This is a genomic window from Agrobacterium sp. LY4 (assembly GCF_001526585.1).
GTDB lineage: Bacteria > Pseudomonadota > Alphaproteobacteria > Rhizobiales > Rhizobiaceae > Agrobacterium > Agrobacterium leguminum.
The window spans coordinates 1-57,671 of record NZ_ASYA01000052.1 but is presented as its reverse complement, the minus strand read 5'-3'; the positions used below and the strand labels follow the sequence as shown (position 1 = coordinate 57,671).

General features: G+C 60.8%; 45 protein-coding genes and 1 pseudogene (1 of these 46 running past the window's edge). 33 read left to right on the top strand and 13 right to left on the bottom strand.

Annotated elements, in window-relative coordinates; genetic code table 11:
• The 8 genes in view from L904_RS23730 to L904_RS23695 are tightly spaced (at most 57 nt apart) and all read left to right on the top strand, a layout consistent with a single transcriptional unit that may run on beyond the window.
• Window positions 1–446, top strand: the final stretch of a protein-coding gene (locus L904_RS23730; protein WP_020813259.1) for a Gfo/Idh/MocA family protein. Its footprint begins 628 nt before the window's first position; only the last 446 of its 1,074 coding nucleotides appear in the window; the start codon falls outside the window, past its left edge; the stop codon is at window positions 444–446.
• A gap of 21 nt (window positions 447–467) precedes the next feature.
• Window positions 468–1,739: an ABC transporter substrate-binding protein gene (locus tag L904_RS23725; RefSeq protein ID WP_020813260.1), complete on the top strand. Its 1,272-nt coding sequence runs from the start codon at window positions 468–470 to the stop codon at window positions 1,737–1,739.
• A 57-nt stretch (window positions 1,740–1,796) separates the two neighbouring features.
• A complete protein-coding gene (locus L904_RS23720) occupies window positions 1,797–2,765 on the top strand; it encodes a carbohydrate ABC transporter permease (protein WP_020011947.1) in 969 nt (322 codons plus the stop codon).
• Window positions 2,758–3,801, top strand: a complete 1,044-nt coding sequence (locus L904_RS23715) for a carbohydrate ABC transporter permease (protein WP_020813261.1) — start codon at window positions 2,758–2,760, stop codon at window positions 3,799–3,801. The genes L904_RS23720 and L904_RS23715 overlap by 8 nt, the downstream gene beginning before the upstream one ends.
• A 22-nt stretch (window positions 3,802–3,823) precedes the next feature.
• Window positions 3,824–4,903, top strand: coding sequence for an ABC transporter ATP-binding protein (locus L904_RS23710; RefSeq protein WP_020813262.1), 1,080 nt, complete (start codon window positions 3,824–3,826; stop codon window positions 4,901–4,903).
• A gap of 37 nt (window positions 4,904–4,940) precedes the next feature.
• Window positions 4,941–6,665 (top strand): L-arabinonate dehydratase, encoded by a 1,725-nt coding sequence (gene araD, locus L904_RS23705; protein WP_020813263.1) that lies wholly within the window; start codon window positions 4,941–4,943, stop codon window positions 6,663–6,665.
• A 10-nt stretch (window positions 6,666–6,675) separates the two neighbouring features.
• Window positions 6,676–7,473 carry an NAD(P)-dependent oxidoreductase gene (locus tag L904_RS23700; protein WP_020813264.1) on the top strand — a complete coding sequence of 266 codons (798 nt, stop codon included), beginning with the start codon at window positions 6,676–6,678 and terminating at the stop codon, window positions 7,471–7,473.
• Window positions 7,474–7,507: 34 nt separating this feature from the next.
• On the top strand, window positions 7,508–8,218 hold the full coding sequence (locus tag L904_RS23695; RefSeq protein ID WP_020813265.1) for a ribonuclease activity regulator RraA: 711 nt from the start codon (window positions 7,508–7,510) through the stop codon (window positions 8,216–8,218).
• Between the two features lie 3 nt (window positions 8,219–8,221).
• Here the strand turns inward: L904_RS23695 and L904_RS23690 are convergent, their stop codons facing one another.
• Entirely contained in the window at window positions 8,222–10,573 is a 2,352-nt protein-coding gene (locus L904_RS23690) for a helix-turn-helix transcriptional regulator (protein ID WP_031234525.1), read from the bottom strand.
• A 136-nt stretch (window positions 10,574–10,709) separates the two neighbouring features.
• Between L904_RS23690 and L904_RS23685 the strand changes: the two genes are divergently transcribed.
• The 19 genes and pseudogenes from L904_RS23685 to L904_RS23595 all read left to right on the top strand — a co-directional run bounded on the left by L904_RS23685 (window position 10,710) and on the right by L904_RS23595 (window position 35,211).
• A complete protein-coding gene (locus L904_RS23685) occupies window positions 10,710–11,738 on the top strand; it encodes an ABC transporter permease (protein ID WP_020813267.1) in 1,029 nt (342 codons plus the stop codon).
• Entirely contained in the window at window positions 11,738–12,619 is an 882-nt protein-coding gene (locus L904_RS23680) for an ABC transporter permease (RefSeq protein WP_020813268.1), read from the top strand. The genes L904_RS23685 and L904_RS23680 overlap by 1 nt, the downstream gene beginning before the upstream one ends.
• A 4-nt stretch (window positions 12,620–12,623) precedes the next feature.
• Window positions 12,624–14,270 carry an ABC transporter ATP-binding protein gene (locus L904_RS23675; protein WP_020813269.1) on the top strand — a complete coding sequence of 549 codons (1,647 nt, stop codon included), beginning with the start codon at window positions 12,624–12,626 and terminating at the stop codon, window positions 14,268–14,270.
• 17 nt (window positions 14,271–14,287) lie between these two features.
• Complete coding sequence (locus tag L904_RS23670; protein ID WP_035264254.1) at window positions 14,288–15,844, top strand: hydantoinase/oxoprolinase N-terminal domain-containing protein; 1,557 nt, start codon at window positions 14,288–14,290, stop codon at window positions 15,842–15,844.
• Window positions 15,837–16,970, top strand: coding sequence for a DUF917 domain-containing protein (locus tag L904_RS23665; protein ID WP_020813270.1), 1,134 nt, complete (start codon window positions 15,837–15,839; stop codon window positions 16,968–16,970). The genes L904_RS23670 and L904_RS23665 overlap by 8 nt, the downstream gene beginning before the upstream one ends.
• Window positions 16,971–17,013: 43 nt before the next feature.
• Window positions 17,014–18,609 carry an ABC transporter substrate-binding protein gene (locus tag L904_RS23660; protein ID WP_020813271.1) on the top strand — a complete coding sequence of 532 codons (1,596 nt, stop codon included), beginning with the start codon at window positions 17,014–17,016 and terminating at the stop codon, window positions 18,607–18,609.
• 117 nt (window positions 18,610–18,726) lie between these two features.
• Window positions 18,727–19,803, top strand: a complete 1,077-nt coding sequence (locus tag L904_RS23655) for a DUF917 domain-containing protein (protein ID WP_020813272.1) — start codon at window positions 18,727–18,729, stop codon at window positions 19,801–19,803.
• On the top strand, window positions 19,800–21,338 hold the full coding sequence (locus tag L904_RS23650; RefSeq protein WP_020813273.1) for a hydantoinase/oxoprolinase N-terminal domain-containing protein: 1,539 nt from the start codon (window positions 19,800–19,802) through the stop codon (window positions 21,336–21,338). The genes L904_RS23655 and L904_RS23650 overlap by 4 nt, the downstream gene beginning before the upstream one ends.
• Before the next feature lie 45 nt (window positions 21,339–21,383).
• A complete protein-coding gene (locus L904_RS23645) occupies window positions 21,384–22,328 on the top strand; it encodes an isoaspartyl peptidase/L-asparaginase family protein (RefSeq protein WP_020813274.1) in 945 nt (314 codons plus the stop codon).
• 115 nt (window positions 22,329–22,443) lie between these two features.
• Window positions 22,444–23,349, top strand: a complete 906-nt coding sequence (locus L904_RS23640) for a LysR family transcriptional regulator (protein ID WP_020813275.1) — start codon at window positions 22,444–22,446, stop codon at window positions 23,347–23,349.
• A 180-nt stretch (window positions 23,350–23,529) separates the two neighbouring features.
• A complete protein-coding gene (locus L904_RS23635) occupies window positions 23,530–24,474 on the top strand; it encodes an ABC transporter permease (RefSeq protein WP_003524593.1) in 945 nt (314 codons plus the stop codon).
• Window positions 24,471–25,288, top strand: a pseudogene (locus tag L904_RS23630) (ABC transporter permease). The gene L904_RS23635 and the pseudogene L904_RS23630 overlap by 4 nt, the downstream one beginning before the upstream one ends.
• Complete coding sequence (locus L904_RS23625) at window positions 25,285–26,919, top strand: ABC transporter ATP-binding protein (protein WP_059775532.1); 1,635 nt, start codon at window positions 25,285–25,287, stop codon at window positions 26,917–26,919. Before L904_RS23630 ends, L904_RS23625 begins: the two are co-directional and overlap by 4 nt.
• Window positions 26,920–26,932: 13 nt before the next feature.
• Window positions 26,933–27,769, top strand: coding sequence for a serine hydrolase (locus L904_RS23620; protein WP_020813277.1), 837 nt, complete (start codon window positions 26,933–26,935; stop codon window positions 27,767–27,769).
• Window positions 27,770–27,805: 36 nt separating this feature from the next.
• Entirely contained in the window at window positions 27,806–29,350 is a 1,545-nt protein-coding gene (locus L904_RS23615) for an ABC transporter substrate-binding protein (RefSeq protein WP_020813278.1), read from the top strand.
• 126 nt (window positions 29,351–29,476) lie between these two features.
• Window positions 29,477–30,919 (top strand): M20 family metallopeptidase, encoded by a 1,443-nt coding sequence (locus tag L904_RS23610; RefSeq protein WP_031234526.1) that lies wholly within the window; start codon window positions 29,477–29,479, stop codon window positions 30,917–30,919.
• A gap of 517 nt (window positions 30,920–31,436) precedes the next feature.
• The gene (locus tag L904_RS23605; protein ID WP_020813281.1) at window positions 31,437–32,366 is read left to right on the top strand and encodes a sugar ABC transporter substrate-binding protein; all 930 of its coding nucleotides are present in this window, start codon (window positions 31,437–31,439) and stop codon (window positions 32,364–32,366) included.
• 239 nt (window positions 32,367–32,605) lie between these two features.
• Window positions 32,606–34,147, top strand: coding sequence for a sugar ABC transporter ATP-binding protein (locus tag L904_RS23600; protein ID WP_020813282.1), 1,542 nt, complete (start codon window positions 32,606–32,608; stop codon window positions 34,145–34,147).
• 32 nt (window positions 34,148–34,179) lie between these two features.
• Window positions 34,180–35,211: an ABC transporter permease gene (locus L904_RS23595; protein WP_003524582.1), complete on the top strand. Its 1,032-nt coding sequence runs from the start codon at window positions 34,180–34,182 to the stop codon at window positions 35,209–35,211.
• Between the two features lie 81 nt (window positions 35,212–35,292).
• Here the strand turns inward: L904_RS23595 and L904_RS23590 are convergent, their stop codons facing one another.
• The gene (locus tag L904_RS23590; RefSeq protein ID WP_020813283.1) at window positions 35,293–36,048 is read right to left on the bottom strand and encodes a gamma-glutamyl-gamma-aminobutyrate hydrolase family protein; all 756 of its coding nucleotides are present in this window, start codon (window positions 36,046–36,048) and stop codon (window positions 35,293–35,295) included.
• A 304-nt stretch (window positions 36,049–36,352) separates the two neighbouring features.
• Between L904_RS23590 and L904_RS23585 the strand changes: the two genes are divergently transcribed.
• The gene (locus tag L904_RS23585) at window positions 36,353–37,450 is read left to right on the top strand and encodes a TRAP transporter substrate-binding protein (RefSeq protein WP_003524575.1); all 1,098 of its coding nucleotides are present in this window, start codon (window positions 36,353–36,355) and stop codon (window positions 37,448–37,450) included.
• Window positions 37,451–37,834: 384 nt separating this feature from the next.
• Here the strand turns inward: L904_RS23585 and L904_RS23580 are convergent, their stop codons facing one another.
• Both L904_RS23580 and L904_RS23575 read right to left on the bottom strand, forming a co-directional pair.
• The gene (locus L904_RS23580) at window positions 37,835–39,304 is read right to left on the bottom strand and encodes a TRAP transporter large permease subunit (protein WP_020813284.1); all 1,470 of its coding nucleotides are present in this window, start codon (window positions 39,302–39,304) and stop codon (window positions 37,835–37,837) included.
• 32 nt (window positions 39,305–39,336) lie between these two features.
• The gene (locus L904_RS23575; protein ID WP_020813285.1) at window positions 39,337–39,876 is read right to left on the bottom strand and encodes a TRAP transporter small permease subunit; all 540 of its coding nucleotides are present in this window, start codon (window positions 39,874–39,876) and stop codon (window positions 39,337–39,339) included.
• A gap of 415 nt (window positions 39,877–40,291) precedes the next feature.
• Between L904_RS23575 and L904_RS23570 the strand changes: the two genes are divergently transcribed.
• Both L904_RS23570 and L904_RS23565 read left to right on the top strand, forming a co-directional pair.
• Window positions 40,292–40,516: an aa3-type cytochrome c oxidase subunit IV gene (locus L904_RS23570; RefSeq protein ID WP_003524572.1), complete on the top strand. Its 225-nt coding sequence runs from the start codon at window positions 40,292–40,294 to the stop codon at window positions 40,514–40,516.
• A gap of 69 nt (window positions 40,517–40,585) precedes the next feature.
• Window positions 40,586–41,119, top strand: coding sequence for a hypothetical protein (locus L904_RS23565; protein WP_031234527.1), 534 nt, complete (start codon window positions 40,586–40,588; stop codon window positions 41,117–41,119).
• A gap of 16 nt (window positions 41,120–41,135) precedes the next feature.
• On the opposite strand, the gene L904_RS23560 is transcribed toward L904_RS23565, so the two are convergent.
• Window positions 41,136–42,389, bottom strand: coding sequence for an FAD-binding oxidoreductase (locus tag L904_RS23560; RefSeq protein WP_020813288.1), 1,254 nt, complete (start codon window positions 42,387–42,389; stop codon window positions 41,136–41,138).
• Window positions 42,390–42,706: 317 nt separating this feature from the next.
• Between L904_RS23560 and L904_RS23555 the strand changes: the two genes are divergently transcribed.
• Window positions 42,707–44,443 carry a PAS domain-containing methyl-accepting chemotaxis protein gene (locus L904_RS23555; RefSeq protein WP_020813289.1) on the top strand — a complete coding sequence of 579 codons (1,737 nt, stop codon included), beginning with the start codon at window positions 42,707–42,709 and terminating at the stop codon, window positions 44,441–44,443.
• Window positions 44,444–44,526: 83 nt separating this feature from the next.
• On the opposite strand, the gene L904_RS23550 is transcribed toward L904_RS23555, so the two are convergent.
• The 8 genes from L904_RS23550 to L904_RS23515 form a co-directional block, all read right to left on the bottom strand.
• On the bottom strand, window positions 44,527–45,843 hold the full coding sequence (locus tag L904_RS23550; protein ID WP_020813290.1) for an LLM class flavin-dependent oxidoreductase: 1,317 nt from the start codon (window positions 45,841–45,843) through the stop codon (window positions 44,527–44,529).
• 18 nt (window positions 45,844–45,861) lie between these two features.
• A complete protein-coding gene (locus L904_RS23545; protein ID WP_035259648.1) occupies window positions 45,862–47,208 on the bottom strand; it encodes an MmgE/PrpD family protein in 1,347 nt (448 codons plus the stop codon).
• A 4-nt stretch (window positions 47,209–47,212) separates the two neighbouring features.
• Complete coding sequence (locus tag L904_RS23540) at window positions 47,213–48,013, bottom strand: amino acid ABC transporter ATP-binding protein (RefSeq protein WP_020813292.1); 801 nt, start codon at window positions 48,011–48,013, stop codon at window positions 47,213–47,215.
• A gap of 12 nt (window positions 48,014–48,025) precedes the next feature.
• Complete coding sequence (locus tag L904_RS23535; protein ID WP_059762693.1) at window positions 48,026–48,808, bottom strand: amino acid ABC transporter permease; 783 nt, start codon at window positions 48,806–48,808, stop codon at window positions 48,026–48,028.
• Window positions 48,805–49,548, bottom strand: coding sequence for an amino acid ABC transporter permease (locus tag L904_RS23530; RefSeq protein ID WP_003524557.1), 744 nt, complete (start codon window positions 49,546–49,548; stop codon window positions 48,805–48,807). The genes L904_RS23535 and L904_RS23530 overlap by 4 nt, the downstream gene beginning before the upstream one ends.
• 195 nt (window positions 49,549–49,743) lie before the next feature.
• Window positions 49,744–50,580, bottom strand: a complete 837-nt coding sequence (locus tag L904_RS23525) for a transporter substrate-binding domain-containing protein (protein WP_003524556.1) — start codon at window positions 50,578–50,580, stop codon at window positions 49,744–49,746.
• Between the two features lie 409 nt (window positions 50,581–50,989).
• Complete coding sequence (locus tag L904_RS23520) at window positions 50,990–53,278, bottom strand: NADP-dependent malic enzyme (protein ID WP_020813293.1); 2,289 nt, start codon at window positions 53,276–53,278, stop codon at window positions 50,990–50,992.
• Window positions 53,279–53,437: 159 nt separating this feature from the next.
• Window positions 53,438–54,412: a LysR family transcriptional regulator gene (locus tag L904_RS23515; protein ID WP_031234529.1), complete on the bottom strand. Its 975-nt coding sequence runs from the start codon at window positions 54,410–54,412 to the stop codon at window positions 53,438–53,440.
• Window positions 54,413–54,737: 325 nt separating this feature from the next.
• Here L904_RS23515 and L904_RS23510 point away from each other — a divergent pair, with 325 nt between their 5' ends.
• Together L904_RS23510 and L904_RS23505 are read left to right on the top strand one after the other, a co-directional pair.
• Window positions 54,738–57,167 carry a glucose/quinate/shikimate family membrane-bound PQQ-dependent dehydrogenase gene (locus tag L904_RS23510; protein WP_020813294.1) on the top strand — a complete coding sequence of 810 codons (2,430 nt, stop codon included), beginning with the start codon at window positions 54,738–54,740 and terminating at the stop codon, window positions 57,165–57,167.
• A gap of 283 nt (window positions 57,168–57,450) precedes the next feature.
• Window positions 57,451–57,671 (top strand): sugar phosphate nucleotidyltransferase (locus tag L904_RS23505; protein ID WP_245303289.1); only part of this gene is annotated, 221 nt, incomplete at its 3' end.

The window sequence follows — 57,671 nt, the reverse complement described above, 5'->3', positions numbered from 1 at the left end:
CCGAAGACTGCGCGGCGCTCAGCTTCCGCATGAAAAGCGGTGCGCTGGCGACGAGCTCGGTGACGCTCGGTGCCGCCGAAGATACGTCCCGCCTGCGTTTCTGCTTCGAAGGCTTTACCGCGGAGAGCGGCACGCTGCCCTATCGCCCGGCCGAAGACACATGGCGTTTCATCGCCCGTGCGCCGACCACGCAGGACCAGATCGACGCCGTTCTGGCAACGGTGGCCGATGGCGAAAACGGCTTTGCCGGTTTTGTCGAAGCCATTGCCGACGCGATGGAAGGACGCGGCGGCAAGGAAGTGACTGTGAACGATGGCTTGCAGTCCATCGAACTCGTCACCGCCATCTACCGCTCGGTGCGGGAAGGAAAGCCGGTCCGCCTGTCCGACGCCGCAGAAGGCGAGTGGATCAAGGGCTGGGCTCCGCGCGCATCCGCCAACGCATAATCATCTAAGGGAGGAAAAGAGATGATCGGTAAATACAGCATGGCATTGGCGCTCGCCATCGGCGCGGCGTCCTTTGCAGGCGCCGCCCATGCGGCTGAGGAAGTGCGCTTCACCTGCGCTTATGACGGCAACGGCTGCGAAATTCTGAAAGACATTCTCGCGCGTTACGAAAAGCAGCATCCGGACGTGAAGATCGTCACCGACGTCGTGCCCTACAAGGCGCTGCTGGAAGGCCTGCCCGTGCAGCTCGCCGGCGGCAGTGGCCCGGATTTCGCAACCGTGACCGATCTTGGCGGGCTCAACCGCTATTATCTCGATCTCACGCCCTATGTGGACGCGAAATATTGGGAAGACAATTTCTCCAACGTGCTGAAATGGTACCGCAGCGGCCCTGACGACAAGGGCATCTACGGCATGCATACCCAGCTCACCATCACCGGCGCCTTCATCAACCGCACTTTGTTCGATCAGGCCAATGTCGCCGTACCCGGCAAGGATGCGACGCTGGACGACTGGGCAAAGGCTGCAAGTGCTGTCGCCAAGGCAACCGGCACGCCTTACCCGATGGCCATCGACCGTTCCGGCCACCGCATTGCCGGTCCGGCCATTTCCTACGGCGCAAAGATTTTCGATGCTGATGGTAAGCCCATTCTGGTCGATGAAGGTTTCACGACCTTCGTGAAGAAATTCGTGGAGTGGAACAAGGACGGCACCATGGCGCGCGACGTCTGGGCCGGGCAGGGCGGCAATACCTATCGCGATGCCGCGCAGGAATTCATCAACGGCCAGCTCGTCTATTATTACTCGGGCAGCTGGCAGACCGCGCGTTTCGACAGCCAGGTCGGTGATGCTTTCGACTGGGAAGTCGTGCCGCAGCCCTGCGGTGGCGCTGCCTGCACCGGCATGCCGGGCGGTACCGGCGTTGTCGGCTTCAAGCAGACCAAGAACCCGAAGATCGTTGCCGACATCCTGAACTTCCTCGCTCAGGACGAGAATTATCTCGACTTCACCGTGCGCACCCGCAACGTTCCGGCCCACAAGGCCGTGGCTGACAAGGGCGTGACCTATACGGGTGCGACGCCTGCGACGCAGAAGGCCATGAATGCCTGGCTGGACCAGATCCCCGGCCTCAGCCCGATTGCCTATACCTATCAGGGTTACAAGAACAATCGCGCCATGTTCAACATCTCCGTCCAGCGCATCACGCAGGCCATCGTCGGTGAAAGCACCGTCGATGAGGCGATGGCTCGCGCGAAGACGGACCTCGAGGAAGCGTTGAAACAGGCGAAGTGATCCATCGCCTTCCGGTGCGGCGTATGCCGCGCCGCGCCGGATCGAAGGAGGACCCTCATGTATAAATTTCTTGCGCCCGTCATGGGCATCGTCGAACTGCCCTTCGCCTTCCTGCAGAAGGTTTTAGGCCACCGGCGGATCGCCTGGGTGTTTCTTACACCCAACCTGATCCTGTTTGCGGTCTTCGCCTTTCTGCCGATCGTGCTGAACATGGCCTATTCCGTGACCGGCAGCGAACACATATTGCTTTCCGAACGCCCTGCCGTGGGCGGCGAAAACTTTTCGGTCCTTCTTTCCTGTCAGAATTACCTCGACCCCAATTCCTGTCAGCGCGACCTGTTCTGGCGCTCCGTCTGGAACACGGTTTTCTTTGTCGTGCTGCAGGTGGGTTTCATGGTCGGCTTTTCGCTGATCACGGCCATCGTGCTCAACCGCGATATCCGGGCGCGCGGGTTCTTCCGTGCCGTCTTCTTCTTCCCCGTGCTGCTGTCGCCCGTGGTTGTGGCCTTGATATGGAAGTGGATTCTCCAGCGTTTCGGCGTTCTCAACGCGGCGATGGAAGGCTTGGGACTCGGTTCGGTCGACTGGTTGCTCGAAGCCAATCTTGCCTTCGGCTGGTCGGTCTTCCTGTCGGTCTGGGCGCATATGGGTTTCTACACGCTCATTCTTCTGGCCGGGCTCCAGGCGATCCCGCGCGATGTCTATGAGGCGGCGCAGCTCGACAAGGCGAGCCCTTGGCGCATCTTCCGGCGCATCACGCTGCCGCTGCTGGCACCCACCATGCTCGTCGTCCTCGTCCTGTCGCTCATCAAGGGCGTGCAGACCTTCGATGAAGTCTTTGCCTTCACGGGTGGCGGTCCCGGTTCGGCGACCACCTTCATCATTCAGTTCATCTATCAGACCGGCTTTGCCGGGACGCCCCGCAATTTCGGCCTTGCGGCTGCTGCTTCGCTGCTGCTCGCGGTGGTGCTGGTGGTGCTGACCGCCCTGCAATTCCGGGCAAACAGGAGCAAGGTCGATGGCTAGGATTGGCGCATTTCTGACCCGTACCCGCGGCCGCAACGGCAAGCTGCACTGGACCGACTGGCTGTCCTACGCCTATCTCGGCGTGGCCGTGCTGATGATGTTCGGTCCCGTCGTCTGGCTCGTGCTTTCCTCGTTCAAGACGGAAGCCGATCTCCAGCGTTTCCCGCCGCGCCTCCTGCCCTATACGCAGGAAACCGTGGTGGTGGATGGGCAGGCAGCGCCGCTGCCGGCATATGTCGACAAGGATGGCCGCAAGTTCGGCATGGTGCGCCGCATCGGTCTCGTTGCCCAGGTGGTCGACCCGGCCAAGCCAGCCGAAGTCCTGAAGATGCCGTTCAACGAGCTGAAGCCGGCTGAAAAAGTGGCGCTGGCGACGGAAAACTACACCGAGCTTTTCCAGCGCTTCAATTTCCCGCTCTATTTCTGGAACTCGACCTTCATCACGGTGACGTCCACCATCATCATGCTGATCGTCAATTCCATGGCGGCCTTCGCGCTCTCGAAATACCAGTTCAAGGGCAGGGGCGTGGTGCTGGCGCTGGTTGTCGGCACGCTGATGATCCCGCAGACCGTCGTGCTGGTGCCGCTGTTTCTCATCACCAGCCAGCTGGGCATGATCAACAGTCTCTGGGGCGTCATCATTCCGGGAGCCGCGACACCCACAGGTGTCTTCCTGCTGCGGCAATATATGCTGACGATCCCGGATGAAATCCTCGATGCCGCCCGCATGGACAAGGCGAGCGAGTGGAAGATCTACTGGCGCATCATCCTGCCACTTTCGGCCCCGGCGCTTGCCGTTCTTGCGATCCTTGCGATCATGTGGCGCTGGAACGACTTCCTCTGGCCGCTGATCGTGCTGACCCGCAACGACAACTTCACCCTGCAACTGGCGCTCAACTCCTTCCAGGGGGAGATGACGACGGAATGGAGCAATCTTCTGGCTATGACGGTGCTGACGCTCGCCCCGATCGCGCTGGTCTTCATGTTCCTGCAAAAATACATCGCCACCGGCATTGCATCGACGGGCGGCAAATAATCCTCAGGGAGGAAACACGACAATGGCAAGTATAGAGCTTCGTCAGGTCAAAAAGACATATGGTGCCCTCGATGTGATCAAGGGTGTCGATCTCGATATCAAACACGGCGAATTCTGTGTTTTCGTCGGCCCTTCCGGCTGCGGCAAGTCGACCCTGCTGCGCATGATCTCCGGTCTCGAGGAGTTGAGCGGCGGCGATATCGTCATCGGCGGTGATGTGGTCAACACGGTTCCGGCCGCAGATCGCGGCCTTGCCATGGTGTTCCAGTCCTATGCCCTTTATCCGCATATGACGGTGCGCGAAAACCTGTCCTTCGGGCTTGAGAACATCGGCACCTCCAAAAAGGATATCGCCGAAAAGATCTCCCAGGTTTCCAAGATGCTGCAGATCGACCAGCTTCTGGAGCGTCGTCCCAAGGACCTGTCGGGCGGCCAGCGCCAGCGCGTCGCCATCGGCCGCGCCGTGGTGCGCGAGCCGCGTGTGTTCCTCTTCGACGAGCCGCTTTCCAACCTCGATGCGGAACTGCGCGTCGACATGCGCGGTGAGATTTCCAGTCTTCACCGGCGTCTCGGCAATACCATGATCTATGTGACGCACGATCAGGTGGAAGCCATGACCATGGCCGACAAGATCGCCGTTCTGCGCGCCGGCAAGCTGGAGCAATTCGGTGTGCCGCTCGATCTTTATAACCGCCCGGCCAATCTCTTCGTGGCAGGCTTCATCGGTTCGCCGAAGATGAATTTCTTTGCCGGCGAAGTGACCTCGGATGCAGCGCCGTCCCTGAAGATCGCCACCGGCGAATTGATCCCGCTACCGCAGACCGGCTTTTCCTATAAGCCCGGCCAGAAGGTGACGCTCGGCGTCCGCCCGAACCATGTGCAGCCGGGTGAGGGCGGCGCGCTGACCATGTCGGTGCGCACCGCGGAACAGTTGGGCGGGGAATCCTATCTCTATGGTAATCTCGGCGACGGCACTCCGGTGACGCTGCACCTTTCAGGTCAGACCTCGACCTCGGCGGGCGAAGTCATCCGCCTGTCGGCGCCGCTGGAACATATCCATCTTTTCGACACGACGAGCGGGCTGACGCTCCGGCAGGACTGACAGCCTTTGGCGCAACCCGCAACGCAGGACCACTGACATGACCGATAAAAAACTCCGTTCCGACCGCTGGTTTGCTCCCGACGACCTGCGCAGCTTCGGCCACCGCTCACGCATGATGCAGCTCGGTTATGCGGAGGAGGATTTTGTCGGCAAACCCGTCATCGGTATCCTGAACACCTGGTCGGAGCTGAATACCTGTCACTCGCATTTCCCCGAGCGCGTGCAGGATGTGAAACGCGGCGTGCTGCAGGCTGGCGGCTTCCCCGTCGAGATGCCGTCGCTTTCGGTCGATGAGAGCTTCACCAAGCCGACATCGATGCTCTACCGCAACATGCTGGCGATGGAGACGGAGGAAATGATCCGCTCGCATCCGCTCGACGGTGTGGTGCTGATGGGCGGTTGCGACAAGACGACGCCCGGCCTCGTCATGGGCGCGATCTCGGCTGGCGTGCCGATGATCTATCTGCCGGCAGGCCCGATGCTGCGTGGCAACTATGCCGGAAAGGTGCTGGGTTCGGGTTCGGATGCCTGGAAATATTGGGACGAGCGCCGTGCCGGTAACGTCACCGACGAGGAATGGCGCGGCGTGCAGGGCGGCATCGCCCGCTCTGCCGGTGTGTGCATGACCATGGGCACCGCCTCGACCATGACCGCCATCACCGATGCCCTTGGCCTCACCCTGCCGGGAGCTTCCTCCATTCCGGCGGTGGATGCCGAACACCAGCGCATGTCGGCAGGTTGCGGCCGGCGTATCGTGGAAATGGTGACCGAGGAGCTGACGCCGGACCGTATCCTGACCGCGACCGCCTTTCGCAACGCCGCCATCGTCGCCATGGCGACCGGTTGCTCCACCAATGCCGTCGTGCATTTGATCGCCATGGCCCGCCGCGCCGGCGTGCCGATGACGCTCGATGAACTGGACGAGCTTGGCCGGATCACGCCGCTCATCGCCAATGTCCGCCCCTCCGGCAAAGACTATCTGATGGAGGACTTCTATTACGCCGGCGGCCTGCGGGCGCTGATGAAGCAGCTCGAAAGCCGTCTCGACTGTTCGGCGCTCACCGTGACCGGCCGCAGCATGGGCGAGAACCTCGAGGGTGCGAAGGTCTATAATGACGACGTCATCCGCTCGCTCGATAACCCTGTCTATGCGGAAGGCTCGCTTGCGGTGCTGCGCGGCAATCTTTGCCCTGATGGCGCCGTCATCAAGCCCGCCGCCTGCGATCCGAAATACCATGTTCACGAAGGCCCGGCGCTGGTCTTCGACAGCTATCCGGCGATGAAGAAGGCGATTGACGACGAAAACCTCGATGTTACGCCGGATCATGTTCTGGTGCTGCGCAATGCCGGTCCGCTCGGCGGTCCCGGTTTTCCGGAATGGGGCATGCTGCCCATCCCCAAGGCGCTGATCAAGAGGGGCCATCGCGACATGGTGCGTATTTCCGATGCCCGCATGTCCGGCACCTCCTATGGCGCCTGCGTGCTGCATGTCGCGCCGGAAAGCTTTGTCGGCGGTCCGCTGGCGCTCCTGAAAACCGGCGATATCGTCCGCCTCGATCTGCCGCAGCGCCGCCTCGACATGCTGGTCAGCGAAGAGGAAATCGCCAGCCGCCGCGCCGCCTGGCAGGCGCCCGCGCCGCGTTATGAACGCGGTTATGGTTATCTCTTCTCCAAGCATGTCACCCAGGCCGATCAAGGCTGCGATTTCGACTTCCTGCAGACGGATTTCGGCCGCACCGCGGGCGAGCCCGATATTTTCTGAGGACGCCATTATGTTGAAGCGATTGCTCATCACCGGTGCCGGCGGCAAGCTGGGCAGCATGCTGCGCGGACGGCTCGGCCATGTCGCCGAGACCATCCGCCTTTCCGATGTCGTCGATCTCGGGGAGGCAGCCCCCCATGAGGAGCTTTTTCGCTGCCGGCTCGAAGACGAGGCGGCGGTTCATGAACTGGTGAAGGGCTGTGACGGCATCGTCCATCTCGGCGGTATTTCGGTGGAAAAGGCTTTTGATCCCATCGAGGCCGCCAATCTTCGCGGCGTCTACAATCTTTACGAGGCGGCGAGACAAAACGGCCTGCCGCGCATTCTCTTCGCCTCCAGCAACCACACGATCGGTTATTATCCGCAGGGACAGCAGCTCGAGCCGGAAACGCCTTTCCTGCCGGACGGCCTTTACGGCGTCTCGAAGATTTTCGGTGAGGCCATGGCAAGCCTCTACCACTCCAAATTCGGCCAGGAAACGGCCATCGTCCGTATCGGATCCTGCGAAGAAAAGCCCTCCAACTGGCGGATGCTATCGACCTGGCTCAGCTACGGCGACTTCGTTTCGCTGATCGAGGCCACCTTCCGGGTGCGGAAACTCGGTTGCCCGGTCATCTGGGGCGTTTCGGCCAATGACGACAGCTGGTGGGACAATTCCCATGTCGATTTTCTCGGCTGGCAGCGGCGCGACAATGCTGCACATTACCGGGCGGAAATCGAACGCGACGTACCGCGCCCCGACCCGGAGGCCGCGATAGCGAAATATCAGGGCGGCGTCTTCACAGACGAGCCCATTCACAGGACTTGAAACACACCCATCCGCCCATTGCGAGGAGACAGATATGAATAATGAAACGCGCGAAAAACTGCTGACGATTTCCGTCGCTACCCTGGCGACGGCGCTTTACAAGCGGGGTCTGCGCAACCAGGTCATTCAGGGCGTGCGCCCGCTGGGCTACAAGGGCAAGAATATGGTCGGCCCGGCCTTTACCCTGCGCTACATGCCGGCCCGTGAAGACCGCAACCAGCTTGTTGAATTCCGCAATCCCGCCCATCCGCAGCGCGTCGCCATCGAAACATGCCCGCCGGGCCATGTGCTTGTCATGGATAGCCGCAAGGATGCGACCGCCGCCTCGGCCGGCGATATTCTGGTGACCCGCCTGATGGTTCGCGGCGGTGCCGGCATCGTTTCCGATGGCGGTTTCCGTGATGCGGCCACTATCGCCGAGCTGGATATTCCAGCTTACCACACCCGGCCTTCCAGCCCCACCAACCTCACCAAACACGAGGCAATCGAAATCAACGGTCCGATTGGCTGCGGCGATGCGCCCGTGTTTCCGGGCGATATCATCGTCGGTGACGCCGATTGCGTTATCGTTATCCCCGCGGGCATTGCCGACGACGTGGCGACCGAGGCGGTGGAAATGACGGCTTATGAGGATTTCGTGGTGGAGCAGGTCAAGGCCGGCCAGACGATCATCGGGCTTTACCCCTGCACGAAGGAAGAGCACCAGACGGCTTTTGCCGAATGGCGCAAGAAGAACAACCGCTGAACCTTACAGCCAGCCCAGTGCTTTCGCCGCGCGGATCGCCTCCGCGCGGCGTTTGCAATCCAGCTTGCGGAAAAGGTTGCCGAGGTGAAACTTCACCGTCACTTCCGAGATGTTGAGCGTCTGGGCGATCTTCTTGTTGGACATGCCGCTGGCGAGCAGTTGCAGCATCTGCGCTTCCCGCTGCGAAAGCCCGCCATGCAGGGCGCGTGCCTGCGGCGAGTTGATCGAAGCGGCGAAAATCGACAGCGCGGTGCGGACATCGGACGAGGTTTCGATGAAACTGCGGATGCGGCGATTGTTCAGGAGCGGTGAGAGGAAGATGCGCTCCTCCGACAGGACGCCGCTACAGCCAAGACGGGTCGCCGATTCAAGGGCGGTGAGGATATGGGCGCGGGCGGCGGCGTTGTCGCGGCGCTGGTGCGCGGCGTAGCTCTGCCAGATTCTCAGCGCGACCTTTTCGCGGTTGGTGACCTTGGGATTGGCGATCATCGCGTCGATCTGGCGGGATAGATAGGCACGCGGCGTAAAAAGATGCACCGCATCGCGCAGCCAGGCCATGACATAGGCGATTTCATCGCGGCGCGTCAGCCGGGAAAGATCCTCATGCGCGCTCTCCACCCAGTTGCGGCCCATGGGCATGCGGATCGCCGAAAGCGTTGCGGCCGCATCCGCCCAGCGGTTGGCGTTCTGATAGGCGATGGCCGTCCTGATCTCCATCATAGCATGGAATTGCAGCCCTTCCGACAGATGGATCCACAGACCGTCGAGAAAACCGGGGCGAACGGTCATTGGAAAATGATCGATCAGCACCTGCGAGGCATAATGCAGAGCGAACTGCATCAGGCTCGGCCATATCTCGGCCGCAGCGAAATGATCGAATTCATGTTCCACGAAATGCAGGAGATCGCGCGGTTTTCCCGCCTCATAGGCAAGACAGGCTTCCGCCAGCCGCAGCATCCGGAACTCCTGCACGGCATCATGCTGCACCTGTTCCAGCCGCGCACGCGCCTCCTGCGCCGCGTGGCGCGCCAGAAGCGCATCGCCGCTCATCAGCCGCAGCACGATCTGGTGCAGATGGATGAAAAATTCCAGCAGGGGCTGCCCACCCATCTTGCGTAGATAGATCAGAGCGCGTGCGGCGGCGGCCTCCGCCTCGCGGAAATTGCGGCGGCGAATTTCGAATTCCAGCAACGCATTGTAATAGGCCGCCCATTTGCCGTGGTCGTCCATGGGGTAGTCGGCCATGAACTCGGCGAGACGGGTTATCACCGCGTCATTGGGCGTCAGGTCCTCGGCAATCATCAGGTTCAGCCGAAAGGTGCGTGCGGCGAAGGAAAAACGTGAACCTCGGGCAAGCACTTTCAATGGATCGAGGTAGTCCGATCCGAGGCTTTTGCCGAGCAGATGGCGCACGCGCTGCAACTCACCCTGTTTTAGCAGCGCGCGGGTAACGGCGAAGAGCACGGTTTCATTCGTTGCGATCATATCCTGCGAAAACCGCATGATGATCTCGCGAAACCTGTCGACGCTGCTCCTGTAGATGAGTTCACGGCCATGGGCGCGTTCCAGGATTTGCGCGGCATGGGTCTCATAACCACGGTCGAGCAGCATCGCCATGGCCGCAAGCGCCCGTCCTTCCTTTTCGAAAGCCGATGCGACCTCCACCACGGCGCTGCCTGCCTGCAGGGTGGCGAGACGTTCCCGAGCAGCCACGCTCAGAAGCCGTATCAGAGTGGGGTGGTTTTCGGGGTTTCCCGTCAGGAAAGGCGGCAGCAGTTCGGTCCAGTCCGCCTCTGGCTCCGCAGAGGGATTTTCCAGCCAGAACGAAAGTTCAACCGTCTGGGCGGGAGAAAGATGCGGCAGGTAGTTTTCCCGCAGATAGTCGGCACACAGCATTTCATTCGGAAAACGGGCCAGTGACAGAAAAGCCGGCCAACCGGCATAGTCGTGGAGGGCGAGACGTCTCTGCTCAGGTGGCAGGCCTCCCACCTCGTCCTCACCAAGAAGCAGTTCATTCGGCCCGATGGTAAGCGAGCCGCGATGCAGGATTTGCCGGGCCAGTCCGCTGATCCGCTGATCTGGCCGGCAGGCGATGACCACCAAGCGCACCGCCTCCAGAAGCGCGGCGGGCATGCGCGCCGCCCGCGCGAAAACCGGCACGTCCCAAAGGAGACAGCCGTTTTCGATCTCGTCGCTTCGCGGCTGGTGCGTGCGGCACACCTCGGTTCCGAGCTCTTTTGCGAGCATTTCCAGCAGTACGCTTTTTCCCGCACCCGCAGGCGCCCGCAGAAAGACAACGCCGGCGGTTTCGCTGGCGATGCGGCGGCAGAGGCGGGAGCGGGGCAGGAGCGTCATTCGCAAAGGCATAGGGGATTTAAGCCTAAAAACCTATACTCATCTTTCAAAGAACTATACCTTTTCCAGATTGTTCAAATGGACATGTGGTGAAAACTTGTGCTCACGCAACCGATGCACAAGGAACGTCCCACCGATGCAGCAACATCCGCTGGTCGCGATTTTGAACAGGCTCGGCACCTTCGTGCTGGTCATGATCGCCCTGTCCATCATGATTTTCGTGCTGGCCCGCGTGGTGCCGGGCGATCCCGCCCGCATGGCGCTCGGTCCTGCGGCAACGCAGGAGCAGGTGGATGCGCTGCGCGGCGAGATGGGCCTCGATAAGCCGCTCGCCGTCCAATATCTCGACTATATCGGCAATGCCCTGCATGTCGATCTTGGTTTCTCGCTGGTGTCGCAACGCCCGGTCACCACCGATCTGGCGCAGACCGTTCCGGCCACCGTGGAACTGGTGCTGGTCTCGGTCATTTTCATGTTTGCCGTCGCCATCCCGCTCGGCGTCATCACGGCGCATTACCGCGACCGGCCGCTTGACCATATCGGCCGCATCCTGTCGCTTACCGGTGTCACGATCCCGAGCTTTCTTTTCGCTATCACACTGCAATTGCTGGCCGCCCGGTTTCTCTCCGGCTGGCCGATCATCGGCAGGCTTGACCACTCGCTCGGCTGGCAGGGCGGCCCCACGGGTTTCATCCTGATCGACGGCACGCTGGCCGGACGGTTCGATGTGGTGCTGGATGCGCTGAAACACCTTGCACTGCCGGCATTTGCGCTTTCCATGGCCGGCATCGGCCAGATCACCCGCATCACCCGCTCCTCGATGATCGAGAACCAGCGCAAGGACCATGTGCTGACCCTGCAGAGCTTCGGCGTGCCGGAGCGGGTCATCATCTTCCGTTACCTGCTGAAGCTCTCTTCCATTGCACCGCTGACGATCATGGGCCTCGAATTCGCGTCGTTGATCGGCAATGCTTTCGTGATTGAGATGGTCTTCGCCTGGGGCGGTTTCGCTTCCTACGGGCTGAACGCCATCCTGCAGAAAGACCTCAATGCCGTGACCGCCGTGGTGCTGGTGGCCGGCCTGTTCTTCATCGTTGCGAACCTGATCGTGGATGTCCTGATCTCGATCATCGACCCGCGCCTGCGCCGCAAGGAGGCGCGCTGATGGCTGATATGAAAATGCTCGAACCCACCGATCGCGGCCTAAGCGCCGGTTATATGATGTGGTATCGCTTCAGCCGCAATCCGGCGGCGGTCATCGGCTCGCTGATCCTCCTGTCGGTGCTGGTGCTGGCGGTCTTTGCGCCATGGCTCACGCCCTATCCGAAACATATCGGCGCAGTTGTCGATTTCCGCGCCCGCCATATGCCGCCGGATCTGGAACACTGGTTCGGCACCGACAAGGCCGGGCGCGATATCTTTTCCCGTACCATTTTCGGGCTGCGGGTCTCGCTGCTTCTCGTCATCGGCGTGCTCGGCATTTCGGTGCCGGTCGGAACCGTGCTTGGCCTCATCGCCGGTTATTTCGGCGGCTGGACTGAAAAGCTCATCAGCGGCCTGACGAATGTGATGCTGGCCATGCCGCCGCTCGTCATGGCGCTCGCGGTCTCCAACCTCCTGGAACCGACGCTGATGAACGCCATGATCGCGATCACGCTGCTGTGGTGGACCTGGCATGCGCGGTTGATCTATTCGGTGTCGAAGTCCATCGCTTCGGAAGATTATATCGAGGCGGCGCGTCTTGCCGGTGCCGGTCCGCTGCACATCCTCTTTCGCGAAATCCTGCCCAATTGCGTCTCGGTCATATCGGTCAAGACCACGCTGGATGCCGCCTTCGTCATCCTGTTCGGTGCGACGCTGAGCTTCCTTGGTTTCGGCGTCAAGCCGCCGACCCCCGACCTTGGATCGATGGTTGCCGACGGACGCCAGTTCATGCCGGATTTCTGGTGGGAAGTGCTCTGCCCCGGTGCGGCCGTGCTTTACGTGACGCTGGGTTTCAACCTGCTGGGCGACGGCCTGCGCGACATGTTCGACGTGGAAAGCTAAGGCCATGACTGAACCGCTTCTCAAGGTCGAAAACCTCAACGTCACCTTCACCAATTACGGCCGCACGCGGCAGGTTCTGCGCGATGTTGCCTTCACGGTTGCCGCCGGCGAACGCGTGGCGCTGATCGGCGAAACCGGATCGGGCAAATCCGTCACCGCCAAGGCGATCATTGGCACTTTGCCGAAGAATGCCGCGATCACATCAGGTGCGATCGTCATCGATGGCCGGGATGTGCTGTCCATGTCGCGCAGGGAGCGTGAGGCGCTGAAGGGCACCGCGTTTTCGCTGATCATGCAGGACCCGCTTTCCTCCTTTAATCCGGTCTTCAAAGTCGGCACGCATCTCGATGATGTCATGCGTTTTGCCGACAAACGCGACGGCGTCAATTCGTCCAAGGCGGAGCGCCGCAACCGCATCGCAGCCGTTTTACGCCGCGTGCAGCTTGCCGATACCGAGCGGGTGATGAACGCCTATCCGTCCGAACTTTCGGGCGGCATGCGCCAGCGTGTGCTGATCGGGCTTGCGCTGCTGCACCAGCCGAAGCTCCTGATCGCCGATGAGCCCGGCACGGCGCTCGACGTGACGACGCAGGATGAAATCCTCAACCTCATCAACCAGCTGGTTGCCGAAGAAAACATGGCGCTGTTGATGATCACCCACAATCTCGGCGTCGTGCGCAAGGTGGCGGACAGGGTCGTGGTCATGCATCACGGCGATATCGTCGAGACCGGTCCATGCACACAGATCCTGCATAGTCCTGCCAAGGATTATACGCGTTCGCTGCTGGATGCCGTGCCGCCGCTCTATGGCCCGCGCGTCACCGATCTGGCGCAAAGCAAGCGCTCGCCCATCGTGACGATTGAAGGGCTGAACAAGATTTACGGCAGGCGCAACGGTTATCACGCCGTGCGGGATGTGAACCTGACCCTGAAGGAAGGCGAGGTTTTCGGCCTGGCGGGTGAATCCGGCTCCGGCAAGACCTCGGTTGCGCGCATGATCATGGGCCTTTCGCGTCCCACGTCTGGCAATCTTGTCATTGATGCCCCGGCGCCTGCGCGCGGCAAGAGGCTGACGCAGATCGTCTATCAAAATCCGGGCACCTCGCTCAATCCGAAGCGCACGGTGAAACAGACGCTGGCACTGCCGCTGAAATCCATCGGCATGGATGGGCCTGCGGGTGAAAGCCGCATGCAGGAACTGATGGGGCTGGTGCGGCTGCCGCAATCCTATCTCGGCAAATATCCGCATGAGCTTTCCGGCGGCCAGAAGCAGCGTGTGGCGATTGCCCGCGCGCTGGCTGCGGAGCCGAAAATCCTCATCCTCGACGAGCCGACGGCGGCACTTGATGTCTCCGTGCAGAAGACGGTGATCGACCTTCTGTTGCAGCTGCGCGAGGAGCTTGGCCTCACCTATCTGATGATCTCGCACGACCTGTCGCTGATGCGCAATTTCTGCTCGCGCATCGCCATCATGCTGCGCGGCGAGATTGTCGAGGAGGGCGTGACGTCGGCGGTCTTCGCCGAGCCGACCCATCCCTATACCCGCGCCCTGATCGCGGCCATCCCCGTCGTCACCGACGAGGAAGAACGTCTCAAACCCACCGTGACCGAGGAAGAGCGCATGCGCTTCCTCGTAAAAACGACCGATTGATGAAAGAGGAGCCTGACGTGTATCGCGTTGGAATTGACGTCGGCGGCACGAATACCGATGCCGTTGTGTTGCAGGATAAAACCGTTCTGGCGGGGGTGAAGGCCTCCACGACAGAGGATGTGACATCCGGTGTCATCGAAGCCCTTGAAAAGGTCATCGAGGCGTCGGGCATCGACAGGGCGCGCATTGGCGCCGTGATGATCGGCACCACGCATTTCACCAATGCGGTGATCGAGCGTCGGCATATGGACGAGGTGGCCGCCATCCGTCTCGGCCTGCCGTCCGGCGCCGGCCTGCCGCCCATGGTCGACTGGCCGGATGATCTCCGGGAAATCGTCGGTAACCACGGTTATCAGGTGCGCGGCGGTTACGAATTCGACGGCCGCGAAATTTCGCCGCTCGATGAGGACGAGATTGTCCGCATCGCCGCCGATATCCGTGCCAAGGGTTTGAAAGCCGCTGCCGTCACCTGTGTCTTCAGTGGCATCAATGATGCGATGGAGCTACGGGCGAAGGAAATCCTGCAGGAACGCTGCCCCGGCCTGCCGGTGGTGATGTCCAAGGATATTGGCCGCCATGGCCTGCTTGCGCGTGAAAGTGCTGCAATCATGAATGCCAGCCTGCTGTCGCTTGCCGACCGCACCGTCGCGGCTTTCGGCGAGGCGTTGAAGGCTGCGGGCATCACCTGCCCGTTTTATATCACCCAGAACGACGGCACGCTGATGGCGGCGGATGTGGTGCGCGGTTTCCCCGTGCTCACCTTCGCCTCCGGCCCGACGAATTCCATGCGTGGTGCGGCCTTCCTCACCGGCCTCAAGGATGCGGTTGTGGTCGATGTCGGCGGCACCACCTCCGATGTCGGCTCGCTCTCGCACGGCTTCCCGCGTCAGGCCTCGACCACGGTGGATATTGGCGGCGTGCGCACCAATTTCCGCATGCCTGACGTCTTCTCCATCGGTCTCGGTGGTGGTTCGCTGGTGGTCAATGGCGACCATGGCCTGACGGTCGGGCCGAAATCCGTCGGTTACCGTGTTCGCCGCGAGGCGCTCTGCTTCGGTGGCTCGACCCTGACGGCGACCGATATCGCGGTTGCCTCCGGCAAGGCCGATGTGGGCGAGAAGGCGCTGGTTTCCAGCCTCGACAAAAAGCTCGTGGATGCGGCGGTCGACAAGATCAACGACATGCTCGAGGCCTGCGTGGAGCGCAGCCGCATCTCGTCGTCGCCGGTGCCGGTGATTGCCGTTGGCGGCGGTTCCATCCTGATGCCGGACCGGATCGGTGACCTCGAAGTCATCCGGCCCGAGAATTTCGCGGTGGCCAATGCCGTCGGCGCGGCGATTGCGCAGATCAGCGGCGAGACCGACCGGGTCTTCTCGCTGATCGACGGACGCACGCGCGAGAGCGCACTGGCCGAGGCGGAAGCGGAGGCACGCGAAAAGGCGATTGCCGCCGGCGCGATTGCCGAAACGCTGGAGGTCATCGAGCGCGAGGACATGCCGCTTGCCTACCTGCCCGGCAATGCCACCCGCATTCATGTGAAAGTTGTTGGAGAAATGGGAGCCAATCATGGCTGAGACACGCAAGCTGAAATATGACGAAGCGGCATTGCGGACGCTGACCCGTGAAGATCTCGATGCGCTGGAAATCGGCGCCGGCATTCTCGGCACGGGCGGCGGCGGCAATCCCTATCTCGGCAAGCTGCTGGCGCTGGAAGCCATGAAGGCCGGTTACGAGATGAAAATCCTCGCAACTGATGCCATCGAGTCGGACGCGCTCTGCATGTCGATCGGCGGTATCGGCGCGCCTGTCGTCGGCGTCGAGCGCATTCGCGAAGGCCGCGAAGGCCTGCGTTGCCTGCGGGCGATGGAAGAGCTGATCCGCACGCCCGTAGACGCCATTGTCTGCGAGGAAATTGGCGGTTCCAATTCCATGAACCCGCTGGTGACTGCGGCGCTTGGCGGCCTGCCGATCCTCGATTGCGACGGCATGGGCCGGGCTTTCCCGGAAATGCAGATGACCACCTTCTCCATTTATGGTCATAGTTCCACGCCGTCGGTGATGTGCGATCTGCACGGCAATGCTGTTATCTTCAGCCATGCCGTTTCCGAAGTCTGGCACGAGCGCATGGCGCGCGCCTGCGTCGTTTCGCAGGGCGGCGGCGCGATGCTGGCGACCGCGCCGATGCAGGCGCATTACGTGCACCAGTATGGCATTCCCAAAACCTACACCAAGGCGATTGCCATCGGTGAGGCAGTGATCCGCGCCCGCAAGCAGCAGGAAGACCCGATTGCCGCAGTCTGCGCGCTGGAAGGCGGAAAGCGCATCTTCAACGGCAAGATCACCGATCTGAAGCGCCACCTGCGCGGCGGTTTCGCGGTCGGCGATCTCACGCTCTCCGGCTTCGACGATTGCGCGGGCCAGACGGCGGGCGTCGCCATCCAGAACGAATTCCTGCTGTTTTCCCGTGACGGCAAAGTGGAAGTGACGGTGCCCGACCTGATCGTCCTGCTCGATGTCGACACCGGTTATCCGATCACCACCGAAGTCCTGCGTTACGGCCAGCGCGTGGCCGTCATCGCCATCCCCTGCCACGACCTGCTGCGCAGCGCCCGCGCGCTTGAGGTCGTCGGGCCGGCGGCCTTCGGTTATCCGGACATTCCTTTCTCACCGCTGCCCGTCCCGGTCAGCAAGGCTGCCTAACCATAAGCGGGGCCAATGCCCCGCAATAAAGAGGAGAACGATAATGAAAATGCCTGTACTTTCTTCCCGTCTCGCCGCGCTGGCGCTCGGCACGGCGTTTGCGTTGCCGCTTGTTTCTTCCGCAGCCCTTGCGGAAGACAAGGTGTCAGTCGCGGTCAACACCATGCAGATATTCAGCTCGCTCGACCCGGCGAAGGTGACTGATTACACCGGCTATATGGCCATCGTGAACATGTATGACGGTCTGACCACGGTGAACGCCAAGGGCGAAATCGTGCCGCATCTGGCGAAATCCTGGGAGATTTCTGAAGACGGCCTGACCTACACCTTCCACCTGCGCAACGATGCGAAGTTTCAGGATGGCACGGCGGTAAAGGCTGCCGATCTTGCCTGGTCGATCCAGCGCCTGGTCGGCATCAACAAGGGGCCATCGAACCTCATCGTCGGCGTGCTGAAGCCCGAAAACGTCACCGCGCCTGACGACGCCACGCTGGTCATGAAGATCGAGCGCCAGTTTTCGCCCTTTATGGCGGCGACGCCGCTGATGATGGCGATGAACAAGACGTTGATCGAGGCCAATGCCAAGCCCGAAGACAAATGGGGCGAGGCCTATGTCGGCGAACATTCCGCCGGTTCCGGACCCTACAAGCTGGTCAGCTACAACCGTTCCGCCGATATGGTCATCGCCCGCAATGCCGATTATTTCCTTGGCTGGACCAAGGGCAAGCCGATCGATGAAGTGCGCTTCGTGCAGACCAGCGACGACGCCACCGTCAAGGCGCTGGCGGAAAAGGGCGAACTCGGGCTTTCCTCGCACGGGCTTGGCAACGACACCTATGAATCCATCGGCCGGATGAAGGGTTACAAGCTGATCCAGACCCGCACCGCCGGCGGTTTCGTCATCAAGCTTAACACCAAGGCCTATCCGACCGACGACGTTCATGTGCGCCGCGCCATTGCCTATGCGACGGATTACAAGACGATCCAGGAAGTGATCTATCCCGGTTTCGACATGAAGGGACCGCTCTCCGACGCGTTCAAGGATGCGCATAACGGCGATATCCAGCCAGGCGTCTACGATCTGGAAAAAGCCAAGGAAGAGCTGGCGAAGTCGAAATATGCCGGCCAGAAGATCACGCTGGTCAACAGCTATGTCGCTTCGCTGGCCTTCGAGGCGGAAGTGGCGCTGCTATTGCAATCCAGCCTCGAGCAGATCGGCATCACGCTCGATATCAAGCCCGAGCCGTGGAACCGTATCGTCGAGCTTTCCTCCAAGCCGGAAACGACGCCCGCATCGACGCAGGTGAATATTTCGCCGACCTATCCGTCGCCGGATTCGATGTTCTACAACCAGTATCACTCCAAGGCCTCCGGCACCTGGATGTCGATGGAATGGTTGCAGAATGCGGAAATCGACGGGCTGATCGACAAGGTTCGCGCCACCACGGATGTGAACGAGCAGAACGCCACCTACAAGGAACTGCAGGCGAAGATCGCCGATCTTCAGCCGGATGTCTGGGCCGTTGCGCCGAACCGCCGTTATGCGGCGAACAAGTGCCTTCAGGGTTACGAGTTCATTCCCATGCAGAGCTGGGACCTGAACTTCTCCAATTTCCATTGGGACTGCAAGGCGGAGTGATCTCCGCCTCATGAAAACCGGCCCCGCCACAAAGGCGGGGTTGGCCAGACTTGGAACTTCAAAGGGAAGGAGCATCGCCTGCGGCCGGAAAGGCTGCGGCATGCCCGAGGATGACGCATGATCCAGGAATTTTCCGAAGACGATATTGAACCTCTGGCCACCGGCGCCTGGATTCTTGGAACCGGCGGCGGTGGCAACCCCTATATATCGACGCTCAATCTGCGCCGTCTTTATGCCGAGGGCAGGCGGGTGAAGGTCATGGACCCCATGGCGCTTGCCGATGATGACATGGTTGCCGTCGTCTCCAAGATGGGTGCGCCGCTTGTCGGTCAGGAGCGGCTGGGGGACCCCGTGCATCTTGCCCGCGCCGTCGAGGTGATGGAGGATTATCTCGGCAAGCCGTTCCGGGCGATCATGAGCGTGGAAATCGGCGGTTCGAATGCGCTGTCATCCTTCCTCGCCGCCGCCGTACTCGACCGGCCGGTCGTGAATGCCGATGCCATGGGACGCGCCTATCCCGAAGCGCAGATGACATCCTTTGCCATCGGCAACCTCCCGATGTTCCCGCTGTCGCTCGTCGATGTGCGCGATAATCAGGTGATCGTGACGCGCGCTGCCTCGTGGAAATGGATGGAACGCATCTCGCGCAAGGTCTGCACCGAAGTCGGTTCCACTGCCGCCACCTGCAAGGCGCCGCGCACCGGCAAGGAAGTGAAGGAGTGGGGCATTCATTACACCGTCACCAAGGCGACCGAACTCGGGCGCGCAGTGATGGCAGCGCGTGCACGCCATGACGATCCGGTTCTGGCGGTTCTTGACCATGAGGGCGGCAAGCAGCTGTTCCGCGGCAAGGTGGTGGATGTTGCTCGTGAGACCACCGGCGGTTTCCTGCGCGGCAGCACGACGATTGAAGGCATCGATGCCGACCGCGGTTCGCGCATGGAACTCGCCTTCCAGAACGAATGGGCGGTCGCCTTCCGCGATGGCCAGCCGGTCGCCATGACGCCGGACCTGCTCTGCCTTCTCGATACTGTTTCCGGCGGCGCCATCGGTACGGAATCGGTGCGTTACGGCCAGCGCGTCACGGTTGTCGCCCTGCCGGCGCCGGAGCTTTTGACGACACCTGCCGGCATCGCCGCCGTCGGCCCGCGCGCCTTCGGTTATGACATTGATTTCAGATCGGTATTCCCATGAAACGCATCGGTATTGACGTTGGCGGCACCAATACGGATGCCGTTCTGATCGATGGAGACACCATCGTCGCTTCCATCAAGGTTCCGACCACGCAGGATGTCCTATCCGGCGTCAAGGCGGCGCTTGCCCATGTGGCAGGCCATGTCGGCGCGGCGGACCGGCCGATTGATGCGGTGATGATCGGCACCACGCACTTTACCAATGCTGTGGTGGAGCGCGCCCGGCTGGAGCGGGTTGCGGCCATCCGCATCGCGCTGCCAACAGGTTCTTCGCTGCCGCCCATGTGCGACTGGCCGAAAGATCTGCGCGATGCCGTCGATCCGCTGATCTTCATGGTCCATGGCGGCCATGAATATGACGGCAGCCCGCTGGTGCCGATGGTTCCCGATGAAATCCGCGAAGCGGCGATGAAAATCCGCGATGCGGGCATCACCTCCATTGCCATTTCTGCAACGTTCTCGCCGCTGACGACGGAGTGCGAGGTGCGGGCGGCGGAAATCGTCCGTTCGGTGATCCCTGATGCACGCATCACGCTTTCCCATACGCTCGGCCGCATTGGGCTGCTGGAGCGGGAAAATGTAGCTCTCCTGAACGCAGCGCTGCAAACGCTCGGCAAGACCACGGTTCAGGCATTTTCGGATGCGCTGCGCGAAGCGGGCGTGAAGGCGCCGTTTTATCTGACCCAGAATGACGGCACCGTGGCGCTTGCGGATGTGGCCGCCGCCAACCCCGTGCACAGCTTCGCTTCCGGCCCGACGAACTCGATGCGCGGTGCGGCCTTCCTCACCGGTCTTTCCGATGCCATGGTGGTGGATGTCGGCGGCACCACCTCCGATATCGGCTGCCTTGTCGGCGGTTTTCCGCGCGAGGCGAACAATATCGTTCATATTGGCGGGGTGCGCACGCTCTTCCGTATGCCCGACCTCCTGCCAATTGCACTCGGCGGCGGCACCATCGTCGACCCTGAGACGGGCAAGATCGGTCCGCGCTCGGTCGGTTATCGCATCCTGACGGAAGCCCGCGTTTTCGGCGGCGAGACGCTGACGACATCGGATATCGCCGTTGCCGCCGGCCTGATCGAGATGGGTGACCGCGACCGTGTGAAAGACCTTGATCCGTCTTTCGTGCAGGCCACGCTTCAACGCATCCGTGACATGGTGGCCGACAGTTTCGACCAGATGAAGACGTCGGCCGAAGACGTGCCGCTTGTTGCCGTCGGCGGCGGGGCGTTCCTGATTCCCGAGACGGTTCCGGGTGCGTCGGAAGTGTTGCGTGTTGAAAATGCCGGCGTTGCCAATGCGCTCGGCGCGGCAATGGCGCAGGTTTCCGGAGAGGTCGATCAGGTCTTTTCCGGCCTGAGCCGCGATGAAGCCCTTGCGAAAGCCGAGACTGAGGCGCAGAACGCCGCGGTCGCATGCGGCGCGGAGCGGGCGAGCCTCAAGACGCTTGAGGTGGAGGATATTCCGATCGCCTATCTGCCGGGCGGCGCGCGGCGGGTCCGGGTGCGGGTCATCGGCGATATCGCCTTTCATTGATGATAAGAGGCCCTGCCGCTGGCGGGGCGACGAGGGAGTGAGCACATGACGAAGATCGCACTGGCCATTCACGGTGGTTGCGGCGTGATGCCGGAAGACAGCATGACGGCCGGGGAGTGGGCTGCTGCGCGCGACGATCTGGCAGCGGCCCTGCGCGCCGGTTATGGCGTGCTGAAGGCTGGCGGAACGGCGCTTGAAGCGGTTGAGGCGGCGGTCGTCGTCATGGAGGACAGTCCGCATTTCAATGCCGGCCACGGGGCGGCGCTCAACGAAAACGGCATTCACGAACTCGATGCCTCGATCATGGATGGTGAAACGCTGGCGGCAGGTGCGATCAGCGCCTCTCGCGCCATCCGCAACCCGGTAAAGGCGGCCCGTGCGCTGATGGCGGATGAGCGTGCCGTCTATCTGACGGGAGAGGCGGCCGACCGCTTCGCGAAGGAAAAGGGGCTCGCCACCGAGCCTCAATCCTATTTCACCACCCAAAAGCGTCTTGAAGCGCTGGCGGCGATGAAGCGCCATGCCTCCGCCGGTACGGAAGCGACGGAAAACGAAAAACACGGGACTGTCGGCGCGGTGGCGCTCGATGCGGCGGGGCATCTCGCGGCGGCTACTTCGACCGGCGGTTACACCAACAAGCCGGATGGCCGGGTGGGCGATAGCCCGGTGATCGGGGCTGGCACCTATGCGCGGGATGGGGCCTGCGCCGTTTCCGGCACCGGCAAGGGCGAATTTTTCATCCGTTATGTCGTCGGCCACGAGATCGCATCGCGTGTCGCCTATCTCGGGCAGGATCTGGAGACCGCCGCCGGCAATCTCGTCCACAAGGATCTGGCGCCCTACGATATCGGCGCGGGTCTCGTCGCAATCGATGCCGAAGGCGGCATATCCGCGCCATACAATACATCAGGCATGTTTCGCGGCTGGGTGACGCCCTCGGGAGAGGCGCGCGTAGCCACCCATGACACCGTCTATGAGGTGGAATTGTAACCGGCGACCGTGCCGGCCAAGTGGTGACGCAAAAAAACCGGTGACATCAAGGTCTATCGGCGGCAAAACGTTTGAACCGAAACCGGCTCGTCTCTTCACCCATGGTGCTGGCCTCATGAACATCAAGCAGCTCGAAGTTCTGCGCACGCTTCTTTCCACCGGCTCCACCATCGCCACCGCCAAGGCCATGGGTCTCAGCCAGTCCGGTATCAGCCGGCTTCTGGCCCAACTTGAGGCCGACCTGTCGCTGACACTGTTTGCCCGCGACAAGGGGCGGCTGATCCCGACGCCGGAGGCGGTGCTGCTCGCGCGGGATGCGGAAAACGTGCTGCTTGCCGTGGACCGCATGTCCGGCCACGCCGAGGATTTGCGCAATGGCGCGGCCGGCCCGGAAATTGTCCGCATCGGCCTGCCGAGCAGCATGTGGGAAAATTTCGCGCCCGCCATGCTGATCGACTATGTCAGGGATTTTCCCGGCGTTCGCATCGAGACTTTTTTCGAAACGACGACGGCCATCAACAAGCTCGTCGGCGAGCGGGTGATCGATCTCGGTTTCCTGCGGATGGAAGGAGAGATCGGGCCGGGCATCGATGTGGAGCGTGTCGCGACCGGCAAGAGCGTCTGTGTGGTGCGGGAGGATCATCCCTTGGCCGAGCTCGATGAAATTACCGTCAAGGACCTACGCAATGTTCCGCTCATTCTGATCGGCCGGCAGCGGCCGAACCGCATGGCGCTCGATCAGGTCTTCAAGAAGGCCGGCGTCAAGCCGATGGTGAAGATCGAGACCCACACCAACAGTTCCGCCTGCGCCTATGTCGCGCACGGGTTGGGAGTGACGATCATCAGCAGTTTTTATGCCAACCTCTACCGGCATCTTCCCGTTGTCCCCCGGCCATTCGTTCCGCAGGCCACACAGGAATTCGGCCTAGCCCGTGCTTCCGGCGCACCGCTGTCCATCGCTGCGCAGGCGCTGAGCGATGCCTTGAAGCGGGAAATCCAGCTTTCGCAAAAAATCGACTGAAAACGGGATTTTGGGCGGAAAATCTCATTATCCTCATCAGGATGAAACGCGCCGTCATTCTGCATAGATATATGACGTTTATGCATAATATTGCGCCTTATTTATCAATCCGTCATAGTCACCAACAACGAAACCGATAGAGGCGGGATACCATTCCCCGCCATCAATCGTGGGGAACCGATGATAAGATTCATACTGAGCCGTCTTTTGATGGCGCTGCCGACGATCGCATTCGTGTCGATCACGGTCTTTGCGCTCATCCGCTTCATTCCGGGTGATCCGGCTGCCCTGATGCTGGGCGACATGGCGCAACCGGAGCAGATTGAAGCCATGAGGACCGAACTCGGCCTCGACAAATCCATGCCGCAACAGTTCCTCATCTGGGCCGGCAATGTGGTGCAGGGCGATTTCGGCCGCTCCATCGTCAATGATGAGGCGGTGCTGCCGCTGGTCGTGTCGCGTTTTCTCGTCAGCGCCGAGATCGTCGTGGTCGCCGTGCTGCTCGCCAGCCTGATTGCGGTTCCGGCCGGTGTGATCGCCGCCTGGAAACAGAATAGCCTGACCGATCTTGCGCTGGTGGGAACGGCAACCCTGCTCCTCTCCATCCCGACATTCTGGCTGGGCCTGCTGCTTCTTCTGTTCTTCGGCCTCAAGCTCGGCTGGCTGCCGGTGCTGGGATATGTGTCGATCAGCGATAATCTCGTCGGTGGCATGCTCTATCTCGTCCTGCCCGTCATGACGCTGGTGATCCACGAAATGGGCGTTCTGATCCGCATGGCGCGCGCCTCGACACTGGAGGTTCTGCGGCTGGATTACATTACCCATGCCCGTGCCAAGGGCCTTTCGGAAAGCGCCGTGCTCTGGCGGCACGCCTTCAAGAACGCCTTCGGCCCGACCTGGACGATGATCGGCCTCATCCTCGGCAATCTCCTTGGCGGCATCGCCGTCATCGAAACGGTGTTCACCATTCCCGGCCTCGGACGGCTGATGGTCGACAGTATTTTTGCCCGCGACTATCCGGTCATACAAGGCTGCCTGCTGTTCGTCTCGCTGTCCTATGTGCTGGTCAACCTGTTCGTCGACCTTCTTTATCCTCTCTTCGATCCGCGTGTGGTTGCCGAATGAAAAAGTTCACACTTAACGGGCTTATCGGCGGTTTTCTCATCGCCCTCCTGCTCATCACCGCCGCAACCGGTCTGTTCTGGACCCCCTATGACCCGATGAAGCTCGGTTTTGCCTCGCGTCTGGCCGGTCCAAGCGCCAGCCATCTTCTCGGCACCGATGAATTCGGGCGCGATGTTTTGAGCCGCCTGATGGTCGGCGCGCGCGCCAGTGTCTGGATCGGCTTCCTGACGGTCAGCTTCGCGACGATCTTCGGTACGCTGATCGGCCTTGTCAGCGGTTATGCGCGGGGCTGGGTGGATGGCGTCATCATGGCCATCAACAATGCGCTCTTGGCCTTCCCGGGCATTCTGCTGGCGCTCGGCCTGCTCGCGGTTTTCGGTGCCAATCAGTATGGCATCATCTTCGCGCTCGGCATCGCCTATACGCCATCCATGGCCCCGTGGTGCGCGGTGCGGTGCTTTCTCTGCGTGAGCGGGAATTCATCGAGGCGTCGCTCGTGATGGGCAATGGCGAGATCTACACCATGTTCCGCCACATCCTGCCCAATTGCATCGCGCCGATCACGGTTCTTGCCACCTCCATGTTCGGCTGGGCCATACTGTCGGAAAGCGCGCTCTCCTTCCTCGGCCTCGGCGTGCCGCCGCCGGCCCCCACCTGGGGCAACATGCTGGCCGCCGGCCGGCCCTTCATCCAGCAGGCCGTCTGGCTCGGGCTTTTCCCCGGTCTCTGCATCGCACTGACGCTGCTTGGCATCAATCTTCTGGGCGATGCCCTTCGCGACAGGCTTGACCCGCGCATGAGAGGTCTCAAATGACGGACAATACACTTCTCACCGTTCGCGGCCTTTCGCTCGAAGTCGCCAGAACCGGCCATCGGGTGGTCAAGGATGTCTCATTCGATATTGCCGCGGGCGAAATCTTCGGCATCGTCGGCGAAAGCGGCTCGGGCAAGACGCTTGCCACCCGCGCGCTCATATCGCTTCTGCCGCCGGCCATCGCCGTCACCGGCGGGTCGATCATCTACAAGGGCCAGGATGTCATGTCCCTGCCGGTGAAGGATCTGCGGCGTCTGCGCGGCGCGGAGATCGGCGTGGTGTTTCAGGAGCCGATGACCTCCCTCAATCCGTCAATGACGATTGGCCGGCAGCTGGAAGAGGGGCTGATCCTTCACACGAAGTTGTCGCCTGAAGAGCGCCGCGAGAAAATTCTCGACATGCTGCGCCGTGTCGGCATCCGCGATCCGGAAGGTGCGCTGACGGCCTATCCGCACGAGTTTTCCGGCGGCATGCGCCAGCGCATCATGCTGGCCTCGGTCATGCTGCTGAAACCAGCCCTGCTGATCGCCGATGAGCCGACGACGGCGCTCGACGCGGTCATCCAGCGCGATGTCATGGAACTGATGGTGGAGCTGACACGGGCGGAAGGCACCGCCGTTCTCCTCATCAGTCACGATCTGCCGATGGTGGCACGTTATACCAGCCGCATTGTGGTGATGGAAAAAGGCACGATCGTCGAACAGGGCCGCACCGAGGACCTGCTGGACGCGCCGCAGCACCCCTATACGAAAAAGCTGCTTTCCTCCCTGCCGTTTCGTGGTGAGCCGCGCAGTATCGACACCTCCAAGGCACCAATGGTTTCGGCCCGCGATATCGTTGTGGATTATGCCGGTCGCAAATCCCTGGTGAAAAAAGCCAAACCGAAGCGGGCGCTGCATGGCGTCAGCATCGATATTCATGAGGGCGAAGTCGTGGCGCTCGTCGGCGGTTCCGGTTCCGGCAAAACGACGCTTGGCCGCACCATTGCCGGGCTTGTGCAGGAGAGCGAAGGGCATATCCGCTTTCAGGGCCGCGAGCGCAACGAGGACTGGAAGGATTATCGCCTGAATTGCCAGATGGTGTTTCAGGATCCCTATTCCTCGCTCGATCCGCGCATGACCATTCTGGCGCTGGTGGAAGAGGCTCTACGCCTCGTGCCGGGTCTCGATCAGGCGGCCAAGCGCAAGCGGGCGCTGGAAACGCTGGAGGAAGTGGGGCTCGGCGCTGACTTTGCCGCCCGCTATCCGCACGAGCTTTCCGGCGGCCAGCGCCAGCGCGTGGCGATTGCCCGCGCCATTGCCCGCCGCCCGAGGTTCCTGATCGCCGACGAGCCGGTTTCAGCACTTGACGTGACGGTTCGGGCGCAGGTGCTCGATCTCTTTTCCGATCTGCAGAAACGTTACGGTTTTTCATGCCTGTTCATCAGCCACGATCTCGGCGTGGTGGAGCAGGTGGCGGACCGTGTCGTCGTCATGCAGGACGGTCGCATCATCGAAGAGGGCGACCGCGACACGATTTTCGACAGTCCGAGAGAGGCCTATACGCGCCGGCTGCTCTCGGCCATTCCCGCCCTCGACCAGAATGAAAAGGGCGGCGTGACACTCAAATGGCGTCTGGAAGATGAAGTTTAACAGGAAGATGACTATGACCGTGGCTGCCCAACTGAATGCGATCTGTGATGCACAGCCTTTTGTGACGCGCTTCATGGTGCGCAATCTCCTCACCGGTGAAGAGATCGGGCGCGGAGAAAACGAGGAGACGCCATCGGGCAGCACCCGCAAGACGTCGATCATGATGGCCGTGCTCAAGGCCGCCAGCGAAGGGCGGATCGATCTCGACCAGCCCGTCACCTATGAAAAGCGACTGGCGGAAGAGGTCGCGAGCGGCATGTTCCGTTATATGACGCCGGGCATCGTCATTTCGCTACGCGATGCCGTCGCCGGCATGATGGTGCTGAGCGACAATGTCTGCACCAAGATGGTGCTGGAAAGGCTGACGCTGGAAGAGGTGGACGGCTATTGCAAATCGCTCGGCATGGAAAATACCCACCACCGTTTCCTCATCCCGCCGTTGGCGCTGGCGGCTGACCATCCGCTGAAGACCGTCACCACCACCTCGGCGGCGGATCAGGTACTGCTGCTGCAGACCATTCTCGATGCGCAATCCTCACCTGATGCGCAGGCAAAGCTCGGTTGCAGCCCGCAATTGTGCGAATGGGCCATGCAGACCCTGAAGAACCAGATTTTGCGGTATGGAATCCGCTCCCGCCTGCCTTTCGAGGCCGTGGTGGCCAGCAAGAGCGGTCGCGGCAAGCGCGGGCGCATGGATGCCGGTATCGTCTACAGAAACGGCGCGCCGTCCTTCATCATCACCACCTATACCGACGAGGTGCCGCAGGTGATGCCTGACGGTACGCCGGGATACACCATCGCGCTCGAAACGATCGGCCGGCTGGCACAGGCCTGCTGGGACGGTTTTTAATCAATCAATATCAACGACAACAAAGAGGGTAGAACAGTGAAAAAACTTCTTCTCGCAGGCGTTGCCCTGCTGGTAACGGCCAATATCGCGGCGGCCCGCGACATCACCATCGCCCAAAGCTCGGATCTGCGCAGCAACAATCCCGGCGTGAACCGCGACGGCAATACGGATGGGGTGATCCTGCACATCGTCGAAGGCCTTGTCGGTTATAACAATGCCGGCGAGGTGAAGCCGCTTCTCGCCGAGAGCTTTGACGTTTCGCCTGACGGCCTGACCTATATGTTCAAGCTGCGCAAGGACGTGAAATTCCACAATGGCAAGCCGCTCACCGCAAAGGATGTCGTCTGGAACTGGACGCGCTATCTGAAGCCGGAAACCAAATGGGCATGCCTCAACGATTTCGCCGAGGGCGGCGCAGCGCATGTCACCGGCGTCAAGGCTACGGATGCATCCACGGTCGAGATCACCCTTGAAAAACCCTCCGCCGTTTTCCTCGGCCTGATGTCGCGGCCGGAATGCGGTTATACCGGCATGATCTCGCCGGAATCGGTTGCTGCCGATGGCAGCTTCGCCAAGCCCATCGGCACCGGGCCGTTCCAGTGGGACGAGTGGAAGAAAGGCGAATATATCCGCCTCGCAAAATTTGCCGATTATGTTTCGCCGGCAAATGACGGCAAGCCGGACGGTATGGTCGGCTCCAAGCGGCCGCTCGCCGATGGCATCAAGTTCATGGTCATTCCGGATGCTTCGACGGTGAAGGCGGGTCTCGAATCCGGCGTGTTGGACACGGCCGAAATTTCGCCCGATCTCATTCCGGAGTTCAAGACCAACGAGAAGATGCAGCTGATCGTTGCCCGTAACAACGGCAAAAACCTGTTCTATATCCAGACCCGCGACAAGGTGCTGAGCAATCCCGGCGTGCGCCGCGCCATGGCGATGGCGCTCGATCTCGATGAACTGGTCGCCGCCGCATCGAACGGCACGGGTGAAGCCAACGGCTCGATGGTCTCGCAGGACTCGGTTTATTATGACGAGGCCCAGAAAAAGCGCCCGGTCTATGATGTCGAGGCCGCGAAGAAGGAGCTGGAGGCCGCCGGTTACAAGGGAGAGCCGATCTCCATCATCGCCAACAAGCGCGGCAACGTGCCGAGTTTCCCGGCTGCCGTCATGGCGCAGGCCATGATGCAGCAGGCGGGTCTCAATGTGCAGATCGAGGTGCTGGACTATGCCACGCAGGTGGATCGTCGCCGCTCCGGCAATTATCAGGTGATCTCGCAGTCGGTCGCCCCGCGTCTCGACCCGGCCCTGATGTATGCCTTCTATGTCGGCAACAAGGACAAGAATGCCTCCCTGATGTGGGACGATCCGAAGGCGATAGAGTTGATGAAGGCCGCTTATGTGGAGGCCGATCAGACTAAGCGCCAGAAGATTTTCGATGAGTTCCATGAGCTGATGCTGAAGGAAATGCCGGGCATCTTCCTTTACGACATGGTCGATGTCTGGGGCGCGACGAAGAAGTTGAAAGGCCAGCCGGTCTGGCAGTCGAACGCGCGCCTCTGGGAAGTCTCGGTCGATAACTGATCCACTATGCCCGCGCCGGAGGTGGACCCCGGCGCGGGCTTTCCATTATGAAGCGCAGGAATTTGGCGGTGCATCTGCCGAAGCGCTTGCGCGTGCCCGCAAAGGGCGGAAATGCGAGGACAAGCCATGAACCGTGACGCCGTGATGTCGATTGCCGCCGAAGTCGAGGCAATGAAGCCTGATTTCACCACCTTAAGTGACAGCATCTGGGATTTTGCCGAACTCAAATTCGAGGAGCAGCAATCTGCCGGCGTTCTGGCAGCCACGCTTGAGGAAAACGGCTTTGCGGTTCGCCGTGGAGTGGCAGGTATGGAGACGGCCTTCATCGGCGAATTCGGCAGCGGCAAGCCGGTCATTGCTTTTCTCGGTGAATTCGATGCGCTGGCCGGCATGAGCCAGGTGGCCGACGTGGCCGAGGTGCAGCCGCGCGAGGCGGGCGCCACCGGCCATGGCTGCGGCCACAACCTGCTTGGCGTCGGCTCATTGATGGCCGCTATTGCGCTCGCCCGGCATCTGAAAGCCAATAATCTGCCCGGCACCGTGCGTTATTACGGCTGCCCCGGCGAGGAGGGCGGTTCCGGCAAAACCTTCATGGTGCGTGCCGGGCTGTTCGACGATGTCGATGCGGCGCTGACGTGGCACCCCGCGCCCTTCAACGGCGTGCGCTCGACCAATAATCTGGCCGTGCTGGAATATTTTTACCGTTTCAAGGGTGTTGCGGCCCATGCCTCCAACGCTGCCCATCTAGGGCGTTCGGCGCTCGATGCCGTCGAATTGATGAATGTCGGCGTCAATTTCCTGCGCGAACACATGCCGCAGGATTGCCGGGTGCATTATGCAATCACCGATACCGGCGGCAAGGCGGCGAATGTGGTGCAGGCGAAGGCCGAAGCGCTCTACCTGATCCGCGCCCCGGAAATGCGTCAGGCGCTCGATCTTGCCGCGCGGGTGGATAAGGTCGCGCGCGGCGCGGCGATGATGACCGAAACAGAGGTGGAAATCGTCTTCGATACCGCCTCCACCAATCTCCTGCCCAACATCACGCTGGAAACGGCGATGCATGAAAACATGGTGGCGCTAGGCCCCATCGCCTTTGATGAGGCGGATATCGCTTTTGCCAAACGCATTCAGGACACTTTCACTGACGAGGCGATCAAAAGCAGCATCAGGCTCTACCAGATAAAGGGCGATGTCTTTTCCAACCGGAAGATCGACGGATCGACACCCCTGCATCTCGGCTTGCGCGATTTCGAGGGCCAGTCGCATTTCCGGGCGGGTTCCACCGATGTCGGTGATGTCAGCTGGGTGACGCCAACCGCACAGTGCTGGACGCCCGCCTGGGCGATCGGCACCAATCCGCATACCTGGCAGGTGGTGGCGCAGGGCAAAAGCCCCGCCGCTCACAAGGCCATGGCCCATGCCGCCAAAGCACTCGCGTCGACCGGCTTTGCGCTGATGACCTCGCCGGAACTGCTCGCCAGTGCCAAAAGGGAATGGCAGGAAAAGACCGAGGGCAGCAAATATGTCTGCCCGATTCCCGCCGATGTCATGCCCGGTTCCCATCGATAGAACGTGGTGCACCAACACGCCCATTCTGCTGAACCCGTTCCCTTATCGCGTATTTTCGCCGGTGGAATGGTGCCTCACATGGGCGCGGCAAGCGAAAAGATGTGATCTGCCGGTGGCCTTGCCAATGGCGGGGTCTGCGGGTCCGGCATTGAAAACGGACCCTTTGCCATATTCTTGGTGATCCTCGGTTTCGGCCCGAGGATCCATGATTTCAACAGCTTATCGATCCTCGCCTGACGGGCGGGGGCGACGTTGAAAAAGCATCAGTACGGTTCCCGGCAGTCCGCCCCGGAACTCCTTCCTCCTGAAATCCTCCTTAATCACCGCCTTGTGTGCCGCTTCGCCGCCCTGCCGTGAAGAAAGCATTGACGTTCGGACCAAAAATGGAATAAATATATCGAACAGACAGAAAATCGGTTTCATTATTCCGTTTTCTGGCTGTGAGGAGGTAGCGGCGGGCTCTCGGGTTCGCCTCCGGCTGGGAGAGGTGGCGCCGGACACCGAGGAGGAGAAAACAATGAAGAAATTTATCATCGGCGCAGCCATGTCTGTGCTTCTGGGCACGGCGGCGCATGCGGAGACCGTAGGCGTCTCGATGGCGCTGTTCGACGACAACTTCCTGACCGTGCTGCGCAACGGCATGCAGGATTATTCCAAGGAACTGAAGGGCGTGACCCTGCAGGTCGAGGACGCCCAGAACGACGTTGCCAAGCAGCAGAGCCAGATCCAGAATTTCATCGCGTCCAAGGTCGATGCGATAATCGTCAACCCGGTTGATACGGATGCGACGGCGGCCATGTCGAAGCTCGCCGCCGACGCCAAGATTCCGCTGGTTTACGTCAACCGCCAGCCGGTGAACGTCGATAGCCTGCCGGACGGCCAGGCATTCGTCGCCTCCGATGAGACGGTGGCCGGCACGCTTGAAGCGAAAGAAGTTTGCCGCCTTCTCGGTGGCAAGGGCAATGCGGTCATCATGATGGGTGAGCTTTCCAATCAGGCGGCGCGCATGCGCACGCAGTCTGCCAAGGACGTTCTGAAGACCGACGAATGCAAGGGCATTTCGGTTGTTGAAGAGCAGACCGCGAACTGGCAGCGCACGCAGGGTTCCGACCTTGTGACCAACTGGCTCTCCAGCGGCATCGAATTCAATGCCGTCATCGCCAACAACGATGAAATGGCGATTGGCGCGATCCAGGCCCTGAAGGCCGCAGGCAAGGACATGAAGAGCCATGTCGTCGCCGGCGTTGACGCCACGCAGGACGCCCTTGCCGCGATGCAGGCGGGCGATCTGGATGTGACGGTGTTCCAGGATGCGGCAGGGCAGGGCAAGGGCGCTCTCGATGCCGCGCTGAAGCTCGTCAAGGGCGACAAGGTGGAGAAGAAGGTCTACATTCCTTTCCAGCTCGTCACGCCTGAAAACGTCAAGGACTACGTGGCCAAGAACTAACGGCCGCCTTCCGGCATCTGCGCCCGTTCAGATCGATATTGGAGGCAGATGCCGGTTTCCGACGGCACCGAAGACAAGCTTCGGTGCGCAAGCGGATTACGATTGAATTTCAGTGAATTCAAAGTGTTGCAGCGCCTTTCGTGTCGTGATCGACATGGCGCTGCAAGCCTCCCCGGAGGCAAGGTGCGCCATCTGGCAAAGCCTGTTTCCGGTCATTTTTGTCTATTGTGGAGGATGAGATGGTCGTCAGTCCATCGACAATGGCCGCCGTGCGCGCCAGCGGAGCCGTGCCGAATGCGGAGTATCTTCTCGCTGCGGAAGGCATACGCAAGGAATTTCCCGGCGTCGTGGCGCTTGATGATGTGCAGTTCAAGCTGAAGCGCGGCACCGTGCATGCGCTGATGGGCGAGAATGGCGCCGGAAAATCGACGCTGATGAAGATCCTGGCCGGCATCTACCAGCCGGACAGTGGAGAAATTCGCCTGAAAGGCGCCGACATACGTCTCGATTCCCCGCTCGATGCGCTGGAAAACGGCATTGCCATGATCCATCAGGAACTGAACCTGATGGCCTATATGACGGTGGCGGAAAACATCTGGATACGACGCGAGCCGAAGAACCGGCTGGGCCTCATCGACCATGGCGAAATGTATCGCCGCACCGAAACGCTGCTGGAAAGACTCGGCATCGATCTCGACCCGGAAACCCGCGTCGGCGAGCTTTCGGTGGCAAGTCGCCAGATGGTCGAGATCGCCAAGGCGGTTTCCTATGATTCCGACGTTCTCATCATGGACGAGCCGACATCCGCGTTGACGGAGCGCGAGGTCGAGCATCTCTTCCGCATCATCCGCGATCTCCGGGAACGCGGTATCGGTATCGTCTACATCACCCACAAGATGAACGAGCTGTTCGAGATCGCCGATGAATTTTCGGTTTTCCGCGACGGCAAATATATCGGCACCCACGCCTCGACCGATGTAACGCGTGATGACATCATCCGCATGATGGTGGGCCGTGAAATCACCCAGATGTTCCCAAAGGAAGAGGTTCCGATCGGCGACGTGGTGTTTTCGGTCAAGAATCTCACGCTTGACGGCGTTTTCCACGACATTTCCTTCGAGGTGCGCGCCGGTGAAATTCTCGGCGTTGCCGGCCTTGTCGGATCGGGCCGCTCCAATGTGGCGGAAACGGTGTTCGGTGTAACGCCCGCATCCTCGGGCACGATTGCAATCGACGGCAAGCCGGTTTCGATCGACAGCCCGACGAAGGCCATCAGTCACCGCATGGCGTTTCTGACGGAGGATCGCAAGGACACGGGATGCCTGCTGATCCTGAATATTCTGGAGAACATGCAGATCGCCGTCCTGCAGGACAAATATGTCGCCAATGGCTTCGTGCAGGAAAATGCGCTGTCGGATGCCTGCGAGGAGATGTGCCGCAAGCTCCGGGTCAAGACGCCGCATCTTTACGAGCGCATCGAGAACCTGTCGGGCGGCAACCAGCAAAAGGTGCTGATCGGCCGCTGGATGCTGACCAAGCCGCGTATTCTCATTCTGGATGAGCCGACACGCGGCATCGATGTCGGGGCCAAGGCGGAAATTCACAAGCTGGTTTGCGAGATGGCGCGCCAGGGCGTCGCCGTCATCATGATTTCCTCCGAAATGCCGGAGGTTCTGGGTATGAGCGACCGTGTCATGGTCATGCATGAAGGTCGGGTGACGGGCTTCCTCGATAGAAGTGAAGCCACGCAGGTTAAAGTGATGGATCTCGCATCGCGGTGAGGCGCGTCGGGATTTCTCGAGGAGGAATGACTATGAATACGAACGCCGCCGCCAACACAGAGTTGGACGCAAAATCCGGACGCAAGCCGCACCGGCGCATCCCGCCGGAGGCCAATATCTTTTTCGTGCTGATCGGCATCGCGCTGGTTTACGAAATTCTCGGCTGGATTTTCATCGGCCAGAGCTTTCTAATGAACCAGCAGCGCCTGACGATCATGATCCTGCAGGTCTCGGTGATCGGCATCATCGCGGTTGGTGTCACGCAGGTCATCATCACCGGCGGTATTGATCTCTCTTCCGGCTCCGTCGTCGGCCTGACGGCGATGCTGTCCGCCAGCGTGGCGCAATCGTCCACATGGCCGCGGGCGCTTTATCCGGGGTTGACCGATCTGCCCTTCTTCATACCGCTCGCCGTCGGCATATTGGCTGGTGCCCTTGCGGGCTTCATCAACGGGCAACTCATCGCCCGCACCAAAATCCCGCCCTTCATCGCAACGCTTGGCATGATGGTGACGGCGCGTGGTCTTTCCAAGTGGTATACGAAGGGTCAGCCGATCTCCGGTCTGACGGACGGTTTCAACTTCATCGGCACGGGCATCTGGCCGGTTGTGGTGTTCCTCGTCGTCGCTGTCATCTTCCACGTGGCGTTGCGTTACACTCGCTACGGCAAGTTCACCTATGCCATCGGCGCCAACCAGCAGGCGGCACGCGTGTCCGGTATCAATATCGAGGCGCATCTGATCAAGGTCTATGCCATCGCTGGCCTGCTCGCCGGTCTCGCCGGTGTCGTCACCGCCGCCCGCGCACAGACGGCGCAGGCCGGCATGGGCGTGATGTATGAACTCGACGCCATCGCCGCAGCCGTCATCGGCGGCACATCGCTCGCCGGCGGTGCAGGCCGCATCACCGGAACGGTGATCGGCACCATCATCCTCGGTGTCATGACGTCTGGCTTCACCTTCCTCCGGGTGGATGCCTATTATCAGGAAATCGTCAAGGGCCTGATCATCGTGGCCGCGGTCGTTGCCGACGTCTACCGACAGAAGAAACGCGCAAAGCGCTAAATCCTCCTCCCAGACTTGGGGCAGGCCTTCAGGTTTGCCCCTTTTTTGTGTTCCTGTGAGCCGAGGGGGATCAGCTAAGGTTCATGCCTTGCTGTTCCGATAATCGTGGACGGCCTTGCCGAAGGCCTCGAACAAAGCGCGCGACGGGGCGTCGGTCTCAGCCCAATATTCCGGATGCCATTGCACGCCGACGGCAAATCCCTTGGCGTCGATGACTGAAACGGCCTCGATGGTGCCGTCCGCCGCTGTCGCCTCCACCTGCAGGCGTGGCGCGGTCTCGGCGATCGCCTGCCGATGCAGCGAATTGATCTGGATTTCACCCGACATGCCGAGATGCTGTGCAATGCAGGAGCCTTCGCGCACATGCACCGGCTGGCGGATGGCGAAGGCCACGTCGCGGTCGTCATGTTCCGGCTTGCGATGGTCCCATATGCCGGGCTGCTCCTGAATTTCGGACGCAAGCGTGCCGCCCAGCGCGACGTTCAGCTCCTGAATGCCGCGGCAGATGGCCAGCATCGGGATGCCGCGTTCGATGGCGCGGCGGATGAGCGGCAGGCTGGTGGCGTCGCGGGCCTGATCGAACGGGCCGTCGCTTTCCTGCGCCTCTTTTCCGTAAAGGGCAGGATGCACATTGGTGGCGGAGCCGGACACGAGCAGGCCGTCCACCCGGTCGAGAATGGCGTCGACCTCGTTCCCGTCTTCGAAGGCCGGGACGATGAAGGACATGACACCAGCCACCTTCAGCGCGGCGGAAACATACTGGTTCTGCGCGGCGTGCCAGTCGGCTCCGGTGAAATGCCGGATGTCGGCGGGAACGGCGATAATGGGTTTTGGCATGGTGGCTCCGGGACGAATCTTCGAAATTTGTGCGACTGCCGGCTGGCCAAGTCAAGCATGCGTTTTGCGTTATGACGATCCTTTATGCGCCTAAAGTATAAGGCGATGCCGGGATATTTCAGTTGAAAATAAAATACGAAGCAGAGTTTCCGAAAATTCCCGGAAAGGCCGGTTTTTCCGCGATTAATTCTTGGTGCGGGTGCTTGTCAGCCGGGCCTTAACCGTGCTTACTTTGCTGCGATGCCTGAACAGCAACGAGGGGAATTCAAAGCTGCGGGCAGCGTTCATATCTGGGAGGATATAGATGGATCGCCGTTCCTTTATGAAAAAAGGTGCGCTTGCGGGAGCTGCCACGGCAGCGCTGGCCGCGCCCGCTATTGCACAGCAGAATACCAAGATCAACTGGCGCCTGACGTCGTCGTTTCCGAAATCGCTCGACACGATCTATGGCGGCGCGGAAGATATTGCCAAGCATGTCGCCGCCGCAACCGACGGCAATTTCACCATCCAGCCCTTTGCCGCCGGCGAAATCGTGCCCGGCCTGCAGGCGGCCGATGCCGTATCATCCGGTACGGTGGAAATGTGCCACACCTGCTCCTATTATTACGTCGGCAAGGACCCGACCTTCGCCATCGGCACGGCCATACCTTTCGGCCTCAATGCCCGCCTGACCAATTCATGGTTCTATGAAGGCAACGGCAACAAGCTGCTCAACGAGTTTTACGCCAAGCACAATCTCTACGGCATGATTTCGGGCAATACCGGCGCGCAGATGGGCGGCTGGTTCCGCAAGGAAATCAACACCGTCGACGATTTCAAGGGCGTGAAGATGCGCATCGCCGGTCTGGCCGGTAAGGTGGTGGAAAAGCTCGGCGTGGTGCCGCAGCAGATCGCCGGCGGCGATATCTATCCGGCGCTGGAAAAAGGCACCATCGACGCGGCGGAATGGGTCGGTCCTTATGACGACCACAAGCTCGGCTTCCAGAAGGTGGCGAAATATTACTATTATCCCGCATTCTGGGAAGGTGGCCCGGTCATCCACTCCTTCGTCAATCTGGAGAAGTGGAACAGCCTGCCGAAAAACTACCAGACGGCACTGCAGGACGCCTGCGCCTTCGCCAACACCAGCATGATGGCGAAATACGACGCGAAAAACCCGATCGCCATCAAGCAGCTCGTCTCTGAAGGTGCGGTGCTGAGGCCGTTCAGCCAGGAAATCCTCGAGGCCTGCTACAAGGCCGCGCTGGAAGTCTATGCCAATATTTCGGCCTCCAATCCGGACTTCAAGAAGATCTACGAGGATCAGGTCGCCTTCAAGCGCGAAGGTTATCTGTGGATGCAGCTTGCGGAATACACGTTCGATACTTTCATGATGATCCAGCAGCGTAACGGCAAGCTCTGATTATTCGGTGACGGCGGACCGAGCAAAGGCCCTGGGGATTTCGGTCTCCGGGGTTTTTGTTGTGCGCGCATGCCTTCACGCATCCGACAACAAAGGATGATTTACGATCAATTCCGTTGTGGGCAAAAGCAGCAGGCTCCGCGACCAGCCGGAGTGTCGGCGGGGATTGGCCACGCCGACCTCGGCAAAGGCCTTGCTCTCAACTGTGGAGGTGATGCGATGTGGAAAACGCTGAGCATTGCATTCGTCATTAGGAAAAACCGGACAGGCTGGTCAGTGACTGTCCGGTTCCATTTCTAAAGAGAATAAACGGAAGGCAGGGGCGCAACCCTGTCTTCCACTCCGCAATCATAAGCGTTTCGCCCAGTCCTTACAAGACGCCGATCAGGGTCCGATCTTCGGGGGCTCGCCAAGATTCGGCATGCCCGGCAATCCACCCGGCTGGCCGAAATTGGGCATGGTGTTGCCATCCTGATTGCCGAAGGCGGGCACTTCGATCTTGATGGAATTCAGATCGACTTCGGGCGCCTTGTCCAGCCAGTAGGTGACGGATTCCGGCCAGAAGATCACAATGGCGACCAGGATGAGCTGCATGCCGAGCCAGGGAATCGCGCCCATGTAGATATCCGATGTCTTGACCGTGCGCGGCGCGATGGAGCGCAGGTAGAACAGCGCAAATCCGAAGGGCGGATGCATGAAGCTCGTCTGCATGTTGATGCAGATCAGAACGCCGAACCAGATGAGGTCGATGCCGAGCGACTGGGCGATCGGCGCCAGCATCGGAATGACGATGAAGGCGATTTCGAAGAAATCGAGGAAGAAGGCGAGAAAGAAGATGAAGATGTTGACGAAGATCAGGAAGCCGATGGGGCCGCCCGGAATGCCCGACAGCATATGCTCGATCCAGAGCGAACCGTCCATGCCCTGAAAGACGAGGGAGAAGCAGGTGGCGCCGACCAGAATGAACACCACCATGGAGGTGATATGCATGGTGGAATGCATGCCCTGCTTGATGAGGTCCCAGGTGAGGCGGCGGTGCGCGGCGGCCAGCGCCATGGCGCCCACGACCCCGAGCGCACCGGCTTCGGTGGGTGTTGCAAGGCCGAGGAAGATGGTGCCGAGCACGAGGAAGATCAGCACGATAGAGGGGATCATGCCCGCCAGCACGCGGAACACCAGCGCCCGGTTGAGTTCTCCCCGCGCTTCCGGCGGCAGCGCCGGCAGGTCCTTCGGCCGCACGACCGACATGAACAGGATGAAGAGCATGAAGATGGCGACCTGCAGGATCGAGGGGCCGATGGCGCCCAGATACATGTCGCCCACGGATTTGCCGAGCTGGTCGGCAAGCACGATCAGCACCAGCGAAGGCGGGATGACCTGCGTGATCGTTCCCGATGCGGCGATGACGCCGGTGGCAAGCCGAGGGTTGTAACCATATTTCAGCATGATCGGCAGCGAGATGACGCCCATGGTGATGACCGAAGCCGCAACCGTGCCGGTAATCGCACCGAGGATCGCACCGACGATGATGACGGCATAAGCGAGGCCGCCGGGAATGGCGCCGAACAGCTTGCCCGTCCCTTCAAGCAGATCCTCCGCAAGCCCGCATCGCTCGAGGATCGCGCCCATGAAGGTGAAGAAGGGGATGGCGAGCAGAAGGTCGTTCGAGACGATGCCGAAGATGCGCAGCGGCAGGGCCTGAAGAAAGGCCGGCGAAAAATGCTCCGTGAAGATGCCGATGACACCGAAAACGAGACCGACGGTAGCGAGCGAGAAAGCAACCGGAAATCCGTAAAGCATGAAGATGATCATGCCGAGGAACATCAGTGGCGGAAGAATACCATATTCGAACATGGGAAATATCCTGAAGGTTCAGATCGGTGCGATCATTGCAGGGGTTTTTCGTACTTCGTATCGAGCGCATAAAGCCCGTTGAGGGCGCCTATGCGCTTGATGAGTTCGGAAAAACCCTGAAGAACCAGAAGGGCAAAACCGGCGAAGATGATGAATTTCACCGGCCAGCGGATGAGGCCGCCGGCATTGGAGGACATTTCGCTCTGATGCCAGGATAGCGTGAACATGGGCCAGGAAAGCCAGGCGAGGTAAAAGCAGCCGGGAAGCAGGAACAGCACGATGCCGATAATGTCCACCCAGATGCGGCTGCGCGGTGAAATCGCGCCATAAATGATGTCCACTCGCACATGTTCATTCATGCGCAGCGTGTAGGATGCGCCGATCAGCACGATGAAAGCGAACATGTACCACTGGATTTCCAGCCAGCCGTTTGAACTGTAGTTCAGGGCGTAACGGACCATGGCATTGCCGGCGCTGACGAGGCAGCAGATGAGCACGAGATAACCGGCAACCTTGCCCAGAGCTTCGCTTGCAAGGTCTATCAGCGCACTTAGTTTTAAAAGCGATTTCATAACTTTCCCCTCTTCCCTTTTCGGGCCCTTTGCGGGTTTATGGCGGAGAGCAAAGCCGGGCGCCCCTGCTGCGGCCACGCCTCCACGTGCTTCCGCTGCCACAGGTTCCAGAGTTCCTCCCCACAGAATCCCGTGTATGGTCAGGCGGTTCGAAAAGCAACCAAAACCACCATGAAACGGCTTGGCGGACCGCCCTTTTCAACCGTTTGCGAAAGAATGTTGCCCTATGACATGTTTTGCCCGGTTGAGCGGCAACGATGCATGCCGTTGCCGCTCTTTCACTGAGAACGCATTGCGCTTTTCGGCGACTTCATGTTACCTCTGGCTACGGAGAATCCGGCATGGGCCCGTGATCGTTCGCGGGCAGATTTTCCCGCACAACGGGCATGACGGATGGAGCACAAGGGGAAGCGGAATGAGCGAACACCACACGGGTCCTGTCGAAGTCGGCGCCGAGATGAACTATGCCGAGCACGAAAAGACCTATAACGGTTTTCTGGCCTTGACGAAGTACGGCACCATGATGCTGTGCGTGCTGATGCTGGCCATGGTCGCGGGTTTCTTCACCACCGCCGGCTTCCTTGGTGGCCTGGTCGTCTTCGTCGTGCTGTCGGCTGCGGGTTTCTTCCTGCTGCGCTGAACGATCCCGTTCATGAGCGGTTCCCGTTGCGGGGACCGGGCGATGCCGGATAACCGGAAAGGCCAAGCCATGAAGCGTCTGCTATATTGTCTGTTTCTGCTGGTGGCGATTGCGCATCCCGCTTTGTCACGCGATCTCTCACCTGCCGAGCAGGACAGTCTTCGCACACAGATAGAGCGATTTCAGACGGCTTTGAGCGCACAGGATTTCGATGTCGTCGGCAAGACGGTGCCGCCGAAAATCTTTGAATTCATCGCAGGCGAAGCGGGTATTACCGTGGAGCAATTGCGCAGCGCCTTGACTGCGCAGATGCAGATGGCGCTCGCGGCGGTCAAGATAACCGAGTTCACCATGGATACGCAGGCGATCAGCCTTGCGCAAACGTCTGATGGAACGCCCTATGCGCTTGTTCCGACGAAAACGGTCATGGAAACCGGTGGCCAGACGATCGAGGCGAAATCCCATACGCTGGCGCTGATGGACGGTGCCGACTGGTATTTGCTGCGGGTAAGCGACCAGCAGCAGGTCACCATCCTGCGCAAGGTCTATCCGTCCTTCGCCGAGGTGGTGTTTCCCGACGATTCCATGCAGCCGGTGAAATAGCTCCGTCTTCCTGAACTCAGGAAAAACGTCCCGGCCGGAAAGGATCGACCGAGATTTCCGTCTCCTCGCCGCTGGCCAGTTGCATCACCAGACGGGCGGTTGCTGCCGATTGTGTCAGCCCCAGATGGCCATGGCCGAAGGCATAGATGACGGAGGGCGTGGCGCGTGCCGTGCCGATGACGGGAAGACAGTCCGGCATGGACGGGCGGAACCCCATCCATTGTTTCCCGCCTTCCAGTTTGAGGCCGGGCAGGAAACGTCCTGCTTTCTTCAGCATGGCTTCCGCACGGCGGAAATTCGGCTTCAGTTCCAGCCCGCCGAGTTCGACCGCGCCGCCAATGCGGATGCCCGTCGATAGCGGGGTGACGACGAAGCCATGGTCGTTGAAATAAAGCTGGCGTGTGAGGTTGAAAGCCTCAGGGGAAAGCGTGGTATTGTAACCACGTTCGGTTTCTAGCGGCACGATGTTGCCAAGCGTAGCGGCAAGTTTTCTCGACCAGGCGCCGCAGGCGATCACCACTTTGTCGGCATCGATCTTGTCGCCATTTTCCAGCGTCACGATCGTACTTTCGCCGACGGCGTCGATGCGTTCGGCCTCGCCTTTGCGCAGGCTGGCGCCGCGGGCGATTACCAGATCGAAAATGGCGCGGGTGAAATCGTAAGGGTCGGAGACCTGCAGGCCATCCGGTGAAAACATGGCATGGCGGAACTGCGGCGCGAGACCCGGCTGCAGTTCCTCGATTTCAGGGCGGCCGACGCGCTGAAAGGTGAAACCGGCGCTTTCCTTTTCGTTCCAGTCCCTGCGGGCGGCATTAAGACTTGCCTCGCTGTCATAAAGATCGAGCGTGCCGGTTTTCGAAACGAGGTGCGAAAGTTCCGGCATCGCCGCGACATGGGCCATTTCCATGGCAGCCAGCCGGTTGATGTCGGTGAGTGACTTCAGCCCGTGGCGAAAATTACGCTCGGCGCTCGCGCGCCAGAAACGCCACAGCCAGGGTGCGATCTTTGCCGCATAGGCCGGCGGCACACTGAGCGGGCCGAGCGGATTGAACAGCCAGCGCGGCGCTTTTTTCATGATGCCGGGAGCCGGAATGGGGATGATTTCGGGGAAGGCCAGAATGCCGGCATTGCCGGAACTCGCGCCCCGGGCAACCTCGCCGCGCTCCAGCAGCACCACCTCGCGTCCGGCATTCTGCAGATAAAGCGCCGCCATGGAACCGATAATGCCGGTGCCGATCACCAGCACATCGCATTTCAGGGTTTTGGTCATCGGCGCTCCTGCAATACAAATCTTTCAACCCCGCATAACAATGAATGCCGCCCCGATGAAAGGCCGTATCGTGTTGCCGGCGCAGAAATATCAGCACTGTGGCAAATAAGCGGTCCGAAATAGACAAGGCGAATATACTCGTGATGAAGCATACCGGCAGTCGATTGAGGCTCCGGATCAATAGTTATAGTTCATTATTAATCGCTATTTAACGGTGTCCGGCTAGTTTCGCGTGCAGGCGGCCGACCGTTTTTCATCTCTATATTTCGAGGGTGGAACAGGTCTGCATATGGATTACTGTTTGAGGGTTCAAAAAGATGTCTCACTTTTCCAAACTCGGTCTGGATGCTTCTGCGGTGCTTGATGCGCTGAGCCGCTCACAGGCCATCATCGAGTTCGATCTGACCGGCAAGATTTTGAAAGCGAACGATAATTTCTGCAAGGCCGTCGGCTATCAGCAGTCTGAAATCGTTGGGCGTACCCACAGCATGTTCCTGTCTCCCGAAGATGCGGCCTCGCCCGAATACAAGAGCTTCTGGGCGAAGCTGTCGCGTGGCGAATACGATCAGGGTCAGTATCGACGTCGGGCCAAGAATGGCGACGAAATCTGGATCGAAGCTTCCTACAATCCGGTGTTCCGTTTCGGTAAACCCTACAAGGTGGTCAAGATTGCAACCGACATCACCTCGATCAAGCGCAAGAGCGCCGAGGATGACGGGAAACTGGCGGCGCTCTCCCGCGCGCAGGCCATGATCGAATTTACGCCTGACGGAAAAATCCTCAGCGCCAACGAAAATTTCCTCTCGACGCTTGGTTACACGGCGGAAGACATTATCGGCAAACATCATTCGATGTTCTGCGAGCCGGCCTATGCCCAGTCCCAGGACTATCGGGATTTCTGGAAGGAACTCGGAAAGGGCCATTTCTCGACGGGGCAGTTTATGCGCCTTGGCAAGGATGGCAAACGCGTCTTCATTCAGGCCTCCTATAATCCGATCATCGATGATCGGGGCCGCGTCTTCAAGGTGGTGAAATTCGCTTTCGATGTGACGGACCGGATGCATGCGGTCGAGGAACTTGGTGCTGCGCTCGAGCGGCTTTCTCAATGCAACATTCGTATTACGCTGGACAAACCCTTCGTCGGCGAGTTCGAACGGCTGCGTTGCGATTTCAATAAATCCATCGCTGAATTCCAGAAGACGCTGGAAAACGTTCTCGGCCAGACCGGAGACCTGACCCGCAGCAGCCAGGAAGTCAGCGAAGCCTCCGTCAATCTCGCCGAACGTTCGCGTGAGCAGGCGGTGGCGCTCGAGGAGACTTCGGCAGCACTCGAAGAAATCACCGCGACGGTCCGTTCGTCGACAGAAAACATGAAGGAGACGCGCAAGCTCGTTCAGAGCGCGCGGACATCCACCGTGGCCTCCACCGAGGTCGTGGAGCGGACCGTCGATGCCATGCAGCGTATCGAGACGGCCTCGCGCGAAATCAGCCAGATCATCGGTGTGATCGACGAAATCGCCTTCCAGACGAACCTGCTGGCGCTGAATGCCGGCGTGGAAGCTGCGCGTGCGGGCGAGGCGGGCAAGGGTTTTGCCGTCGTGGCGCAGGAAGTGCGCGAGCTGGCGCAGCGTTCCGCCAATGCCGCGAAGGAAATCAAGGCGCTGATCAACAATTCCGGCACCGAGGTTCTGGAAGGCGTCAGGCTGGTGGGTGAAACCGGCGAAGCGCTGAAGCAGATCGACGCGCTGGTCAGGCACATTGACGGCAATGTCGACATGATCGCCAAAGCGGCGGACGAGCAGGCTGTCGGCATCAGCGAGATCAACAAGGCGGTCAACCGGCTCGACCGGATGACGCAGGAGAATGCGGCGATGAGCGCCCGTACCACGGTGATCAGCACGACGCTGGCGCAGGGTGCGGATGCGCTGGCGCAGCTTGTCAGCCTGTTCAAGCTGAACCGCCGTACGGTTCAGCGGGAAGACGGATCGTCCACCCGCTCGGATACTCCGAATACGGCCCGGCGCGACCAGACGTCGGCACGGGCAGCGGCGTAAAGGAGCGGACTCGGGCCCGCTTCAGCTTGAGAATGAGATTCGGTGGATGCGGATGCCTTTGAACGGGCATCCGCATGGCTTTGTCACCGCAGCGCCGGTCGTTCGATACCGAGGTGGTCGCGCAGCGTCGAGCCTTCGTAGTCCTTGCGGAACAGGCCGCGCTCCTGCAGGAGCGGAACGACCTCGCGATTGAATTCCTCCAGCCCGCCGGGGAAGAAGGGCGGCATGACGTTGAAGCCGTCGGCCGCGCCGTTTTCGAACCATTCCTGCATTCGGTCCGCCACATCCTTCGCTGTGCCCATGACGATATGGTGGCCGCGGCCGGCGGCGACGCGCAGCGCAAGCTCCCGGATCGTCAGCTTTTCGCGGCGCGCCAGTTCGGTCAGAAGTTCGGCGCGGCTGCGCAGCTGGTCGGAAATCGGCAGGTCCGGCAGCGGACCGTCGAGATCGTAATCCGTGAGGCTGTGGCCGATGCGTTCTTCAAGCAGCGGCATTGCGCTCTTGATGTCCGTCCACCGGTTCAGTTCCTTCAGCTTTTCGCCGGCCTCTTCGAAGCTCCTGCCGATAATCGGCATGAAGCCGGGCATCACGGCGACGCTGGCCGGGTCGCGGCCGAACTTCTCCACGCGTGCCTTGAGGCTGGTATAGAAGGCCTGCGCTTCGGAAATCGCCTGCTGGGCGGTGAAGACAATATCGGCGGTGCGGGCGGCGAGATCCTGCCCCGGCCCGGAAGATCCGGCCTGGATGAGAACCGGGTGGCCCTGCGGCGAACGCGGAATATTGAGCGGTCCCTTGACCGTGAAATATTTGCCTTCGTGGTTGAGGATATGGACCTTTTCCGGATCGACGTAGCGGCCCGCCTGCTTGTCCTTGACGAAGGCGTCGTCATCCCAGCTGTCCCACAGGCCACGAACGACATTCACATATTCTTCCGCCACCGCATAACGTTCGTCATGCTCGGGATGGTCCTTGGAAAAATTGGCCGCCGTGCGGGCGTAGGATGTGGTGACGATGTTCCACGCCGCGCGGCCGTGGCTCAGATGATCGATGGAAGCGAAGGCGCGGGCGGTGTGGTAGGGCTCGCCATAGGTGGTGGACGCGGTGGCGGCCAGCCCGATCTTGTCGGTGACCATGGCCAATGCGGCAAGCAGGGTCAGCGGCTCGAAACGCGCGATCATCGAGGGGTGGGCGTCGACGCCGCTGGTCAGGCCGTCGGCGAGGAATACCATGTCGAACTTCGCTGCTTCGGCCATTTTCGTCACACGGGTGAGCAGATCGAAATTTTCGCTGCCGGCTTCGGCATCGGGGTGACGCCAGCCGGAAACGTGGTGCCCGGCGCCCTGCAGGAAAAGGCCGAGATGCATCTGTCTTTTGCGTGTCGTGGTGGTCATGGGGATCATGCCTTCATGTCGGTCGAGTTATATTTGCGATACCAGAAGCGTTTCGAGCTTCCTGAGGTCGGCTGCGGTTTTCATGGACCGCACCAGTGCCGGAATGCCGGCGAATTTCTCATTGCCGCCGGTCGCATCGGCAAATTTTTCGGTCGGGTCATCGATGCCAGGAAGGCCGTCGACACGGCGCGACAGCACCGTGCCGTCCTTCTTCGTCACGTCGATGACCACGAACCGGGTGGTCGGATCGGGCGAGAGGCGGCGGGCGGTCTCGTCATGCCGGCGCGAGACTCTGGCGGAAAGGGCAAGCAGGTCGTCGCGTGTCGGGCGCTCATCGAAATGGCCGATGCCGAGCGCTCCATCCGTCAGCGCTGCGGCAAAGACATATTCGGCGCTGAAGCGTGCATCGATGCCGGTCGTGGGCGTGGCGGGGCCGACGAGGGCGGCATCGCCGCCCGGCGGGAAGGTGATGGTGACCGTCTCGATCTCGTCCGGCGTCAGATTATTGCTGTTGCGCAGCGCCAGCGCGCCAACGGCAACGGGATGGCTGGCGGTGCAGCAGGGAAAGGCCTTGAGGGTGAGGCCGGGGGAGACGATCTGCCAGGGTGCGCCCCAGCCGGAGAGAACACGTTTCGGCTGCTCGGCGCCGAAGGCGTAAGCGGAATAAAAGCCGATGGGGTTTTCCAGAAAATCCGGCGCGCCCTGAAAGCCCGATCGTGCCAGCCGCGCGGCGGTAAGGCCGGCGCGCGTGGCGAGCCCGGCATGCAGCGGCTTGGCGTCATAACCGAATTGCAGGCGAAGCCCGGCCGATTGGGTGGCCGCGAGGCCGAGTGCAACGGCCGTGGTCTGCGGATCGAATTTCAGGAGATGGGCAATCGCCGCCGCAGCACCGATGGGGCCGAGCGTGGCGGTGGCGTGGAAGCCGTTTTCGTAGTGCTTCGTTCCGAGCGACAGGCCGAGACGCGCCATGGTTTCCAGCCCGACGATATAGGCGGCGATGAAGGCGTCCGCCGTGGAGCTCTCTTCGACCGCGATAGCCAGCAAAGCGGGAATGATGGCGACGGTCGGGTGGCCGCGCACGCTGCTATGGACATCGTCATAATCAAGCACATGCCCTGCGTGACCGTTGATGAGGGCGGCGGTGAAGGTATCCGTGCGCAGATCGTGGCCGATAATGCCCGCCGTGCCTGACGTACCGGGTGTAAAGCTGTCGATCAGGATTTTCGTGCTTCTGTCGGCGGCGCCGCCCAGCACGCAGGCGAAAAAATCGATCAGCGCCGTGCGGGCGATGGCCACCGCCTCGTCGTCGCGTAAAGGATCGGAGGCGGCAATCGCTTCGGCGAGATGAAGGGTGAGCTTTTCGTCGGCGGTCATGGCATCAGATCCCTTCGCCGTCATTGACCCGCGCCACCTGTCCGCCGAGACCCTTGACGAAGGCGTTGATGCGCGGATTGGTCGACTTGTAGAAGATGTGCTCCGGCGTGCCCTGATCGACGATCAGGCCGTTTTCGGTGAAGACGATATTGTCGCTGATTTCTTCGGCAAAACGCATTTCGTGCGTGACGAGAATGCTGGTCATGCCATCATTGACGAGATCGCGGATGACGGCGAGCACTTCGCCCACGGTTTCCGGGTCGAGCGCGGACGTGACCTCATCGAACAACACCAGTTCCGGCCGCATGGCAAGCGCGCGGGCAATCGCCACGCGCTGCTGCTGGCCGCCGGAAAGCTGGCCGGGATAGGCATCGACCTTCTGGGAAAGACGCACTTTTTCCAGCAATTCGCGGGCATGGCGCTCGGCTTCAGCCTTCGGCGTGCCGAGAATCTTGATCGGCGCGATGGTGATGTTTTCCATCACCGTCAGATGCGGGAAGAGGTTGAACTGCTGGAACACGATGCCGATGCGCTTGCGCAGTGCGATGCGCTCAGCCTCTGTCTTCAGCTGGTCTACTCGCGTGCCGCCGACGGTGATCTTGCCCGATTGCGGGATGAGCAGGCCGTTGATGCAGCGCAGGATGGTGGATTTGCCGGAGCCGGAAGGGCCGATGATGGAGACGGCGTCGCCCTTGTTCACCGTGAGGTCGATGCCCTTCAGGACCTGATTGTCACCGAAGGACAGGTGTATGCCTTCCAGTTCGACCAGGGCTTTTGCGGCGGTTTGTGGTGCGGGTGCGGACATGGCTTGTTCCAATCAGCGGGAAGCGAAGCGCCGCTCGAGGCGCTGCGTGAAACGGGAGACGGGATAGCAGAACAGGAAGAACGCCATCAGAACGGTGAGATAGACCACGACGGTGAAATCGTTGCGCTGCACGGCGGTGCTGGCGTCCGTCGCGGCATGAAGAAGTTCATGCACACCGACCAGCGAGGCAAGCGCCGTGCCCATGGTGATCGACGCATAGAGGTTCATCCATGGTGGCAGCGAGCGCTTCACGCATTGCGGCAGGATGATCCAGCGCAAGGTCTGGTTGCGCGAAAAACCCAGCCCCTGCGCCGCTTCCCATTGTGCCGTCGGAATGGACTGGATGGCGCCGCGGGTGATTTCGGCGATATGGGCGCTGGCCGGAATGGCGAGACCGACGACGGCCTTGATCCAGTCCGGGAAGGGAATGTAGTTGCCGAAGGCGACGATCTCGAAGGGGAATATGTAGGTCGCGGCGAAGATCAGCACCAGATGCGGGGCGTTACGGAAGACCTGCACATAGGTGAGCGCCGGTGCCCGCACGAGGCGATAGGGCGCAAGCTCCATGATGCCGAGCAGGACGCCGATGAAGGTGCCGATGGTGATCGCAAGGATGCTGATCAGCACGTTCATTGCAAAACCCTTGGCCAGATAGGGCAGCCATTGCAGCAGCACCTGACCGAGCGAGGGATCGAGGATCAGCCACAATATGACTGATATCAGCACGCCGAGCAGTAGAATGGTGCCGAAGGGCGGCTTCTTCACCGCCTGTGTTGGAGAAACCACTGCACTCATTGACCGAACCCCGGAACCGCAAGACGCCGTTCAAGCCAGAGACCGGCTCTTGCGACGATAAAATTGATGACGCTGAAGAAGATCAGGATGACGATCATCAGCTCGACCACATTGTCGCGCTGCGTCCAGATCAGGATCGAGGCATAGGTGATTTCACCCACCGCAATTGCAGAGCCGACCGTGGTGAGCTTCACCAGATTGACGAGGTTGTTGATGATGGAGGGCAGCGCCGTGCGGATGGCCAGCGGAAACTCCACATAGCGTAAAATCTCGAAGGAACTGAAACCGATCGCGCGCGCCGCCTCGATGGTGGTTGCCGGCACCGCCTCGATACCGCCGCGCAAGGCCTCCGCATGGAAGGCGGCGATATGCAGGCCGGTGATGGCGACGACCCAGAAGAATGGCGTCAGCGGGTTGTTCTGCGCGCCGCCCAGCGCATTGGAAATCAGCATGTTGAGCACGAGGAAACCGCACATCAGCTGCACCAGCGTCGGCGTATTGCGCGTCAGTTCCACATAGGCGCGCACGGGGCCGGCGAGCCAGACCTTGCCCGATGTCAGCATGGCCGCGAAAATGAAGCCGAAGACGAGGCTGAGCGGCAAAGTGACGGCGACGAGGATCAACGTCATCTTCATGCCGTCGAGCCAGATCTGAACCTCGTAACCGCTGTTCAGAAAGTCATAGTTGAGGCCGAGATGCGCGGCCAGTTCTATGAAGCGCGCTGTAAATCCATCCTGCATCGGAAATCCATGCTGTTGTCGCGGGTGCGCCGCCCTGCAGGCGGCGCCAGAATGACCTGTCTTGCTTTAAAGCAGAAAAGAACGGCGGGCGAAACCGGCCGTTCCTGATGGTCATAGGAAATCACTCCGCCTGTTCGGCATCATCCTCACCCTGCGGTGAGGACAGGCAAGGAACGGAGAGACCCTGCGCCTGTCTTATTGCGCCGAAAGCTTCTTCTGCTGCTCTTCCATATAGCCGATGCTCGGCAGACGGTTGGCCTTGGCGAATTCGAGCATCTTGCCGGAGGCGTGCAGTTCCTTGACGATCTTGTCGAGAGCGGCCTGCGTGTCGCTTTCGCCCTTGCGCAGCCAGATCACGGAATCCGACGGGATGAGGTCGGTGGGGATGAGGATGCCGTAATCCTTCCACTCATCGGCGCGGTCCTGAAGCATCAGGCTGAGCGTGCCGTTGACGTGAACGGAGACGTCGCAATTGCCGCCCTTGAGTGCAAGCAGCGATTCCGGCTGGCTTGGCAGCGCCTTTACCTGCGCGCCATATTGTTCGATCAGCGGCTGGGTGTAGTTCGAGCCTTGCGAAACGCAGGCGATCTTGCCCTTCAGGTCCGGCCAGTCCTTGATGCCACTGTCCTTGCGGCCGATGGCGGCGCCACCCTGGCGGTCATAGGGGGTCGGTACGTAATCGAGCGTTTTGGCGCGCTCTTCCGTGTACTGCATGTTGGCGATCAGAATATCGACCTTGCCCTGCTGCAGGAACTGCACGCGGTTCGGCGGGGTCACGGTTTCGGTGACCAGCTCGACACCGAGGCCGGCGGCCAGCGCCTTCGCGACATCGATGTTGAGACCCTTCTGCTCCTGCGTCTTCGGATCGATAAAGCCGAAAGGCGCGCCGGAGAGGATGACACCGACGGTGAGCTTGCCGCGACCCTTGATCCGGTCGAGCGTTGCATCCGCGTGAGCGGCGGTGGCCATCGAAGCGATGACAACGGTTCCGGCAATGAGTTTTGCGGCAAATTTGGAGAAAGAGAGGGCCATGGGTATTTCCTTTTGATTGTAGGTGGAAACTACATGAGGCACCCGCCAAGAGCGAGAATTGGCATTGCGTGAAAAATAGTATGAATAAAATCCGGTTCCAATAAATCTTTTGGAGGGAAAAATTATCCTAATAATTTGAGATCGTAGAATCTTGTTCTTTGCTTCCGCTATTTTATGTCTGGCCGTGAGGGCGGGAGGATAATCAAGACGCCGTGTGTGGGCCAAATGGCCACAGGGAGAGCGAGCGAATGCCGCTTGTTTCTTCTCCCCGCCGGGGAGAAGTCCGCGGCAGCGGGATGAGGGGGCAAGCTCTCGGTTTATCGCTAACGTCGCCCCCTCATCCGACCCTTCGGGCCACCTTCTCCCCGGCGGGGAGAAGAAACGTGCCGCAAACGTTCCGCCCCTGCCGTCACCGTCCGGCGTTATAGGCCGCGATTGCCGCCATATTGACGATGTCGCTGTCCTTCGCCCCCATCGAGGTGATCTGTACCGATTTGTCGAGGCCGACGAGAAGCGGGCCGATGACGGTTGCGCCGCCCAGTTCCTGCAGCATCTTGGTGGAGATGGAAGCGGAATGGATGGCGGGCATGACCAGCACATTGGCCGGGCCGGAAAGCCGGGCGAAAGGATACTGGCTCTGCATGCGGTGATGGTTCAGCGCCACATCGGCCGACATTTCGCCGTCGACCTCGAAATTGACGTTGCGCCTGTCGAGGATTTTCACCGCCTCGCGCACCTTGTCGGAGCGTTCGCCGGTCGGCTGGCCGAAGGTGGAATAGGCGAGCATGGCAACGCGCGGCTCGTAACCGAAACGGCGGGCGAGGTGGGCTGCTTCTTCGGCGATATCGGCCAGGTCTTCCGCATTCGGCATGTCATGCACGGCGGTATCGGCAACGAAGACGGTGCGGTTGCGTGAGACCACCAGCGATACGCCGATGACGCGATGGCCGGGCTTGGTGTTGATGCAGCGGCGGATATCCTCCAGCGCCGTGGAGTAGTTGCGGGTAACGCCGGTGACCACGGCATCCGCATCGCCCATCGCCACCATGCAGGCGGCGAAATGGTTGCGGTCGTTGTGGACCAGACGCTGCACGTCGCGCAGCAGGAAACCGCCGCGCTGCAGACGCGCATAGAGATAATCGACATAGGCATCGACGCGGCTGGAAAGGCGGGCGTTGGTGATCTCGATGTTGGCGCGGTCGAGATCGATGCCCGCGCGTTCCGCATTGGCCTTGATGATATCGTCACGGCCGAGCAGGATGGCGGTGCCGAGGCCCTGCGCGGTGAAGGAAATCGCCGCACGCATGACCTGTTCTTCTTCGGCTTCTGCAAAAACGACCCGCTTCGGCGAGCGGCGCACCCGCTCGTAAAGGCGCTGCGTGGTTGAGGCCATCGGGTCGCGGCGGGCGGAAAGCTCGCGGGCATAGGCGTCGAGGTCGGGCAGTTCGCGGCGGGCGACGCCGGTTTCGATGGCGGCTTTCGCCACGGCCACCGGAATGGCCGAGATCAGGCGCGGATCAAAGGGAACCGGAATGATATATTGCGATCCGAAGCGCGGGCGGTTGCCCTGATAGGCGGCGGCCACATCGTCAGGCACATCCTCGCGGGCAAGATCGGCGAGCGCCTGTGCCGCCGCGATCTTCATCGCATCGTTGATCTGGCTGGCACGGACATCGAGCGCGCCGCGGAAGATGTAGGGGAAGCCGAGGACATTGTTGACCTGGTTCGGGTAGTCCGAACGCCCGGTCGCCATGATGGCGTCGTCGCGAATGCGCGACACTTCTTCCGGCGTAATTTCCGGGTCCGGATTGGCCATGGCGAAGATAATCGGCTTCGGCGCCATGGAGCGGATCATCTCTTCGCTGAAGGCGCCCTTCTGGGAGAGGCCGAACACCACATCCGCGCCCTTCATGGCTTCCGCCAGCGTGCGGTTGTTGGTTTTCACCGCGTGCGCGGATTTCCACTGGTTCATGCCTTCGGTACGGCCCTGATAGATCACGCCCTTGGTATCGCAGAGCGTGATGTTTTCTGGGTTGAAACCCATGGCCTTGATGAGATCCATGCAGGCGATTGCCGCCGCACCCGCGCCATTGCAGACCAGCTTGGTGGTCTTGAAGTCGCGGCCCGTCAGTTCGATGGCGTTGATGAGGCCGGCGGCGGCGATGATGGCGGTGCCATGCTGATCGTCATGGAATACGGGAATGTCCATCAGCTCGCGCAGGCGGCTTTCGATGATGAAACATTCCGGCGCCTTGATGTCTTCCAGATTGATGCCGCCGAAGGAGGGGCCAAGGTAACGCACGCAATTGATGAACTCATCGGCGTCTTCGGTGTCGACCTCGAGATCGATGGAATCGACATCGGCGAACCGCTTGAAGAGAACGGATTTGCCTTCCATGACCGGCTTGGAGGCGAGCGCGCCGAGATTGCCGAGACCGAGGATGGCGGTGCCGTTGGAGATGACCGCAACCATGTTGCCGCGCGTGGTATAGTCGTAAGCGGTCGCCGGATTTTCGGCGATGGCTTTCACCGGCACGGCCACGCCCGGCGAATAGGCGAGCGACAGGTCCCGCTGCGTCGCCATCGGTTTGGTCGGGGTAATTTCCAGTTTCCCCGGTCGGCCTTCCGCGTGGAAATCCAGGGCTTCCTGATCCGTAACCGATGTTCTGGTGCTGGCGGGTTTCGTCGTGTCGGACATGGGCTGAGCGTGCTTTCGTGTCGATAACAGTGTAAAAATATCCGCCGTTGTTATTGTATTTTTCGCGCGCCTGCCAAGCCTTGAATGTTGTTCAGTGCAGCAAATTTAAGCGTGATGAAATTTGCGGCCGATTCAATCGATTAATTCCCCTGGTTCGCATCAGAGGCTTGGCCGATAGGCCTGTCGGGCCATGTTCACGAAGGCTTCGACATGCAGGGCGAGGGCGCCGCGCCTGACGACCAGCACACAATCGGACCATGCATCGGCGCTCTCCAGCGGCACGCCGACAATGCCTCTTGCGGAGCGCACCGTGGTTTCCGGCAGGATGGAAATGCCCGCGCCGGCCTCCACGAGCGCGAGGATCGTATTGACGTTGGCGATGCGCATGCCGATTTCCGGTGCGCAGCCGGCATCCTCGAAAAGCGAAAGCGCGCTGCTGCTGAGGCCAAGGCCGATCTCGTCAACCGGCAGCAGCAGTTTTTCCCGCACGATATCGTTGACCGAAATCCGGGAGCGACCGGCGAGTGCGTGACGTTCCGGCAGGGCGACGCAAAGCCTCGAGCGATCGAAGGGCATGGCCCGCAGGGTCTGCGGTAGCGAGGGGAGAGGAGCGCGGATGAAGGCGACGTCGGTCTTGCGCGTCGCCACCTGCTCGATCAGCTGTTCCATCGTCATGCCGGGCAACAGTTCCAGCGTCACATCCCTGTGCTCATCGCCGTAACGGGTGATCAGCGCCGGAAGTTTGCGCTCCGCCATGACACTGGTGCCGTAACCGATGCGCAGCGTGCCGAGCTGGCCGCGCCTGATCTGCTGCGCCTTTTCCAGCGCGCCTTTGGTGCGGGCGAGGATTTCTTCCGCCTCGATCAGCATGGACTGACCGGCCGGGGTGAGTTCGACACCGCGATTGATGCGGTGAAAGAGTTTGAAGCCCAGATTTTCCTCCAGCTGCCGGATACGCTGGGTCACGGCGGGCTGAGCGATGCCGAGCTGCAGGGCGGCGGCGCGAAAGTTCCTGGCCCTTGCGGCTTCCACGAATATTGTGAGCTGGCGAATATCCATCGGCGGACAGGTCTTTGTGTTGAGGGGCTTGATGTGGTATAAGTACAGCTTATCAAAATTGCCCATCTTGCGCATTGTCATCTTGTCGCAGGCGACGTTATACCGCAGCCAGTGTTCCGGTCGTCTTTGCCGCTTATGCGGGATTTGGCGATGCGAACCGGGGAGGATTTGTTCAAGCACCTTGTCCGCCGTCCATAGGGCCGGCGGTTACCTGCAGTGAATGGGTCAAAATGACAGTCACGACGGAAATCTTCCCCACCATTGTTCCCCGTTCAGCCGCGCCGCCACTGGCGCAACTTCGTCTGGCCGCAGTGGCGGCGGACTGTCCGGGTTTTGCCGGACACTGAACGATCATCGGGCGTCAGCCTTATGGGCGGCTCTTCCAAACGGACATTGTTTCATGGGTAATCCAGCAACTTCATTATCGCTCCCAGCCAGATTATGGCTGTTGGTGCTCGGCGCGGTCATCATCGCCGCAGGCCTGTTCTTTGCCATTGGCGGCGGCCAGCTCGTGGCCCTCGGCGGCAGCGTTTATTTCATCGCGGCGGGTATCGCGCTGATCGTCTCCGGCCTGCTCATCCTGTTGCGCAAGCCTGCCGGCGCGCTTCTCTTCGGCCTTGTCTTCGTTCTCACCGGCGTCTGGGCGGTGTGGGAAGCCGGGCTGCACTTCTGGCCGCTCATTTCCCGTCTTCTGGCGATGGGTGTCGGGGCCACGGTCGTTGCGCTCTCCTATCCGCTCTTGCGCCGCGCGGCAGGCAAGGCCCCGGCATATGGCTCTTCTTTCGCCATCGCCGCCATTCTCGCCATCGCTTCCGGTGCCGGTTTTGTCGGCATGTTCGTGCCGCATCCGACCGTCGCCTTCAATGGCGAGGCGGCCGCGCTGACACCTGTAACCCCGGAAACGGAGCAGAAGAACTGGGAGCATTACGGCAATACATCCGGCGGCAGCCGCTTTGTCGCGCTTGACGAGATCACGCGGGACAATGTCAGGAACCTTGAAGTCGCCTGGACCTATCATACCGGCGATACCCCGATCAGCCCCGGCGCGAATGGTGCGGAAGATCAGGAAACGCCGCTGCAGGTTGGCGACACCGTGTTCCTTTGCACGCCGCACAATAATGTCATCGCCCTCGATGCCGATACCGGCGCCGAGAAGTGGAAGACGGAAATCAACGCGAAATCCTCCGTCTGGATGCGTTGCCGCGGCCTTGCCTATTTCGATGCCAAGGCGCCGCTGAAGCAGCCGACTGCGCCGGGCACAACACCTGTCACGCCGGCGGTGGTGGCTGAAGGCGCGCTTTGCCAGCGCCGCATTCTGATGAACACCATCAATGCCGAATTGATCGCGCTCGATGCAGATACCGGCGCATTCTGCCCGGATTTTGGCACCAATGGCCGCGTCGATCTGAAGATCGGCCTCGGAAACGCGCCGGACCCGCAATATGTTCTGACCTCCGCACCAACGCTGGCGGGAACGACCGTCGTTGTCGGCGGCCGTATCGCCGACAACGTGCAGGTGGACATGCCCGGCGGCGTGATGCGCGGTTTCGATGTGGTGACCGGCGCGCTCCGTTGGGCCTTCGACCCCGGCAACCCGGAGATCACCGGACTGCCGCCCGAAGGGCAGACCTACACGCGCTCCACACCCAACGTTTGGGCATCCATGTCCTACGATCCGGAGCTGAACACCGTCTTCATGCCGGTCGGCAGCCCTTCGGTGGATTTGTACGGCGCGACGCGCACGCCGCTCGACCATAAATATGGTGCTTCGATGCTGGCGCTCGATGCCACCACCGGTCGGGAAAAGTGGGTCTACCAGACGGTTCATAACGACCTCTGGGATTTCGACGTGCCGATGCAGCCAAGCTTCATCGATTTCCCGAAAGCGGATGGAACGACTGTTCCGGCACTGGTTTTCGGCACCAAGGCGGCGCAGATCTATGTCCTCGACCGGGCGACCGGCCAGCCGCTGACCAAGGTGGAAGAGGTTCCCGTCAAGCCTGCCAATATTCCGAACGAGCCCTATGCGCCCACACAGCCGCGCTCGGTCGGCATGCCCGAGATCGGCGCGCAGACACTGACGGAAGCGGACATGTGGGGTGCTACCCCATTTGACCAGCTTCTTTGCCGTATCGCCTTCAAGGGCATGCGCTACGAAGGGCTTTATACGGCGCCGGGTACGGACCTCTCCCTGTCGTTTCCGGGCTCGCTCGGCGGCATGAACTGGGGCGGTCTTTCGACGGACCCGACGACGAACACCATTTTCGTCAATGACATGCGCCTCGGCCTCTGGATTCAGATGAAGGAAGCCGCGCCCAGCAAGGCGACGGCAAGCGGCGGCGAAAGCGTCAATACCGGCATGGGCCTCGTGCCGATGAAGGGCACGCCCTATGCCGTCGACAAGAACCGTTTCCTTTCGGCTCTCGGCATTCCCTGCCAGGCTCCGCCCTATGGCACGATGACGGCCATCGACATGAATACCCAGAAAATCAAGTGGCAGGTGCCTGTTGGCACCGTTGAAGATACGGGTCCGCTCGGCATCAAGATGGGTCTGCCCATCCCGATCGGTATGCCGACGCTCGGCGGCACGCTTGCCACACAGGGCGGTCTCGTCTTCATTGCCGGCACGCAGGATTATTATCTGCGCGCCTTCGATACGGCGACCGGCAAGGAAGTCTGGAAGGCCCGCCTTCCGGTCGGCAGCCAGGGCGGCCCGATGAGCTACAAGTCTCCGAAGACCGGCAAGCAATATGTGGTCATCTCGGCTGGCGGCGCACGCCAGTCGCCTGATCGCGGCGATTATGTGATCGCCTATGCGCTGCCGGATTGATCTGGACGGTTCATCGTTTTGAAAAGGAGCCCCGGGGCATGATCCCCCGGGGCTTTTTCTTTGCCCTTGACCGGCGGAGCGGCCATTCCGTGCGGAACCTCGCACTCCCCCTTGCGTTAGGAAAACGGGCCTGCCGGCAAATACTCCCCGCCGTTCACCAAGCTTTCACAAGGCGAATTTATGAGCTTGCGCTTATCCGCCCGTGAACCGATGATGGCGGTATTTCGAAATATGTATATTGTCCGGCGCGCCGGGAAATTTTTAGAGTTGGAAAGGTTTTGTTGTGAAGGAACACTCTCGAAAGATCACGCCGGTTCTTCTGGCCGGCGGTGCTGGTTCGCGGCTTTGGCCGGTATCGCGCGATCAGTTGCCCAAGCAGTTTCAGCCGCTGGTCGGCAATCTTTCGACCTATCAGCAGACGCTGCAGCGAGTGGGCGACAAGGGGCTTTATGCCGAGCCGCTCGTCATCACCAATGAGGATTTCCGTTTCTTCGCCCGCCGTCA

Bases quoted from the DNA above. Each gene is read 5' to 3' on its own strand.
- L904_RS23640 (WP_020813275.1), top strand. From the start codon at position 22,444: ATGAACATCAAGCAGCTCGAAGTTCTGCGCACGCTTCTTTCCACCGGC.
- L904_RS23725 (WP_020813260.1), top strand. From the start codon at position 468: ATGATCGGTAAATACAGCATGGCATTGGCGCTCGCCATCGGCGCGGCG.
- L904_RS23660 (WP_020813271.1), top strand. From the start codon at position 17,014: ATGAAAATGCCTGTACTTTCTTCCCGTCTCGCCGCGCTGGCGCTCGGC.
- L904_RS23565 (WP_031234527.1), top strand. From the start codon at position 40,586: ATGAAGCGTCTGCTATATTGTCTGTTTCTGCTGGTGGCGATTGCGCAT.
- L904_RS23695 (WP_020813265.1), top strand. From the start codon at position 7,508: ATGAATAATGAAACGCGCGAAAAACTGCTGACGATTTCCGTCGCTACC.
- L904_RS23535 (WP_059762693.1), bottom strand. From the start codon at position 48,808: ATGAGTGCAGTGGTTTCTCCAACACAGGCGGTGAAGAAGCCGCCCTTC.
- L904_RS23540 (WP_020813292.1), bottom strand. From the start codon at position 48,013: ATGTCCGCACCCGCACCACAAACCGCCGCAAAAGCCCTGGTCGAACTG.
- L904_RS23645 (WP_020813274.1), top strand. From the start codon at position 21,384: ATGACGAAGATCGCACTGGCCATTCACGGTGGTTGCGGCGTGATGCCG.
- L904_RS23590 (WP_020813283.1), bottom strand. From the start codon at position 36,048: ATGCCAAAACCCATTATCGCCGTTCCCGCCGACATCCGGCATTTCACC.
- L904_RS23650 (WP_020813273.1), top strand. From the start codon at position 19,800: ATGAAACGCATCGGTATTGACGTTGGCGGCACCAATACGGATGCCGTT.
- L904_RS23655 (WP_020813272.1), top strand. From the start codon at position 18,727: ATGATCCAGGAATTTTCCGAAGACGATATTGAACCTCTGGCCACCGGC.
- L904_RS23715 (WP_020813261.1), top strand. From the start codon at position 2,758: ATGGCTAGGATTGGCGCATTTCTGACCCGTACCCGCGGCCGCAACGGC.
- L904_RS23555 (WP_020813289.1), top strand. From the start codon at position 42,707: ATGTCTCACTTTTCCAAACTCGGTCTGGATGCTTCTGCGGTGCTTGAT.
- L904_RS23605 (WP_020813281.1), top strand. From the start codon at position 31,437: ATGAAGAAATTTATCATCGGCGCAGCCATGTCTGTGCTTCTGGGCACG.
- L904_RS23665 (WP_020813270.1), top strand. From the start codon at position 15,837: ATGGCTGAGACACGCAAGCTGAAATATGACGAAGCGGCATTGCGGACG.
- araD (WP_020813263.1), top strand. From the start codon at position 4,941: ATGACCGATAAAAAACTCCGTTCCGACCGCTGGTTTGCTCCCGACGAC.
- L904_RS23680 (WP_020813268.1), top strand. From the start codon at position 11,738: ATGGCTGATATGAAAATGCTCGAACCCACCGATCGCGGCCTAAGCGCC.
- L904_RS23560 (WP_020813288.1), bottom strand. From the start codon at position 42,389: ATGACCAAAACCCTGAAATGCGATGTGCTGGTGATCGGCACCGGCATT.
- L904_RS23550 (WP_020813290.1), bottom strand. From the start codon at position 45,843: ATGATCCCCATGACCACCACGACACGCAAAAGACAGATGCATCTCGGC.
- L904_RS23580 (WP_020813284.1), bottom strand. From the start codon at position 39,304: ATGTTCGAATATGGTATTCTTCCGCCACTGATGTTCCTCGGCATGATC.
- L904_RS23510 (WP_020813294.1), top strand. From the start codon at position 54,738: ATGGGTAATCCAGCAACTTCATTATCGCTCCCAGCCAGATTATGGCTG.
- L904_RS23720 (WP_020011947.1), top strand. From the start codon at position 1,797: ATGTATAAATTTCTTGCGCCCGTCATGGGCATCGTCGAACTGCCCTTC.
- L904_RS23530 (WP_003524557.1), bottom strand. From the start codon at position 49,548: ATGCAGGATGGATTTACAGCGCGCTTCATAGAACTGGCCGCGCATCTC.
- L904_RS23570 (WP_003524572.1), top strand. From the start codon at position 40,292: ATGAGCGAACACCACACGGGTCCTGTCGAAGTCGGCGCCGAGATGAAC.
- L904_RS23710 (WP_020813262.1), top strand. From the start codon at position 3,824: ATGGCAAGTATAGAGCTTCGTCAGGTCAAAAAGACATATGGTGCCCTC.
- L904_RS23635 (WP_003524593.1), top strand. From the start codon at position 23,530: ATGATAAGATTCATACTGAGCCGTCTTTTGATGGCGCTGCCGACGATC.
- L904_RS23600 (WP_020813282.1), top strand. From the start codon at position 32,606: ATGGTCGTCAGTCCATCGACAATGGCCGCCGTGCGCGCCAGCGGAGCC.
- L904_RS23685 (WP_020813267.1), top strand. From the start codon at position 10,710: ATGCAGCAACATCCGCTGGTCGCGATTTTGAACAGGCTCGGCACCTTC.
- L904_RS23525 (WP_003524556.1), bottom strand. From the start codon at position 50,580: ATGGCCCTCTCTTTCTCCAAATTTGCCGCAAAACTCATTGCCGGAACC.
- L904_RS23690 (WP_031234525.1), bottom strand. From the start codon at position 10,573: ATGACGCTCCTGCCCCGCTCCCGCCTCTGCCGCCGCATCGCCAGCGAA.
- L904_RS23520 (WP_020813293.1), bottom strand. From the start codon at position 53,278: ATGTCCGACACGACGAAACCCGCCAGCACCAGAACATCGGTTACGGAT.
- L904_RS23585 (WP_003524575.1), top strand. From the start codon at position 36,353: ATGGATCGCCGTTCCTTTATGAAAAAAGGTGCGCTTGCGGGAGCTGCC.
- L904_RS23515 (WP_031234529.1), bottom strand. From the start codon at position 54,412: ATGCGCAAGATGGGCAATTTTGATAAGCTGTACTTATACCACATCAAG.
- L904_RS23620 (WP_020813277.1), top strand. From the start codon at position 26,933: ATGACCGTGGCTGCCCAACTGAATGCGATCTGTGATGCACAGCCTTTT.
- L904_RS23545 (WP_035259648.1), bottom strand. From the start codon at position 47,208: ATGACCGCCGACGAAAAGCTCACCCTTCATCTCGCCGAAGCGATTGCC.
- L904_RS23610 (WP_031234526.1), top strand. From the start codon at position 29,477: ATGAACCGTGACGCCGTGATGTCGATTGCCGCCGAAGTCGAGGCAATG.
- L904_RS23675 (WP_020813269.1), top strand. From the start codon at position 12,624: ATGACTGAACCGCTTCTCAAGGTCGAAAACCTCAACGTCACCTTCACC.
- L904_RS23595 (WP_003524582.1), top strand. From the start codon at position 34,180: ATGAATACGAACGCCGCCGCCAACACAGAGTTGGACGCAAAATCCGGA.
- L904_RS23575 (WP_020813285.1), bottom strand. From the start codon at position 39,876: ATGAAATCGCTTTTAAAACTAAGTGCGCTGATAGACCTTGCAAGCGAA.
- L904_RS23625 (WP_059775532.1), top strand. From the start codon at position 25,285: ATGACGGACAATACACTTCTCACCGTTCGCGGCCTTTCGCTCGAAGTC.
- L904_RS23700 (WP_020813264.1), top strand. From the start codon at position 6,676: ATGTTGAAGCGATTGCTCATCACCGGTGCCGGCGGCAAGCTGGGCAGC.